The sequence below is a fragment of the Burkholderia sp. HI2500 genome (assembly GCF_002223055.1).
Lineage (GTDB): Bacteria > Pseudomonadota > Gammaproteobacteria > Burkholderiales > Burkholderiaceae > Burkholderia.
Map to the genome: position 1 here is coordinate 1,489,061 of NZ_NKFL01000006.1, position 56,900 is coordinate 1,545,960.

Annotated in this window: 53 protein-coding genes (1 of these 53 cut by a window edge); 18 read left to right on the forward strand and 35 right to left on the reverse strand. The window is 67.9% G+C overall.

Annotated features, from left to right (window positions below):
- The 9 genes from CFB45_RS24410 to CFB45_RS24450 form a co-directional block, all read left to right on the forward strand.
- A protein-coding gene (locus CFB45_RS24410; RefSeq protein WP_089427760.1) for a hypothetical protein crosses the window boundary here: on the forward strand, positions 1–532 show its 3' portion. Its footprint begins 272 nt before the window's first position; the window shows 532 of its 804 coding nt (coding positions 273–804); its start codon lies beyond the left edge, outside the window; its stop codon occupies positions 530–532.
- Between the two features lie 105 nt (positions 533–637).
- Positions 638–3,337 (forward strand): poly-beta-1,6 N-acetyl-D-glucosamine export porin PgaA, encoded by a 2,700-nt coding sequence (gene pgaA, locus CFB45_RS24415; RefSeq protein WP_089427761.1) that lies wholly within the window; start codon positions 638–640, stop codon positions 3,335–3,337.
- An 18-nt stretch (positions 3,338–3,355) separates the two neighbouring features.
- Positions 3,356–5,446, forward strand: a complete 2,091-nt coding sequence (gene pgaB, locus CFB45_RS24420; protein WP_089429127.1) for a poly-beta-1,6-N-acetyl-D-glucosamine N-deacetylase PgaB — start codon at positions 3,356–3,358, stop codon at positions 5,444–5,446.
- A complete protein-coding gene (gene pgaC, locus CFB45_RS24425; RefSeq protein WP_089427762.1) occupies positions 5,443–6,714 on the forward strand; it encodes a poly-beta-1,6-N-acetyl-D-glucosamine synthase in 1,272 nt (423 codons plus the stop codon). Before pgaB ends, pgaC begins: the two co-directional genes overlap by 4 nt.
- Positions 6,692–7,180 carry a Biofilm PGA synthesis auxiliary protein PgaD gene (locus CFB45_RS24430; protein WP_089427763.1) on the forward strand — a complete coding sequence of 163 codons (489 nt, stop codon included), beginning with the start codon at positions 6,692–6,694 and terminating at the stop codon, positions 7,178–7,180. Before pgaC ends, CFB45_RS24430 begins: the two co-directional genes overlap by 23 nt.
- A 118-nt stretch (positions 7,181–7,298) precedes the next feature.
- Positions 7,299–9,122, forward strand: coding sequence for a glutamine--fructose-6-phosphate transaminase (isomerizing) (gene glmS, locus CFB45_RS24435; protein ID WP_089427764.1), 1,824 nt, complete (start codon positions 7,299–7,301; stop codon positions 9,120–9,122).
- Positions 9,119–10,387 carry a hypothetical protein gene (locus CFB45_RS24440; RefSeq protein WP_089427765.1) on the forward strand — a complete coding sequence of 423 codons (1,269 nt, stop codon included), beginning with the start codon at positions 9,119–9,121 and terminating at the stop codon, positions 10,385–10,387. The genes glmS and CFB45_RS24440 overlap by 4 nt, the downstream gene beginning before the upstream one ends.
- Before the next feature lie 330 nt (positions 10,388–10,717).
- Positions 10,718–11,551, forward strand: coding sequence for a c-type cytochrome (locus CFB45_RS24445; RefSeq protein WP_089427766.1), 834 nt, complete (start codon positions 10,718–10,720; stop codon positions 11,549–11,551).
- A 34-nt stretch (positions 11,552–11,585) separates the two neighbouring features.
- Positions 11,586–12,065, forward strand: coding sequence for a GNAT family N-acetyltransferase (locus CFB45_RS24450; protein WP_089427767.1), 480 nt, complete (start codon positions 11,586–11,588; stop codon positions 12,063–12,065).
- Between the two features lie 92 nt (positions 12,066–12,157).
- Here CFB45_RS24450 and CFB45_RS24455 read toward each other — a convergent pair whose 3' ends face one another.
- The 3 genes from CFB45_RS24455 to CFB45_RS24465 are packed head-to-tail and all read right to left on the reverse strand — an operon-like array spanning position 12,158 to position 15,136.
- Positions 12,158–13,423 (reverse strand): Zn-dependent hydrolase, encoded by a 1,266-nt coding sequence (locus CFB45_RS24455; RefSeq protein ID WP_089429128.1) that lies wholly within the window; start codon positions 13,421–13,423, stop codon positions 12,158–12,160.
- A complete protein-coding gene (locus CFB45_RS24460; RefSeq protein ID WP_089427768.1) occupies positions 13,416–13,940 on the reverse strand; it encodes an L-2-amino-thiazoline-4-carboxylic acid hydrolase in 525 nt (174 codons plus the stop codon). The genes CFB45_RS24455 and CFB45_RS24460 overlap by 8 nt, the downstream gene beginning before the upstream one ends.
- Positions 13,941–13,969: 29 nt before the next feature.
- Positions 13,970–15,136: a branched-chain amino acid ABC transporter substrate-binding protein gene (locus tag CFB45_RS24465; RefSeq protein ID WP_089427769.1), complete on the reverse strand. Its 1,167-nt coding sequence runs from the start codon at positions 15,134–15,136 to the stop codon at positions 13,970–13,972.
- Positions 15,137–15,314: 178 nt separating this feature from the next.
- Between CFB45_RS24465 and CFB45_RS24470 the strand changes: the two genes are divergently transcribed.
- The 5 genes from CFB45_RS24470 to ahpF all read left to right on the forward strand — a co-directional run bounded on the left by CFB45_RS24470 (position 15,315) and on the right by ahpF (position 19,480).
- A complete protein-coding gene (locus CFB45_RS24470) occupies positions 15,315–16,211 on the forward strand; it encodes a LysR substrate-binding domain-containing protein (RefSeq protein ID WP_011355549.1) in 897 nt (298 codons plus the stop codon).
- Positions 16,212–16,300: 89 nt separating this feature from the next.
- Positions 16,301–16,519 (forward strand): CopG family transcriptional regulator, encoded by a 219-nt coding sequence (locus tag CFB45_RS24475; protein ID WP_089427770.1) that lies wholly within the window; start codon positions 16,301–16,303, stop codon positions 16,517–16,519.
- A complete protein-coding gene (locus tag CFB45_RS24480) occupies positions 16,513–16,878 on the forward strand; it encodes a type II toxin-antitoxin system VapC family toxin (protein ID WP_089427771.1) in 366 nt (121 codons plus the stop codon). Before CFB45_RS24475 ends, CFB45_RS24480 begins: the two co-directional genes overlap by 7 nt.
- Before the next feature lie 311 nt (positions 16,879–17,189).
- Entirely contained in the window at positions 17,190–17,753 is a 564-nt protein-coding gene (gene ahpC, locus CFB45_RS24485; RefSeq protein ID WP_006488685.1) for an alkyl hydroperoxide reductase subunit C, read from the forward strand.
- A gap of 128 nt (positions 17,754–17,881) precedes the next feature.
- Positions 17,882–19,480 (forward strand): alkyl hydroperoxide reductase subunit F, encoded by a 1,599-nt coding sequence (ahpF, locus tag CFB45_RS24490; RefSeq protein ID WP_089427772.1) that lies wholly within the window; start codon positions 17,882–17,884, stop codon positions 19,478–19,480.
- Positions 19,481–19,575: 95 nt separating this feature from the next.
- On the opposite strand, the gene CFB45_RS39570 is transcribed toward ahpF, so the two are convergent.
- From CFB45_RS39570 to CFB45_RS24530, 8 genes are all read right to left on the reverse strand, one after another.
- On the reverse strand, positions 19,576–20,355 hold the full coding sequence (locus CFB45_RS39570) for an extensin (RefSeq protein WP_089427773.1): 780 nt from the start codon (positions 20,353–20,355) through the stop codon (positions 19,576–19,578).
- A 160-nt stretch (positions 20,356–20,515) separates the two neighbouring features.
- Complete coding sequence (locus CFB45_RS24500; RefSeq protein WP_089427774.1) at positions 20,516–21,070, reverse strand: carboxymuconolactone decarboxylase family protein; 555 nt, start codon at positions 21,068–21,070, stop codon at positions 20,516–20,518.
- 32 nt (positions 21,071–21,102) lie between these two features.
- The gene (locus tag CFB45_RS24505) at positions 21,103–22,437 is read right to left on the reverse strand and encodes an aspartate aminotransferase family protein (RefSeq protein ID WP_089427775.1); all 1,335 of its coding nucleotides are present in this window, start codon (positions 22,435–22,437) and stop codon (positions 21,103–21,105) included.
- Between the two features lie 15 nt (positions 22,438–22,452).
- On the reverse strand, positions 22,453–23,502 hold the full coding sequence (locus CFB45_RS24510; RefSeq protein WP_089427776.1) for a C45 family autoproteolytic acyltransferase/hydolase: 1,050 nt from the start codon (positions 23,500–23,502) through the stop codon (positions 22,453–22,455).
- A 19-nt stretch (positions 23,503–23,521) separates the two neighbouring features.
- The gene (gene glnQ / locus CFB45_RS24515; RefSeq protein ID WP_174388472.1) at positions 23,522–24,250 is read right to left on the reverse strand and encodes a glutamine ABC transporter ATP-binding protein GlnQ; all 729 of its coding nucleotides are present in this window, start codon (positions 24,248–24,250) and stop codon (positions 23,522–23,524) included.
- Positions 24,247–24,903 (reverse strand): glutamine ABC transporter permease GlnP, encoded by a 657-nt coding sequence (gene glnP, locus CFB45_RS24520; protein WP_089427778.1) that lies wholly within the window; start codon positions 24,901–24,903, stop codon positions 24,247–24,249. The genes glnQ and glnP overlap by 4 nt, the downstream gene beginning before the upstream one ends.
- A 66-nt stretch (positions 24,904–24,969) precedes the next feature.
- Positions 24,970–25,722, reverse strand: coding sequence for a glutamine ABC transporter substrate-binding protein GlnH (glnH, locus tag CFB45_RS24525; protein WP_089427779.1), 753 nt, complete (start codon positions 25,720–25,722; stop codon positions 24,970–24,972).
- A gap of 564 nt (positions 25,723–26,286) precedes the next feature.
- Positions 26,287–29,826 carry an ABC transporter ATP-binding protein/permease gene (locus CFB45_RS24530; RefSeq protein ID WP_089427780.1) on the reverse strand — a complete coding sequence of 1,180 codons (3,540 nt, stop codon included), beginning with the start codon at positions 29,824–29,826 and terminating at the stop codon, positions 26,287–26,289.
- A 119-nt stretch (positions 29,827–29,945) separates the two neighbouring features.
- On the opposite strand from CFB45_RS24530, the gene CFB45_RS24535 reads away from it, so the two are divergent.
- Positions 29,946–30,914: a LysR family transcriptional regulator gene (locus tag CFB45_RS24535; RefSeq protein WP_089427781.1), complete on the forward strand. Its 969-nt coding sequence runs from the start codon at positions 29,946–29,948 to the stop codon at positions 30,912–30,914.
- Between the two features lie 27 nt (positions 30,915–30,941).
- Here the strand turns inward: CFB45_RS24535 and CFB45_RS24540 are convergent, their stop codons facing one another.
- The gene (locus tag CFB45_RS24540; protein ID WP_089427782.1) at positions 30,942–31,313 is read right to left on the reverse strand and encodes an MAPEG family protein; all 372 of its coding nucleotides are present in this window, start codon (positions 31,311–31,313) and stop codon (positions 30,942–30,944) included.
- A 302-nt stretch (positions 31,314–31,615) separates the two neighbouring features.
- Between CFB45_RS24540 and alr the strand changes: the two genes are divergently transcribed.
- Positions 31,616–32,737, forward strand: coding sequence for an alanine racemase (gene alr / locus CFB45_RS24545; RefSeq protein WP_089427783.1), 1,122 nt, complete (start codon positions 31,616–31,618; stop codon positions 32,735–32,737).
- Between the two features lie 153 nt (positions 32,738–32,890).
- Here the strand turns inward: alr and CFB45_RS24550 are convergent, their stop codons facing one another.
- From CFB45_RS24550 to CFB45_RS24565, 4 genes are all read right to left on the reverse strand, one after another.
- Complete coding sequence (locus tag CFB45_RS24550; protein WP_089427784.1) at positions 32,891–33,685, reverse strand: enoyl-CoA hydratase; 795 nt, start codon at positions 33,683–33,685, stop codon at positions 32,891–32,893.
- A 144-nt stretch (positions 33,686–33,829) separates the two neighbouring features.
- A complete protein-coding gene (locus CFB45_RS24555) occupies positions 33,830–34,282 on the reverse strand; it encodes a DUF3592 domain-containing protein (protein WP_089429129.1) in 453 nt (150 codons plus the stop codon).
- 10 nt (positions 34,283–34,292) lie between these two features.
- The gene (locus CFB45_RS24560; protein ID WP_089427785.1) at positions 34,293–34,880 is read right to left on the reverse strand and encodes a hypothetical protein; all 588 of its coding nucleotides are present in this window, start codon (positions 34,878–34,880) and stop codon (positions 34,293–34,295) included.
- A 153-nt stretch (positions 34,881–35,033) separates the two neighbouring features.
- Positions 35,034–35,939 (reverse strand): LysR family transcriptional regulator, encoded by a 906-nt coding sequence (locus CFB45_RS24565; RefSeq protein WP_089427786.1) that lies wholly within the window; start codon positions 35,937–35,939, stop codon positions 35,034–35,036.
- Between the two features lie 90 nt (positions 35,940–36,029).
- On the opposite strand from CFB45_RS24565, the gene CFB45_RS24570 reads away from it, so the two are divergent.
- Positions 36,030–36,560, forward strand: coding sequence for a DMT family transporter (locus tag CFB45_RS24570; RefSeq protein WP_089429130.1), 531 nt, complete (start codon positions 36,030–36,032; stop codon positions 36,558–36,560).
- A gap of 42 nt (positions 36,561–36,602) precedes the next feature.
- Here CFB45_RS24570 and CFB45_RS24575 read toward each other — a convergent pair whose 3' ends face one another.
- The 13 genes from CFB45_RS24575 to CFB45_RS24640 all read right to left on the reverse strand — a co-directional run bounded on the left by CFB45_RS24575 (position 36,603) and on the right by CFB45_RS24640 (position 49,924).
- Positions 36,603–36,968, reverse strand: a complete 366-nt coding sequence (locus CFB45_RS24575; protein ID WP_089427787.1) for a response regulator — start codon at positions 36,966–36,968, stop codon at positions 36,603–36,605.
- Positions 36,969–37,008: 40 nt separating this feature from the next.
- Positions 37,009–37,968, reverse strand: coding sequence for a chemotaxis protein CheX (locus CFB45_RS24580; RefSeq protein WP_089427788.1), 960 nt, complete (start codon positions 37,966–37,968; stop codon positions 37,009–37,011).
- A gap of 32 nt (positions 37,969–38,000) precedes the next feature.
- Positions 38,001–38,582, reverse strand: coding sequence for a hypothetical protein (locus tag CFB45_RS24585; protein WP_089427789.1), 582 nt, complete (start codon positions 38,580–38,582; stop codon positions 38,001–38,003).
- On the reverse strand, positions 38,579–39,307 hold the full coding sequence (locus CFB45_RS24590; RefSeq protein WP_089429131.1) for a methyl-accepting chemotaxis protein: 729 nt from the start codon (positions 39,305–39,307) through the stop codon (positions 38,579–38,581). The genes CFB45_RS24585 and CFB45_RS24590 overlap by 4 nt, the downstream gene beginning before the upstream one ends.
- 22 nt (positions 39,308–39,329) lie before the next feature.
- Positions 39,330–41,711 carry an MCP four helix bundle domain-containing protein gene (locus CFB45_RS24595; protein WP_089427790.1) on the reverse strand — a complete coding sequence of 794 codons (2,382 nt, stop codon included), beginning with the start codon at positions 41,709–41,711 and terminating at the stop codon, positions 39,330–39,332.
- Between the two features lie 457 nt (positions 41,712–42,168).
- Positions 42,169–43,899, reverse strand: coding sequence for a cation acetate symporter (locus tag CFB45_RS24605; protein WP_089427792.1), 1,731 nt, complete (start codon positions 43,897–43,899; stop codon positions 42,169–42,171).
- Positions 43,896–44,204 carry a DUF485 domain-containing protein gene (locus tag CFB45_RS24610; RefSeq protein WP_043179330.1) on the reverse strand — a complete coding sequence of 103 codons (309 nt, stop codon included), beginning with the start codon at positions 44,202–44,204 and terminating at the stop codon, positions 43,896–43,898. Before CFB45_RS24610 ends, CFB45_RS24605 begins: the two co-directional genes overlap by 4 nt.
- 272 nt (positions 44,205–44,476) lie before the next feature.
- A complete protein-coding gene (locus tag CFB45_RS24615) occupies positions 44,477–45,487 on the reverse strand; it encodes a succinylglutamate desuccinylase/aspartoacylase domain-containing protein (RefSeq protein ID WP_089427793.1) in 1,011 nt (336 codons plus the stop codon).
- Positions 45,488–45,518: 31 nt separating this feature from the next.
- Positions 45,519–46,712, reverse strand: coding sequence for a pyridoxal phosphate-dependent aminotransferase (locus CFB45_RS24620; protein WP_089427794.1), 1,194 nt, complete (start codon positions 46,710–46,712; stop codon positions 45,519–45,521).
- A gap of 52 nt (positions 46,713–46,764) precedes the next feature.
- Positions 46,765–47,460, reverse strand: a complete 696-nt coding sequence (locus tag CFB45_RS24625) for an ABC transporter permease (protein ID WP_089427795.1) — start codon at positions 47,458–47,460, stop codon at positions 46,765–46,767.
- Between the two features lie 49 nt (positions 47,461–47,509).
- Positions 47,510–48,226: an ABC transporter permease gene (locus CFB45_RS24630; protein ID WP_089427796.1), complete on the reverse strand. Its 717-nt coding sequence runs from the start codon at positions 48,224–48,226 to the stop codon at positions 47,510–47,512.
- Positions 48,227–48,266: 40 nt separating this feature from the next.
- Complete coding sequence (locus CFB45_RS24635) at positions 48,267–49,064, reverse strand: transporter substrate-binding domain-containing protein (protein ID WP_089427797.1); 798 nt, start codon at positions 49,062–49,064, stop codon at positions 48,267–48,269.
- Positions 49,065–49,138: 74 nt separating this feature from the next.
- Positions 49,139–49,924, reverse strand: coding sequence for an ABC transporter ATP-binding protein (locus CFB45_RS24640; RefSeq protein WP_373452696.1), 786 nt, complete (start codon positions 49,922–49,924; stop codon positions 49,139–49,141).
- 259 nt (positions 49,925–50,183) lie between these two features.
- Here CFB45_RS24640 and CFB45_RS24645 point away from each other — a divergent pair, with 259 nt between their 5' ends.
- A complete protein-coding gene (locus tag CFB45_RS24645) occupies positions 50,184–50,840 on the forward strand; it encodes a TetR family transcriptional regulator C-terminal domain-containing protein (RefSeq protein ID WP_244115244.1) in 657 nt (218 codons plus the stop codon).
- 88 nt (positions 50,841–50,928) lie between these two features.
- Here CFB45_RS24645 and CFB45_RS24650 read toward each other — a convergent pair whose 3' ends face one another.
- The 6 genes from CFB45_RS24650 to CFB45_RS24675 all read right to left on the reverse strand — a co-directional run bounded on the left by CFB45_RS24650 (position 50,929) and on the right by CFB45_RS24675 (position 56,884).
- Positions 50,929–52,530 (reverse strand): 5-guanidino-2-oxopentanoate decarboxylase, encoded by a 1,602-nt coding sequence (locus tag CFB45_RS24650; protein WP_089427799.1) that lies wholly within the window; start codon positions 52,528–52,530, stop codon positions 50,929–50,931.
- A gap of 55 nt (positions 52,531–52,585) precedes the next feature.
- A complete protein-coding gene (locus CFB45_RS24655; RefSeq protein WP_089427800.1) occupies positions 52,586–53,224 on the reverse strand; it encodes a MarC family protein in 639 nt (212 codons plus the stop codon).
- 64 nt (positions 53,225–53,288) lie between these two features.
- On the reverse strand, positions 53,289–54,017 hold the full coding sequence (locus CFB45_RS24660) for an NAD(P)H-dependent oxidoreductase (protein ID WP_089427801.1): 729 nt from the start codon (positions 54,015–54,017) through the stop codon (positions 53,289–53,291).
- A gap of 41 nt (positions 54,018–54,058) precedes the next feature.
- Complete coding sequence (locus CFB45_RS24665; protein WP_089427802.1) at positions 54,059–54,853, reverse strand: ABC transporter permease; 795 nt, start codon at positions 54,851–54,853, stop codon at positions 54,059–54,061.
- Positions 54,854–54,873: 20 nt separating this feature from the next.
- A complete protein-coding gene (locus CFB45_RS24670; RefSeq protein WP_089427803.1) occupies positions 54,874–55,749 on the reverse strand; it encodes an ABC transporter permease in 876 nt (291 codons plus the stop codon).
- A gap of 25 nt (positions 55,750–55,774) precedes the next feature.
- The gene (locus CFB45_RS24675; protein ID WP_089427804.1) at positions 55,775–56,884 is read right to left on the reverse strand and encodes an ABC transporter substrate-binding protein; all 1,110 of its coding nucleotides are present in this window, start codon (positions 56,882–56,884) and stop codon (positions 55,775–55,777) included.
- Between the last annotated feature and the right edge of the window lie 16 nt (positions 56,885–56,900).

The window sequence follows — 56,900 nt, forward strand, 5'->3', positions numbered from 1 at the left end:
CGGGGCAGCCTCGACACGCACGCCGGCCTCGCCGCCCGCGCCGCCGTCGCAGGTTGCGTCGACGTCGGCCGCGCCCGAGGTATCCACCGTGCCGCCCGTCTCGCTCGCGGTCGAACCGAAAGCCGCGCGGCAGCCCGCCCCCCAAGCCGTCGTGAAACAGCGGCAGTCGGCGCATGCGCCGCCCGTGACGCTCGCGGCCGGTACGCATGCGGCATCGGCCAACGGTCGCGCCGCCACGCGGCACGGCGCCGCGCACCGTGCGCAGCGTGCCGAAGCGCTGGCCGGCACGAGCAGGCGCATGGACTTCGCGCCCAAGCCCCGGCCGGACGGCAGCGACACCATGCGCATGCAGACGGCCAGCATCACGCACGCGGAGCTGGAAAGCGCGCGTGCGCTGGCGAAGGCGCGCTCGTGCGCGGTGATCGACGAATGGGACTGCGTGGAACAAAACGCGAGCCGGGCACTCGCGATCGACCCCAAGAACAGCGAATCGCGTGCATTGCTCGGTCAGGCGATCCGCAACCGGCTGTAAGTCGGGTCCGCATCGCCGGGCACTCGCAGCCCGGCCGCGCGACGTGCGGCGACGTGCGTCGTCACACGGACAACCGACGTGATCGTGTCAATAGGAGGACACCTCGTGGACAACAATCGGAAACAACAATGCACCACCGTCGCTCCGTCCAACCGACGGCTCCTCCTGCATGCGCCGCTGGTGTTGCTGCTCGTCGCGTCCGGCCCCTGCTTCTCCGCCGACGGCGATCCGGAAACGGGCCGCGTCAACGAATTCGCCGGGACCCACGGCGCCCCGGACGCGGTGCCGCGCGGTGGGCAGCCGATGGTCGTGTCGATCCAGATTGCCCAGGCCGAGGTGGCCCCGCCCCCTCATGAGCCGACGCCGATCGCGCGGGCGTCGGATGCGTCGATGCAGATCGCGCAGGCATCGACCCCGCAGCAGCCGACCCTGCCGACCACGGTCGTGGTGGAACCGGAGGCGCCGCCATCGAGCGCCGCCGCGCCGGGTGCACGTTCGCCGGAGACGGTGAACACGCCAGCACCGGTCGCGCAGACATCGACCGCGCCGATGCTGCTTGCGCAGGCCGAGAACGCCCGCCCGCCCGAAGCACCGACGCCTGCCGCCTCGACGGCGTCCGACGCGTCCGCATCCCCTTCGCCGGCGCCGGTCGCGCCGCCTTCGGACACCCCGCCGAAGATCGAACGACCCGCACCCGCCATGCCGCCGCTTGCGCCGACGCAAACCGCGCAGGTCTCCGGCACCCCGATGCCGAATTCGCCCGCGCCCGTTCCCCAGATGCCGGGCTCGCCGCCGCCGTCGTCCCCGGCGCCGAACTCGCAAACGCCCGGCGCCCAGCTGCCCGGCGAGCCGACACAGCGATCGCAGGGCCCGGACGTCGAAACACCGAATGCCCAGGCGCCGAATCTGCGTACCGCCGACGTCGAGACCGTGCGCAACGACGTGTTCGGCCTCGCGGCGAGCGGCGGCGCGGTCAAGGCGCTCGACGAAGCGAAGGCCCGCCCCGATGCGTTCTCCGCCGTCGACATCGCGCAACTGGAAGAACTGTCGATTCGCCAGCAGGTGCGCGGCGGCCGCGACAAGTCGCGCTCGATGACGAGCCCCGACCGCTTCGACGGGATCGACAACGCGCTGCGCGCGGCAGACGACCTCGACAAGCGGATACCGGCCACGCCCGAGTACACGCCGGTCAGGACTGCGCTCGCGGGCGACCGGACGATCGCCCTTGCGGCACGCGGCGACATGAAGCAGGCCGTCGCGACGTTCGAGACGATTCCGTCCAACGCGGAAATCTCGATCGACGCGCTGGCAGCCGTGGGCGACGCCTACCTGTACCTGAGCGAACCGGTCAAGGCGAATGCCGTGTACCAGCGCGCACTGAAGCAGGCGACCGCGTCACCGACGGATCGCGCGACCCGCGGCTTCCAGTACGGCGAGCGCACGCGTCCGATCGAACTGCGCGAAGGGCTGTTCTGGTCGTACGTCGACCAGGGACGCGCTGCGGACGCAAAGCAGGCGCTCGACGACATGGGCGCGACGCTTCCGCCGGCCAAGCAGGTGACCAACGTCGGTCCCGGAGAAAGCGACTATCTGCGCTACTACCGGCTGCGTGCGCAATACCTGATCTTCACGGGTCACCCCGATGAAGGGATCGCCGCACTCGAAGAGCTCGAGAAGGAGGTGCCGTTCAACGCGGAGGTGCGCGCCGCGCATGCCGACGCGGTGTCCGGCCAGGCGCATCCGCGCCAGGCGATCGCGATGTATCGCGCGTCGCTGACCGACCACCCCGACAGCGTCGAGATGCTCGCGGGCCTCGGTCGCGCATCGCTCACGGCCGACGACTACGCGACCGCGAAGTACGTCGACCAGACGCTGGACAACACGTTCCCGGACAGCGGCGCCGTGCGGGGCTTCAAGCGCGACTACAACGCGTACCGCAGCCCGGTGTTCACCACCGACCTGAGCTTCGAGCACGGCAACAGCGCACTGGCCGACAACAGTTTCACGTCGGACAGCTACCTCTATTCGCAACCGTTCGGCGACAACTGGCGGGTCTTCGCGCACACGTTCTACGGCCATGCGCAAACCGACGGCGGCAGCGTCAGCCGCACGCGCACGGGCATCGGCGGCGACTACCGGCACGGGCCGCTCACCGTGCTGGGCGAAGTCACGCGCTCGCTCGGCGGGGACGGACGCACGGGCGGCCGCGGATCGATCGCGTACGCGCTGAACGACTACTGGACGGTCAGCGGCGGGCTCGACTCCAACGACAACTCTCTGCCGTGGAAGGCGTACGCCGCGCACATCTGGGGCCGCTCGGCGAACGTGTCGGTGGTGTATCGCCAGAACGACCGTCGCGAGGTCAAGCTGAGCTACGGCGTGAGCCGCTACAGCGATTCGAACTTCCACCAGGAGATCTCGGCGACCGCCACGCAGCGCGTGTACACGACCGCCACCCAGCAGGTCAACGTATCGCTGGATCTCGGCACCAGCAGCAACACGCGAAAGGACGCGCCCTACTTCAGCCCGGGTCGCGACTACGCGGCCGCGGCAACCGTCATGCACCAGTTGACGCTGTGGAAGAAGGGCGACATGGGGCTGCAGCAGCGCGTCTCGGTGTCCGGCGGCATGTACAACGAGCGCGGCTTCGGCACCAGCGCCCTGTGGAGCGCGCGCCTCGAGCACGCGTGGACCTTCAAGCACGACATCACGCTGAGTTACGGCGTGGAGGTCAGCAGCCACGCGTACGACGGCCAGCGCGAACGCTCCGAAACCGGCTTCATGTCGGTCAACCTGCCGTTCTAGCAAGGAGATCGAGCAATGCTGCAATCCAGACGGACCTTCATGTGCGGATGCATGGGCGCATTTGCCGCCTGTTCGCTGTTTCCGGGCGTGACCAATGCCAGGATGATCGACCTGCTTCCACCGTCCGATCCGGCCGACGGCAAGACGTTTCGCGTGATCTGCATGCATGACGTGCGCGACAACCTGATGGCGTCGTTCAACTCCGGTACGGCGATGGTCGACGCGTTCGCCGTCGATACCGGCACGCTGACCGCCATCTTCTCGTGGCTGCAGACCAACAACTATCACACCATCACGGTCAAGCAGATCGAGGAGTCGCGGCACGGCGGCAAGCCGCTGCCGCCGCGCTCGGTGCTGCTCACGTTCGACGACGGCTTTCGCAGCCACTACACGAAAGTGCTGCCGCTGCTCGAGCGCTTCAAGTATCCGGCGGTGATGGGCCTCGTCACCGCGTGGATCGACACCCCGCCGGATACGCCGATCCGCATCAGCGACAAGGTCCAGGTGCCGCGCGACTATTTCCTGTCGTGGGACGAGGTGAAGAAGCTCGGCCAGTCGCCGTTCGTCGAGCTCGGTTGCCACACCCACAACCTCCATCACGGCGCGGTCGCGAATCCGCAGGGCAACGAATTGCCGGCGACCACGTCGCATCTCTACCTGCAAGACCAGAAACGCTATGAAACCGACGCCGAATTCCACGCACGCGTGCACGACGACCTGCAGACTTGCGTGCGGCAGATCCGCGAACGCACGGGCATCGTCGCACGGTCGATGGTGTGGCCATACGGCGCGGAAAACCAGCCGGTGCGCCAGATCTCGACGTCGCTCGGGATGGACATCCAGTTCAGTCTCGATGCCGGCCCGAATACGCCGGACGTGCCGCTGGACCGGCTGCGGCGGATCCTGATGATGTACGACATCGACATCGGCGGGTTCGAGCGCTCGATGCGCGAGCCGGCGTCGAACCGCGGCGACGTCGACGTGCCCGAGCGCATCGTGCAGGTCGACCTGGACCAGGTCTACGATCCGGACCCCGCGCGGCAGGAAGCGAATCTCGGCAAGCTGATCGAGCGCATCTACCGGATGCAGCCGAAATCGGTGTACCTGCAGGCGTATGCGGACCCGAAAGGCACCGGCGTGGCCGAATCCGTGTATTTCCCGAACCGGCACCTGCCGATGCGCTCCGACCTGTTCTCGCGTGCCGCGTGGCAGCTCAACACGCGCGCCAACGTGCAGGTGTATGCCTGGATGCCGGTGCTCGCGTTCCGGCCGCCGGCCGACAAGCTGCGCGGGCTCGAGGCCGTGAGCGCCTACGGCGGCGCGCCGGCGCGCGAGAACGGCACGCGCACGTTCCGGCTGAGCCCGTTCGATCCGGATGCGCGGCTGATGATCCAGCAGGTCTATGAGGATCTCAGCAAGCACGCATCGTTCAGCGGCATCCTGTTCAGCGACGACGCGGTGCTCGACGACTACGAGGATGCGGGCCGGCACGCGCTGCGCATCTATTCGCAGTGGGGGCTGCCGGCCGACGTCGGCAAGATCCGCGAGAACCCCGACCTGCTGAAGCGCTGGACGCGCCAGAAGTCGCGCTACCTGATCGACCTGACCAAGCAGCTGGAACAGATCGTGCTGGCCCACCAGAACGTGGGCGACGTGCTGACCGCGCGCAACATCTTCGCGATGCCGGTGCTCAAGCCCGAATCGGAAGCGTGGTACGCGCAGAACTACGACGATTTCCTCGCGACCTACGACTACGTCGCGCTGATGGCGATGCCGTACATGGAGCAGGCGAAGGATCCTCAAGGCTGGCTGGACCAGCTCGTGAAAGCCGTGCACGCGAAGCAGCGCGGGCTGCAGCGCACCGTGTTCGAACTGCAGTCGTACGACTGGCACGCACAGAAGCCGGTGCCGGCCAGCACGCTGCTCGCGCAGATGCGACGGCTGCGCAGCGAAGGCGCGGTGAATTTCGGCTACTACCCGGACAACTTCCTGAACGGGCAGCCGGAACTCGACGCGATGCGCGACGTGATGTCGCTGAAGTCCCGCCTCGACCCAACCTCGATCAACGCGCTGATGCAACAACATACGCAGGGGACGAAGACGCCATGACCACCCACAGCATCATCCAGCGCCTGCAGGATTTCGTCTTCTACTACCCGTTCTTCATGTCGTACCTGTGGATGATCGGCGGCGTCGTGCACTACTTCCTGCTCGAGGAAGGCCGCGAGCTGTCCACGCGAACGATCGCGTCGAGCGGCATTCCGAAGATCTCGATCGTCGTGCCCTGCTTCAACGAAGCCGCGAACGCGCGCAGCGTGATCAGCCACCTGGACCGGATGCAGTATCCGAACTACGACATCATCGCGGTCAACGACGGCAGCCAGGATCGCACCGGCGAGATCCTCAACGAGCTGGCCGTCGAGATTCCACGGTTGCTCGTGATCCATCACGCGCGCAACGAAGGCAAGGCGGTCGGGCTCACGACCGCGGCGGCCGTGTCGAACGCGGAATACCTGCTGTGCATCGACGGCGATGCGCTGCTCGCGCATGACGCGATCGGCTGGATGCTCGAGCATTTCCTGACCGATCCGGGCGTCGGCGCCGTGACCGGCAACCCGCGCATCCGCACGCGCACGTCACTGCTCGGCCGCATGCAGGTCGGCGAATTCTCGTCGATCGTCGGGCTGATCAAGCGCACGCAGCAGGTGTACGGCCGCATCTTCACGGTATCCGGCGTGATCACGATGTTCCGCAAGACCGCGCTCGCCGACGTCGGCTACTGGAGCTCGGACATGCTGACCGAGGACATCGACATCAGCTGGAAGCTGCAGTGCCGCGACTGGCGCGTCGTGTACGAGCCGCACGCGCTGAGCTGGATCCTGATGCCCGAGACGGTGAAGGGCCTGTACCGGCAGCGGCTGCGCTGGTCGAAGGGCGGCATCCAGGTGCTGATGAAGTACGCGGGCACGCTCGCGCGGCCGACGCAGATGATGATGTGGCCGCTGTTCGCCGAGTACCTGATCGGCATCGCATGGGCGTACTCGATGACGTTCATCCTGCTGCTCGCGCTCATCAATGTCGTGTACCCGCTGCCGCAAGACTGGCACGTATCGGTCGTGCCGCACTGGCACGGCATGCTGCTGGTCGCCACCTGCATCCTGCAACTGATCATCGGCAGCATGATCGATCGTCGTTACGACGAAAAACTCCTGATGTATTTCCTGGACACCATCTGGTATCCCGTCGCCTTCTGGCTGATCAGCATGATCACCACCGTCGTCGCCCTGCCGGCGATCGTGCTGCGGGGCCGAGGCAAGCGGGCCGTATGGGTCAGCCCCGACCGAGGCATTCAACATGAAGAACGCGCCGATTATTGACCTTTCCCTGCGCGCACCGCGCGAACTGATCGCCGAGCGCGGTCGCATCATCGGGTCCGTGCTGACCGTCTGGTTCCGGCTCTTGCGGCCGGCGCTGGTGGGGGCCGTGTGGGCATCGATCTGCATCTACACGTACCGCTACCTGCTGCCGTTCAATCCGGCCGAGATGCCGATCGAGCAGATGGTGTTCTACGCGACCAGCATCGCGCTCATCGCGGGCACCATCGTCATGTGGCTGATCGCCGGACGCGTCGTGCATCCGCTGGCCTACCGGCTGCGCGTGTCGAAGATACTGCGACGCTCGGCCAGCGCGAAGGTGCGCTCGGTGCCGCCGACCGTGCTGGCAAGCGCCCGCCGGCGCGGCGCGCGGCGCACGACGCGCATTCTCGTCGCGTCGCACGACGCGAACGGCTCGATTTCCGACATCGAATGGGTAGCCCACGCGGGGCCGCAGCCCCGCGAGTAGGTCAGCGGAGATGCGCCGCTGCGCACGGGGATGTCATTCGTGCGACGCGGCGTCACTCCAGATACCGCGCTGCCGCACTTTGCCGGCAGCCCGGCAACCTTTGTGGACGAGGTGAAACATGTGCGGAATCGTCGGAGCAAGCGGCCTGAACAATCAAGTGCCGCAACTGGTCAATGCGCTGAGCAGGCTCGAGTATCGCGGCTACGATTCGTGCGGCATTGCCGTACAGGACGAAGGCCGGCTGCGCAGTGAACGCACGTTGCGGCGCGTGACCGACCTGCAGGCCCGCGTGCTGACGCTGGGCCTCGAAGCGCAGACCTGCATCGCGCATACGCGCTGGGCAACCCACGGCGCACCATCCGAAATGAACGCGCATCCGATCATGTCGGGCGACACGATCGCGGTCGTGCACAACGGCATCATCGAGAACCACGACGCGCTGCGCGTGGAGCTGCGGGAGCGCGGCTATACGTTTCGCGGCCAGACCGACACCGAGGTGATCGCGCACCTGATCCACAGCCTCTATCGCGACGACCTGTTCGACGCGGTCGTGCGCGCCGTCAAGCGGCTGCACGGCGCGTACGCGATCGCGGTGCTGAGTGCGAAAGAGCCGCAGCGCCTCGTCGCCGCGCGCGCCGGCTCGCCGCTCGTGATCGGCATCGGCGCCGAGCAGAACTACCTCGCGTCGGACTGCGCGGCGCTCGGCGACCTGACCGACCGCTTCGTCTACCTGGAAGACGGCGACGTCGCGCTGATCACGCCGGACCGCATCGCCGTGGTCGACTCGGGCGGGCACGAGGCCCAGCGCCCGCTGTGCCATGTGAAGGCGCGCGAAGGCGACGCCGCGCTCGGCCCGTACCAGCATTTCATGCAGAAGGAGATCTTCGAGCAGCCGAAGGCGATCGCCAGCACGCTCGACGGCATCGACACGATTTCGCCGGCGTTGTTCGACGCGACCGACGGCACGCGCGCGCTGCTGTCGAGAGTGAGGAACGTGCTGCTGCTCGGCTGCGGCACCAGCTACTACGCGGGGCTGACCGCGAAGTACTGGCTGGAGGCCATCGCGGGCGTGCCCGCCCAGGTCGAGATCGCCAGCGAATTCCGCTACCGCGAGACGGTGGCCGATCCGCGCACGCTCGTCGTCGGCATTTCGCAATCGGGCGAGACGGCCGACACGATCGGCGCGATCGAGCAGGCGCGCGACATGGGCCAGGAACTGTCGATGGCGATCTGCAACGTGGCGACCAGCACGATCGCGCGCAACGCGCCGCTGCGGTTCCTGACGCGGGCCGGCATCGAGCTCGGCGTCGCGTCGACCAAGGCGTTCACGACGCAGCTCGTCGCGCTGTTCGTGCTGACGCTGACGCTCGCGCAGCTGCGCGGCCGGCTCGACGCGAAGCAGGTCGCGCTGCACCTGAAGCAGCTGCATGCGCTGCCCGAGCGCATCGGCCACGCACTCGCGCTCGAAACGCAGATCATGGGCTGGGCCACGAAGTTCGCACGTACCGAGAACGCGCTGTTCCTCGGGCGCGGCATTCATTTCCCGATCGCGATGGAAGGGGCGCTGAAGCTCAAGGAGGTGTCGTACATCCACGCGGAAGGCTATGCGGCCGGCGAACTGAAGCACGGCCCGCTCGCGCTCGTCACGAGCGCGATGCCGGTCGTCACGATCGCGCCGGACGACCGCCTGTTCCAGAAGCTGAAATCCAACATGGCCGAGGTACGCGCGCGCGGCGGGCGGCTCTACGTGCTGGCCGGCGACCAGCTCGGGATCGACGCCGACCGCGACACGCACCTGATCCGCGTGCGCGAATCGGGCGACGTGCTGTCGCCGATCGTCAACGTGATTCCGCTGCAACTGCTCGCCTATCACGTCGGCTGCGCGCGCGGAGCCGACGTCGACAAGCCGCGCAACCTCGCGAAATCGGTAACCGTCGAATGAAGGGTCGAACGCGCCCGGCACAGGCGGTCGCGCAGTGCGTCGCGGCCGCGCTGTGCGGCGCATGCGGCATCGTCACGGCGATGCCGCCCGCCTTCGCCGCCACGCCGGTCGTGCATACGGTCACCGTGCAGGGCACCCCTTCATCTCGCCCGGCCGTCGATCCGCGCAGCTTCATGCACGGCATCGGCGTGGCCGACGCCGGTAACGGCAAGCGCTGGGTGTTCTTCAGCAGCTCAGGTGTCGTGCCGCGCGGCGCGATGCGCGGCGGCAGCTGGCCGCATGACGTGTACGTCGGCGAATGGCTGCCCGGCAAGCCGAACCTGCTGCACGTCCGCACGTTCATCAGCCGCCCCGAGGCGCAGGAGCCCGTGTCGATCGCGCAGAACGCGCGCGGCGACATCTTCGTCACGTTCGAGGACGGCTGGAACGCGCCGCAGGAAGTCAGCCAGCGCTACGGCGTCTACCGCCGCGACCTGAAGCCGATCAAGCCCTATCCGAACGACGTCGAATCGGGCGGCCACTCGGGGCATGTCGCCACGGCGGCCGACCGCTTCGTCGTGTTCTATTCGGCCGACTGGATCGACGGCGGCGGCGTCGACAACCTCGGCACCGGCAACGGCGTGTACGTGAAAACCTACGACGCGGCCGGGCGCGTGCTGAACCATGTCGCGGTCGTGCCGCACCGCCGCGAGTGGTGGCCCATCGTCGCGGGCTCGCCGCACACCGCGCTGCTCGTGTGGCAGAAATACATCGAGGGCAGCACGGACGCGACGCTCGAATACGCGATGTTCGACCCGGTCACGGCGAAGCTGGACAAGCTGGGGACGCTGAACGACGCGATCCAGTACTACGTGTATTCGTCGGCTTACGTGCCGGAGATCGACCGCTTCATCGTCGTCACGACGACGGCGGACGATCGCGGCGTCGCGATGCTGATCGCGCCGGACGGCCGCCGCACGGCGACGCTCGACTGCCTGCCGGCGTCGGTGCGCGAATCCGGCATCGGGGTGTCCGGCACGCATGCGTACGTACCGAGCCGCGACGGGCGGCTGCTGACGCTGGCGCTCGGGCCGGCGGACATTTCGGTGAGCGGCGCGCAGCGTTCGCCGATTCCGTGGGGTTTGACCGGTATCGCCGGCTTCCCTGGGAGCGGCACCGCGATGCATTTCGTGTCGCTGACGCCGTCGGGCACGCGCGAAGCCGATTTCGAACCAGCCCGGGAAACGCCGATGCCGAAGAGCGCCGTGCCTTGTTCGAGTCATTGACAGTGGCTCTGTAGCGCGATCGCCGTGGACGCGGCGGGCCGGCATGCTCTCACCCCGGGCCGGGCCGTCGCCCCGCCTCTTCCGCCTCTTCCGCCTCTTCCGCTCCTTCCGCTCCTTCGGGCTCAATCCACGCCGCGTGATGCCGCATCCTTCCCTCTCACGACCCGACCGCCAGGCGCGCTGCCGCCAGCCGGTCCGATCATGACCGCCCCCCTTCCCGCGCCGCAGTCGCCAGCGCCGCGCGTACCGGATAGACTGTCGCCCGATTCCTTCCATCGGCCGCGGCGTCCGCCTCCTGTCGCCGCCGGAACGCCCTTTCCCGGAGAACGAATGCTGAAGCGCCGGTGGTTTTCGCTTTTGCTGCTGACGGTTTGCCTGATCGGACAACGCGCGTCGGCCCAGTCCGCGCTCGAACTCGAGACCGACGGCACGGCCCGCGCCCTCACCCGGCAGACGCTGCTCGCGCGCCCCGATGCCGCCGACATCCACGTGCCGCGCGACATCGCGTACGGCCGGCCGATGACGTTCCGCGCGGTGCCGTTCGCCGCGCTGCTCGGCGACAGGCTGCCTCCCGACGGCGTGCTCGAAACCCGCGCCGCCGACGGCTTCGCCGCGCAACTGCCGCTGGATCTCGTGCGCCGCCGCACGCCGGCCGGCGCCGTTCCGTGGCTCGCGATCGAGGATCCGGCGCATCCGTGGCCGAAGCTGCCCGGCAAGCAGGTCAGCGCCGGGCCGTTCTACCTGGTCTGGCTCGGGCCGGACGCGTCGTCGGTACGCGGCGAGCAGTGGCCGTACCAGATCGTGCGTGTCACGATCGAGTCGTCGCCGCTCGCGCGCTGGCCGTCGCTCGCCGTCGATGCCGCGCTACCCGCGAACGATCCGGCTCGCGCGGGCCAGCGCCTGTTCGTCACGCAATGCCTCGCGTGCCACCGCCTCGACGGCGCGGGCAGCAGCCACGCCGGCCCCGACCTGAACACGCCGATGAACCCGGTCGACTACTTCCAGCCGGCCGCGCTGCGCCGCTATATCCGCAACCCGGCGTCGGTGCGCGACTGGCCGGGCCGCAGCATGCCGGCGTTTCCGCCCGACCAGCTGAGCGACCGCGAGCTCGACCAGATCGTCGCGTATCTCGCTTATATGGCGCGGCGCAAGGCCGCCCAGTAACGCGCGGCTGAATCGAATGACTCGAGGAACGTTGATGACGTCAGGCGATACGCTGTTCACCATCGCACCGATCGATGCCGCGCAGACGCACCCGCTGCGCGCGATGATCCTGCTGAATGGCGATCTGGATGCGAGCGCGCTGGCCGGTGATCTTGCGCCGACGACGCTGCACGTCGGCGTACGCGACGCGTCGGGCATCGTCGCCGTTGCGTCGCTCTGCGAGGAGCTGCGCGAAGACGATCCTGCGCGACCGGCATGGCGGCTGCGCGGGATGGCCGTCCATTCTGCCGTCCGTGGCTTGGGCTTCGGGCGCGTGCTGGTGCAGGTTTGCGTGAGGCACGCGCAAGCGCGTGGGGCCGCGCTCGTGTGGTGCACGGCACGCGAGACCGCGTACCGGTTCTATGAAAAGCTCGGCTTCACGGCCGATGACGCGACGATCACGATGCCGGGGCGCACCGATACGGCGTTCCATGTGATGCGGCGGTATATCGATCGGCAATCGCCGGCGGGCTGACGCGAACCGCACGTTCGCGTGGTCAGGTGGAAAGCGACGCGGCCCGGCCTGGAGGGCACCCTCCCGCCGGACCGTCGCCGTCACACTCGGATTCAGGCTTCCTGCGCGCTCCGCAGCACCGCACGCAACAGCACGTCGGCGCCCGCCGCCGCCCATTCGGGCGTAATCGCTTCGGCTTCGTTGTGGCTCAGCCCGTCGACGCACGGCACGAAGATCATCCCCGTCGGCGCGACGCGCGCGACATAGCACGCGTCATGACCGGCGCCGGACACGATATCCATGTGCGACAGCCCGAGCGCCTGCGCCGCCTCACGCACCGTGTCGATGCAGCGCGGCGCGAACGGAATCGGCGCATACGTGAAGATCTGCTCGATCTGCGCACCGAGGCCCGTTTCGTCGGCCACCCGTGCAAGTTCCGCGCGCAGCGCCGCGTCGAGCTCGTCGAGCACCGCGTCATCGGGATGACGGAATTCGACGGTGAAGAAGCACCCGCCCGGCACGGTATTACGCGAGTTCGGCCGCGCCTCGATCATCCCGACCGTTGCCCGCGCGTACGGCGCGTAACGGCGGCCGAGCACTTCGACGAACGAGATCATCCGCGCGGCGCCGACCAGCGCATCGCGGCGGAATTCCATCGGCGTCGTGCCCGCATGTGCGTCGACACCGGTGAGCGTCACCTCGTACCAGCGCTGCCCCTGCCCGGCCGTGACGACGCCGATCGTCTTGCCGGCCCGTTCGAGAATCGCGCCCTGTTCGATATGCAGCTCGTACGCCGCATGCACCGGATAGCCGCCGACAGGCTCGGCACCCGCGTAGCCGATCCGCGCCAGTTCCTCGCCGATCGTCCTGCCTGCGCCATCGGTGCGCGACAGCCCGTATTCGAGCGTGTAGACGCCCGAGAACACGCCGGCCGACACCATCGCCGGCGCGAAGCGCGAGCCTTCCTCGTTGGTCCAGATCACGACGTCGATCGGGCGCTCGGTCTCGATGCCCGCGTCGTTCAGCGCGCGCACGACCTCGAGCCCGCCGAGCACGCCGTAGATGCCGTCGTAGCGGCCGCCCGTCGGCTGCGAATCGGCGTGCGAGCCGGTCATGACGGGCGCGGCGTCGGGGTTGCGCCCCGCGCGGCGCGCGAACACGTTGCCCATCCGGTCCACGCGCACCGTGCAGCCGGCGTCTTGCGCCCATTGCACGAACAGGTCGCGCGACTCGCGATCGAGATCGGTCAGCGCGAGGCGGCAGACGCCGCCCTTCGGCGTCGCGCCGATCTGCGCCATCCGGTCGAGCGACGCCCACAGGCGGTCGCCGTCGACGCGCGGCGCGCTCACGCTTTCGGCAATCGTGTTGTCGTCACGCATCGCCATTCTCCGGCGCCGCTTGCAGCGCGTAACGGAAATCGCAGCGCTTGCCGCCCTGCATGATCGTGCTCGTCCGCGTGAGCGCGATGTCCGGCGCATAGCCCTGGATGAAATAGCTGTCGCGCGCGCAGCTCAGCAGGTGCCCGATCTCGCCGAGCCCCATCGCGTGATACATCTCCGCGTAGCTGCAGCGATGCACGTCGTAGTCGTAATGCGCGTCGTCCGCGCGCCGCACCTCGACGTCGAGCGCATCGTCCTTCTCCCACAGCACCTGCAGCGCGATGAACGACTTCACGCTCGTGCCATCCGGTTCCTGTACGGCGAACGTGCGGCCGGCGTCCACTGCCGCGCCGCGCACGGCTTCCGCGATCACGGCCTGCGCGCGCTCGGCGCCGAACTCGCGCTTCATGATCTCGTAGATCGGCTTGATGATTTCCGCTTCGATGCGGCGCCGCGCGAGGATCCCGAGGCGCGTGTCCTCGGGGGCGGCGGCGGATGTCTGGGTGGCTTCGGTCATGGGGATCGTCTTGGTTGTCTTGTTGTGTGTTACTTGGCTACGGTGCGCGAGCCGCCGAGCACGTCGACGACGCTCCACTTGCCGCCGCGCACCTGGTAGATCGTGAAGGCCGGGTCCTTCAGGTTGCCTTCGTTGTCGAACGCGATCCGCCCCGTCACGCCGGGCCGGTCGATCGCACGCACCGCCGCGACCAGTTTCGCCGGCTGCGTCGTACCGGCTTTCTGCGCGGCCGCGATCAGCGTGGCGGCCGCGTCGTACGCGAACGGCGCATGCAGCTCGATCGGCGCGCGGAAGCGCGCCTGGTATTGCGTATCGAACGCCTTGCCGCCCGGCATCCGGTCGAGCGGCAGGCCCGGTTCAAGCGCGGTCACGCCGTCGCCGTCCTTGCCGGCCAGCGACAGGAAGGTCTGGCTTACGAAGCCGCCCGCGCCGAGCAGCGGCGCGTTCACGCCGAGCTGGCGCATCCGGCGCGAGATCGGCGCGGCCTGCGCATCGAGGCCGCCGAAGAACACGAGATCCGCGCGCTTGCCCTTGATCGCGGTCAGCACGCCGCTGAAGTCGGTCGTCTTGTCGTTCACGTACTGGCGATCGACGATCGTGCCGCCGTTCGCCTGCACGCCCTTGATGAACTGGTCGGCCAGGCCCGAGCCGAACGACGTGCGATCGTCGATCACCGCGATGCGCTTCGCCTTCAGCGTCTTCACCGCATACGCGCCGGTGAAATTGCCGCCCGCATCGTCGTGACCCATGATGCGGAAGGCGGTCGTGTAACCCTGCTGCGTGTATTGATGGCCGGTGGACGCCGGTGCGATCTGCGGGATGCCCGCATCGCGGTAGACGCGCGACGCCGGCACGCTGCAGCCCGTGTTCCAGTGGCCGACGACGCCGATCACGTGCTGGTCGACGAGCTGCTGCGCGACCGCGACGGCCGTGCGCGGATCGGATTGATCATCGGCCGCGACGAGCTTGTAGACGACCGGCTTGCCGCCGATGGTCGGATGCTTCGCGTTCGCGTCGTCGATCGCGAGTTGCGCGCCGTTCTGCAGATCCTTGCCGATCCGCGCGGACGGGCCGGTGAGCGGCGCGGCGAGACCGATCAGGACGGTCTGCGGCGCGGATTGTGCGAACGCGGGAACGGAGGCGACCAGGGCGGCCGCCGAGAATGCGAGGCTGGCGTGGAGAAAGGCGATTTTCATGTGTGGGGGATCAGCGAATCGAATCAAAACATGAAAAATATTAAATATTCGGCACCCAAACCCCAAATACCCAATTGTTGGATGCTTATACCGTTCCCGACACATTAACCTACATCACTGTAAATACAGGGTATTTTCATGTTGTCGCTTACCCTGATTTTTCGATAAAATTCGACACATGAAAAATATCGAACAATTGCCGCACGATCCACCGCTGCGCGCGGTGCGGGCGTTCGAAGCTTTCGCGCGCCTCGGGTCGGTCACCGCGGCGGCGGGCGAGCTCGACATCACGCCGTCGGCGGTCAGCCATCAGCTGCAGCTGCTCGAAGCATTCATCCAGACGCCGCTGACCGTGCGCGAGGGTCGGCTGCTCGCGCTCACCGACGAAGGCCGCGACTACTACCGCTCGATCAGCGCCGCGTTCTCGGTGCTGCGCAGCGCGACGCGCTTCGTGCGCGACCGCTCGTCGCTGCGGCAGATCACCGTCAGCCTGATTCCACTGCTCGGCATCGGCTGGTTCATTCCGCGGCTGCATGCGTTCCTGGCCGACAACACGGACGTCGACGTGACGGTGCTGTACGCGCATCACCGCAACTACCGCAGCGACGCATCGGACCTGTCGATCCGCTTCGGCACCGGCGACTGGCCCGGCTACCGCTGCGAGCGGCTGCTGCCGGGCGCGATGGTGCCGATGTGCAGCCCGTCGTTCCTGAAGCGCCACGGGCCGTTCCGCACGCCGGCCGATCTCGCGCGCGCCCCGCTCGTGCACGACGAGGATCGCAGCACGTGGGTCAACTGGCTGCAGGGCGCGGGTGTCAAGCACGTGTCGCATGCGGTCGGGCCGATGTTCGAGGACGGCCAGCTCACGCTGAGCGCCGCACGCGCGGATCTCGGCGCGGCCTTGCTGCGCGCGCCGCTGGTCGAGCGCGAGCTGGCGAATGGCGAGCTCGTGAAGCTGTTCGATCACGCGCTCGACGACGGGCGCGATTACTACCTGTGCACGCGTGAGGACGCGGACATGCCGGACGGGGCCAGGCGGCTGGCGGAGTGGTTGAGGAAGATGGCGGGGATTTGAGCGGAGCGCCTTACCGCCTCACCCCACCCGAGCCTTGCGCGACCTCAACGGCACATATATGATATACATATCGTATATCGGAGGCTGCCATGAGCCGGATTCTGGTTGATCTATCGAACGGCCAACTCGACGAGTTGGCCGCCATCGTCGAGACTGAGCGTCGTCCCCGCGCCGCCATCATCCGCGACGCGATCGATGCCTACATCGCCCTGCACAAGCGTCCGCTCGCGGACGACGTCTTCGGTCTCTGGAAAGATCGCACGGTCGATGGGCTCGCTTATCAGGAAGAACTGCGCTCGGAATGGTAAAGACTCTCTTCGACACCAACATCCTGATCGATTATCTGGGCGGCGTGGAATCCGCCCGCACGGAACTCGGCCGCTATGACTATCGAGCGATCAGCGCGATCTCGTGGATGGAGGTTCTGGTCGGCACGTCCTCACATAATGAAGCCGCGATGCGCGCTTGGCTGTCGTCGTTCGATGTCATCGCGCTCGACGAAGCAGTTGCCAATCGTGCCGTGACCATTCGCCAGGAACGCCGCATACGCCTGCCCGACGCGATCGTCTGGGCATCGGCACAAGTGAACGGACTGTTGCTCGTTTCGCGCAACACAAAAGACTTCCCAGCCACCGAACCCGGCGTTCGCGTGCCATACCAGATCTGAATCGATGGGCGCGGTTGCGCGCCCTCTCCCCGCCGCGCCCCATCCAACCGCATTCGACGATACCTCCCCCGTCTAGAAGGCACCGGATAATCGCCGGCACATCACACCGCCCCTCACTCTCGCCCATATCGGACGGGGACCTCGCCCGTCCAACGCTTCAAAATTGCCGCTCCGCACACCCCACTCAATCAAGGGCCGGAAGCGGATAGAAATTCCTGATGCCCCGGATTGAAACAAGCAATTTCACAAGCTCAGGGTGAACCCGGATACTGGGAACACTTCATCAACACCACCGCAAAGGAACTCGCAAGATGCCGATCATCAACACCCAAATCAAGCCGTTCAAGGCAACCGCATACCACAACGGCGATTTCGTGCCCGTCTCGGAAGAGAACTTCAAGGGCAAGTGGTCCGTCGTCGTGTTCTACCCGGCCGACTTCACGTTCGTCTGCCCGACCGAGCTGGGCGACCTCGCCGACCGTTACGCGGAATTCCAGAAGCTGGGTGTCGAAATCTACGGCGTGTCGACCGACACGCACTTCACGCACAAGGCATGGCACGACACGTCGGACACGATCGGCAAGATCAAGTACCCGATGATCGGCGACCCGACGCTCACGCTGTCGCGCAACTTCGACGTGCTGATCGAGGAAGAAGGGATGGCCCTGCGCGGCACGTTCGTGATCAACCCGGAAGGCGAGATCAAGCTGTGCGAAATCCACGACAACGGCATCGGCCGTGACGCAGGCGAACTGCTGCGCAAGGTGCAGGCGGCGCAATACATCGCGGCGCACCCGGGTGAAGTGTGCCCGGCCAAGTGGACGCCGGGTGCGGAAACGCTGACCCCGTCGCTCGACCTGATCGGCAAGATCTGACGATCGCGCCGCGCGCCTCGCACGAGGCGCGCGAGCCTCCCGATGACGGGCCGCCGCGGCATGCGGCCCGCGCCCTCCTCCGGCACGACGTGCCCGACCAGAATCATTAATACGGAATCCGAAACGCCATGCTCGACGCCAATCTCAAGAACCAACTCAAAGCGTACCTCGAAAAGATCACGCGCCCGATCGAACTCGTCGCCTCCCTCGACGACAGCGCGAAATCGCAGGAACTGCTGGCGCTGCTGAACGAGATTGCGTCGCTGACGGATCGCGTGACCGTGTCCGAACGCCGCGACGACGCCGAGCGCAAGCCGTCGTTCTCGATCGGCGAGCCCGGCAAGCCGGCCGGCATCCGCTTCGCCGGCATCCCGATGGGCCATGAATTCACGTCGCTCGTGCTCGCGCTGCTGCAGACGGGCGGCCATCCGATCAAGCTCGACGACGACGTGATCGAACAGATCCGCGCGCTCGACGGCGACTACGCGTTCGAGACGTATTTCTCGCTGTCGTGCCAGAACTGCCCGGAAGTCGTGCAGGCGCTGAACGTGATGTCGCTGATCAACCCGCGCATCCGTCACGTCGCGATCGACGGTGCGCTGTTCCAGGGCGAAGTCGAGTCGCGCCAGATCATGGCCGTGCCGACGATGTTCCTGAACGGCGCCTCGTTCGGCCAGGGCCGCAGCAGCGTGAAGGAAATCCTCGCGAAGCTCGATACGGGCGCCAGCGCACGGGCCGCGAAGTCGCTCGAGACCAAGCCGGTGTTCGATACGCTGATCGTCGGCGGCGGCCCGGCAGGCGCGGCGGCCGCGATCTACTCGGCGCGCAAGGGCATTGCGACGGGTGTCGTGGCCGAGCGTTTCGGCGGCCAGGTGCTCGACACGATGGCGATCGAGAACTTCGTGTCGGTGCAGGAAACCGAAGGGCCGAAGTTCGCGACCGCGCTCGAACAGCACGTGAAGCAGTACGACGTCGACATCATGGACGTGCAGCGCGCCGATGCGCTGATTCCGGGCGACGTGCACCAGATCCGCCTCGCGAACGGCGCGGTGCTCAAGGCGAAGACAATCGTCCTCGCAACCGGCGCGCGCTGGCGTGAAATCAACGTGCCGGGCGAGCGCGAATACCGCAACCGCGGTGTCGCGTACTGCCCGCACTGCGACGGCCCGCTGTTCAAGGGCAAGCGCGTCGCGGTGGTCGGCGGCGGCAACTCGGGTGTCGAGGCCGCGATCGACCTCGCCGGCATCGTGAAGGAAGTCACGCTGATCGAATACGGCGCGCAACTGCGTGCGGACGAAGTGCTGCAGCGCAAGCTGCGCAGCCTGCCGAACGTGACGATCGTCACGCAGGCGCAAACGACCGAGCTGACCGGCGACGGCAGCAAGCTGAACGGGCTCGTCTACAAGGATCTGCGCTCGGGCGACACGCAGCGCATCGATCTCGAAGGCGTGTTCGTGCAGATCGGCCTCGTGCCGAACACCGAATGGCTGAAGGGTACGGTCGAACTGTCGAAGCACGGCGAGATCGTCGTCGATGCGCGCGGCGCGACGTCGGTACCGGGCGTGTTCGCGGCCGGCGACGTGACGACGGTGCCGTTCAAGCAGATCGTGATCGCCGTGGGCGAAGGCGCGAAGGCATCGCTCGGTGCGTTCGACCACCTGATCCGGCAGGACGTGGCGCCGGTGGCAACCGCTCAGCCGCAGGCCGAGGAAGCGGTCGCCGCGTAACGCGCGTCAGCCCGTCGGCACAACAGTTTGTCTCTCTTGGCCCCGCATGCTTTGGTCGGCATGCGGGGTCCTTTTTATGCCGAAGGCGTTCGCGGTTACTTGGTCGCGGTCGGGCTGCCGTCCGCTGGCGCAGGCGCCGTCGACTTGAAACTGCTGGACTGCCTGACCAGTTGCTCGGTCATCGCGGCGGCAACCGGATTCGCGCCCGATGACGAACTGCCCTGCCGGATTGAACCGCCGCCCGATGACATCGACGGCATCGATGACATCGACGGCGGCGGCAATGACGGGTCGAGTTTCGCCGATTCCCTGACGAGCGCGGCCGTCTCCGGCGTTTCGGATTTCGTTGCGGAGGGGGCTGCAGCCGCGTGGCGTTCGAGGCCGTCGCGCTTGCGCGACGCGCGTTGCGTGACCTGCGCGGGGGCGGGTGCCGGAGCGGCCTGCTGCACGGGTTTGGCGGCTGGCGGCGGTGCCGATGGGGTCGAATCCTGCGCATCGACGGTCACGACGTTGACCTTCGGCGGCGGTGCGCTCGGCTTCGTCACCGGCTGCGGCTTGTCGCTGACAACCGGCACGGCTGGCACTGCGTCGACGCGCGCGGTGGTGGCCGGCGCAGCAGGCGCCGGTGCGGGGGGCGGCGGCGCGACAGCCGCCTGTTTCGGTGCCATCGCGGCGGCCGGGGCCGGCGGCGCGATGGTGCCCTGCACGGCGTGATCGTTGCCCGCGGGCGCCGCGGCAACGGGCGCGGCCGAATCGCCGATGCCGGCATCTTCGATCGCGCGGTGATCCGCACGCAGGAGCATCACGTAGGCAGTGCCGGCGGCGGCTACCAGGAGCCCACCGGCGATCATCAAGGTCTTGCGGGTACTCGTCATGCTTGCTCACCGCTCATATCGACGTGAACAAGCCATCATACCCGGCGATCGGCCGTCGATCCCGCACGAATACATTTGGTTGCATTGTGCCGGAACAGGTCGGCAAACCGTTCGTCAGACGTATCGCCTGCGCTGCTCCGGCACGATCAACGCACGGGCATCACTCCGGAAACGGCAATTCGGTCTGCCCTTCCGCGCGCATGCCGAACGTGTTCAGCGTCATCGCGACGAGCGCATAGTAGCCGAGCAATGCAACGAGATTGACGACGACCTCGTGGCCGAAGCGCGCTTGCGCGCGTGCGAACGTCGCGTCGCTCACGCGCCGCGTGTCGTACAGCTCGCTCGCGAATGCATGGATCAGCGCATCGTCGTCCGACTCGAATGCGGGCGCGACGCCACGCCGGATCGCGTCGGCCGTCGCGGCCGGCACGCCCGCGTCGAGTGCGATCGGATAATGGATGTGCCACTCGGCCTGCGAGCGCCAGCGCGCGGCCGTCACGAGAATCGCGAGTTCCGACAGGCGCAGCGGCAGGCCCGTGCGATAGCGGCAGAACGCGCCGAGCTTCTGCGCATGTTGCGCCAGCTCGGGGCTCGCGATCCAGCCGAGAAACGGCCCGTTCAGGTTGCCGCGCGGGCCGCTGAGAATGTCGGCCAGCACGGCCTTCTGTTCATCGGTGGCCGATGCGGGATCGAACGGAGGCAATCTGTTGGTCATGGCGAAGTCCTGACAAGGTTCGACAAATGCGGTCACGCGCCGGCCGACGCGAGCGCCGCGCCGATCGCGCCCGACAGCCGCTCGACGATCGTATCGATCTGCTGCGCGGTGCAAATGAACGGCGGCGCGACCAGGATGTGGTCGCCGTGAACGCCATCGATCGTCCCGCCCATCGGATACACCATCAGGCCGCGCTGCATCGCTTCGCGCTTGACCGCCGCATGCAGCTTCAGCGCCGGATCGAACGTCGCCTTGCTGTCGCGATCGCGCACGAGCTCGACGCCGACGAACAGCCCGCGGCCGCGCACGTCGCCGATATGCGGATGCGCGCCGTAATGCTCGCGCAACGTCGCGCGCAGTTGTTCGCCGCGCGCCTTCACGTTGTCGAGCAGTTTCTCCTCGGCGATCACGCGCTGCACTTCGAGCGCGGCCGCGCATGCGGTCGCATGGCCCAGGTACGTGTGCCCGTGCTGGAAGAAACCCGAGCCGTCGACGATCGTCCGGTAGATGCGGTCGCTGACGAGCGTCGCGCCGATCGGCTGGTAGCCCGCGCCGAGCCCTTTCGCGATCGTCAGCAGGTCGGGCGCGACGCCGTCTTCGTCGCACGCGTACAGGTAGCCGGTGCGGCCCATCCCCGACATGATCTCGTCGAGGATCAGCAGCACGCCGTACTTGTCGCACACCGCGCGAATCTTCTTCAGGTACGTGCGCACCGGCGGCACCGCGCCGGCCGTTGCGCCCACCACCGTTTCCGCGACGAACGCCGCGACGTTGGCCGCGCCGAGTTCGACGATCTTCTGCTCGAGTTCGTCCGCCAGGCGTTGCGCATACGCTTCGTCGGTTTCACCCGCCTGCCGGTCTCGATACGCATAACACGGGCTCACGTGGTGCGCCTCGATCAGCAGCGGCAGGAACGGCTCGCGCCGCCACGCATTGCCGCCGATCGCGAGCGCGCCGAGCGTGTTGCCGTGATAGCTCTGGCGTCGCGCGATGAAATGGCGGCGCTGCGGCTCGCCCTTCTCGACGAAATACTGGCGTGCGAGCTTCAGCGCGGCCTCGACCGCCTCGGAGCCGCCCGACACGAAATACACGTGTTCGAGGCCGGCCGGCGCGGCGTCGACGAGCCGGTCGGCCAGTTCCTCGGCCACGTCGGTCGTGAAGAACGATGTGTGCGCGTACGCCAGTTGCTGCGCCTGCCGCTTGATCGCGTCGATCACACGCTGGTTGCTGTGGCCGAGACACGAAACGGCCGCGCCGCCGCACGCGTCGATATAGCGTTTGCCGGTCGCGTCGATGATCTCGATGCCGTCGCCTGCGACGGCAACGGGCAAGGTGGCGCGCGGAGCGCGATGGAAAACGGTCGTCATGCGTTGCCTCATGGATCAGGACGCGTCGTGCGCGCGTCCGGACGGCACGATGCGCGTCGCGAAACGCTGCGTGCCGTGTTGGTGAAGAGTGAAATCGATCGATGCCGCGCCGATCGCGAACACGGCGGTGGCCAGCGTGTTCTCGTCGTCGGGGTCGGCCGGATCGTCGCGGTAGATCGGCAGCCCTTGCGGCGCACGATCGCCGAGCACGCGCAGCAGCGCGGCTTCGTCGATCGCGTCGATGGCGGGCGTGAGCGCGTCGACGCGGCGCTGGCGGTCGGCCGACGATTGCGTGACGATCTGCGCTTGCGCGTCGCAGCCGGGATGCACGAGATGGTTCGCATGCCCCGCGAGCCGCGCGACGTCGATCACCGAACAGCGCGCGACGCTTGCCTCGATGCTCAGCAGCCGCGCATCGCCGGTCGCGCCCAGCGTGTGATGAAAGCCGCTCGCGCGCGCATGGCCGCGCAGCACGTCGGCCGCCGCGTCGAGCGACGTGGCATCGAGCACGGCGCGCGCGAGGATCATGCGCGGCACGCCCGCTGCCGGCGTGCGGATCCGCAGGTTGTTGATCGCCTGCGCGATACCCGCGCGGTTCGCCGCAAAGGTATGGCCCGGCAGCGAACCGGGGTAATAGAAGCTGATGAAGCCCGGCTTGCCCGCCGGCTGCACGTCGACGAGCAGGCAGCGCTCGCGCAGGTACGGATCGCCGTCCTCGTTGTGCGCGATCCAGCGCGTGCCGTCCGCGTCGCGCGCGGCAAGCGTCGTGCAGCCGTCCGGCGCGTTGTGGATCAGCTCGCCGCGGCAGTTCCACAGAAAGATGTCCTCGGCCGGCCAGCCGACACCGGCCGCGATCCCGTCCAGCTCCGCGACGAGATCCGGATACGCGGCCAGCGCGGCCTGCCGCAGCGCGGCGACGAACGGATGGCCGCGCCAGCGGCGCACGGCCTGCCACGCGCTGCTCTGCTGCATGTATTCGTCGAACACGGGGCGGGCGAGCTCGCCGAGGCGCACGCCGATGTCGAACGGCGCGCCGGCGATGACGGGGGAAAGGGAAAGCGGCATGTCGGTATTTCGGTTTCGTTCAGGACACGTGTTTCAGGAATTCCTTCAGGCGCGGGGTCGGCGGCCGGTCGATCAGCTCGACCGGATGGCCGTCTTCCGCAATCCCGCCCTGATCCATGAACAGCAGGCGCGTCCCGACCCGTTTCGCAAAGCCGATCTCGTGCGTGACGACGATCATCGTCATCCCTTCGGTCGCAAGATCCTGCATCACTTTCAGCACTTCGTGGCGCAATTCCGGATCGAGCGCCGACGTCGGCTCGTCGAACAGCATCAGCCGCGGCCGGATCGCGAGCGCACGCGCAATCGCGACGCGCTGCTGCTGGCCGCCCGACAGCTCCGACGGATAATGATTTGCGCGCGATTCGAGGCCGACCTTGTCGAGCAACGCCATCGCCTGGTCGCGCGCGTCGGCGCGCGACGCGCCGCGCACCTGCATCGGCCCGAACATCACGTTCTCGAGCGCGGTCATTTGCGGGAACAGGTTGAACTGCTGGAACACCATGCCGGCTTCGAGCCGGATGTTGCGGATCGTCGTCGCGTTGCCGCGCACGCTCTGCCCGTCGACGAGCAGCTCGCCGCCGGTGATTTTCTCGAGCGCGTTGATACAGCGCAGCATCGTCGATTTTCCCGAGCCCGACGGGCCGACCACGACGACCACCTCGCCCGCGTCGATCTTCAGGTCGATGTTCTTCAACACCGGCACGTGGCCGAAGCTCTTCGACACGTTCTGGAATTCGATCATGCTCATAGGATACGCATCCTCTTCTCGACGAGCCGCAGCGTCAGCGTCATGGCGCCGGTCAGCAACAGGTAGATGACGGCCACCGCACTCCAGATCTCGACCGCCTGGAAATTGCCCGCGATGATTTCCTGTCCCTTGCGCGTCAGCTCGCCGACACCGATCACGATGAACAGCGACGTGTCCTTCAGGCTCACGATGCACTGGTTGCCGAGCGGCGGAATCAGCCGCCGGAACGCGAGCGGCCCGACCACCTTCAGCAGCACGCGCGGCATCGACAGGCCCATCGCGAGCCCCGCTTCCGTCAGCCCCTTCGGGATCGACAGCAGCGCGCCGCGCACCACTTCCGCGAGATACGCGCCGGAATTCACCGTGATCGCGATGATCGCAGCCGTCAGGCCGTCGATGCGGATATGCGCGAGCAGCGGCAGCGCGAAATACAGGAACATCACCTGCACGACGATCGGCGTGCCGCGGATCAATTCAATATAAACCTGGGCGAGCACGTTCATCGCCTTCGGTCCGTATGCGCGGAACATGCCCGCGACCATCCCGACGATGAAGCCGCCCACCAGCCCGAAAAATGCGATGAACACCGTCAACCGGACCCCGTCCATCAGGTCCGGCAACGCCGCCCAGATCGCCGACCAATCGAAATTCACTTGTCGCTCCCCGTTCGAATCAAGACCGGCGCGGCCGTCCGGCCGCGCACTGTTGCGGCGTCACGCTCACATCTTCGGCGGTTCGGCGCCGAACCACTTCTTGTAGATCTGCGCGTAGCGGCCGTCGGCCCGGATCTTCACGAGCGATGCATTGACCTTCGGCACGAGCGGGCTGCCCTTCGGGAAACCCATGCCGTACTTGTCGCCGCTGACCGGCTGGCCCGCGACCTTCACCTTGCCCTTGCCTTCGTTGTTCACGAAAAACAGCACGTTCGGCGTGTCGTGCATCGCCGCGTCGACCCGGCCGGCCTCGAGCGCGAGGTACGCCTGGTCGATGTTCGGGAACTGACGGATCTCCTTCGGCTTCAGGTGCGCCTTGATCCAGTCGATCGTCGCGGTGCCGGTTTTCGCGGCGATCACCTTGCCGTTCAGGTCGTCGATCGACTTGATCGTCGTGTTGCCCGTTTGCACCATCGCCGCGAGGCCGCTGTCGTAGTACGGCGCGGAGAAGTCGATCGCCTTCTTGCGCTCCTCCTTGATCGTCATGCCCGACAGCGCGACGTCGATGTTCTGCGTCTGCAGCGCCGGGATCAGGCCCGCGAAATCCATCGGCTGGATCGTGTATTTCCAGCCCTGGTCCTTCGCGATCTCCGCCCACAGGTCGAGATCGAAGCCGACGTACTTGTCGCCCTGCTTGAACTCGAACGGCATGAACGACGTGTCGGTGCCGACGACGAGCGTCTTGGTATCCGCGTGCGCGAGGCTGGCGCCGAGCGCGGCAACGACCGCGACGGCTTTCAGGAAGGAACGGCGACTCATGGTTTCTCTCCGCATGGTTGAGCGATGTGACCGGCCAGGCGGCCGGCGGAACGACGACATCAAGCCGCACCGCAACATGCGATGTCGAATTAGACCTTAGTGCAACAAGTGTTGTCAATGGCGATACTACGACAACAAAAAAGTCCGCAACGGGGAAATGCATCGATATAAACCCGCGGCGCGCTGGGCGGATAAATCGGAGGAAAGGGCGTGTGGCCCGCGGGGGGAAGCGGTCGGGCCGGATCGTGCTGCGCCGGCCGAAGGCGGTGTCTGACGAGCAGTGGGCGGTGGCTGTGGACTGGCCGGGAGGGTTTGCCGTCAAGGGCATCACGCGCGAGAGGAGGATGGCGGCGGCGGCGATCGGCGCCGACTGCTGTCGCCCGTGCGCTGGTCAGCGCATTGGCCGGCCCGTTTGTCAGCACCGATCATCGGCGCTTCGACGCGCGGCGCGTTGCCGGTGCGGCCGCCCTCACGCGACGCCGGCAATCGCCGGCGCGGTTCAACGCATGTTGCGGAAAGCGCGCGGCCCTGCCGGCCGGCCGCGCGCCTCCGATGCAGCGTCGCTTACGCCGCCACCCCGCTCGCCTGATGCGACACGAGCCGCGCATACGCGCCCTGCCGCGCCATCAAGTCGGCATGCCGTCCGGCCTCGATCACGCTGCCGTGCTCCATCACGAGGATCAGGTCAGCGTTGCGCACGGTCGACAAACGGTGCGCGATGATGATCGACGTGCGCTGCGTCATCAGGTCTTCCAGTGCCGCACGGATCTGCTGCTCGCTGATCGTGTCCAGATGGGACGTCGCTTCGTCGAGGATCAGCACCGGCGCATCCTTCAGGAACGCACGCGCAATCGCGACACGCTGGCGCTGGCCGCCCGACAGCTGCACGCCGCGCTCGCCGACGCGCGTCGCGAGTCCGTCCGGCAGCCGCGCGACGAAGTCGCCGAGCGCCGCATGGTCGATCGCGCGCTGCACGTCTGCGTCGGACGCGTCGCTCGCGGCGAGCCGGATGTTCGCTTCGAGCGTGTCGTTGAACAGGTAGGTATCCTGCGCAACCAGCGCGATGTGCTGGCGCAGGTCGTCGAGCCGCAGGTCGCGCAGATCGACGCCGCCGAGCGTCACGCGGCCCTGCTGCGGATCCCAGAAGCGCAGCAGCAGGCTCGCGACCGTCGACTTGCCCGCGCCCGATGCGCCGACCAGCGCGACCGTGCTGCCGGGCGGCACGTCGAAGCTCACGCGATCGATCGCGGGCACGCTGCGGCCCGGGTACGTGAAGGACGTGGCCTCGAAACGCACCGCCGGATCGGCAGGCATCGCATGGGTGCCGTCCGTCACCGGCACCGGCTCCTTCTCCAGCGCACGCAAGCGGCGCGTCGATGCGATCGTATCGGCGAGCTGGCGCGCGACCTGGCCGATTTCGGCCACCGGCATGAACGCGGCCACGGCGACCAGCACCAGCAGCGGCAACGACTCGCGCTGAAACCAGCCGCGTGCGCACAGCAGCGCGCCGAGCGCCGCGACGACCAGCCCGCCGAGCCCGCTCGCGATTTCCAGCGCGGCACTTTGCGCCGACAAATCGTCGAGCAGCTTTGCGCGCTGGTTGCGGTACGCATCGACTTCGGCCACGAACGCTGCGCGCCGGCGCGCGACGGCCTGGAACGCGGTCAGCTCCGCGAGCCCCTGGATCGTTTCGGTCAGGTGCGCGCCGAGCTGGCCGAGCGCTTCGCGCGCGCCGGTGCCGAGCCGGTCGACGTCGCGCCGCGCCAGCACCGGCGCGAGCCCGGCCCACAGCAGGAACGGCAGCAGCGCGAGCGCGAGCGGCCACGCAACCGACGCGAGCAGCACCAGCACGGCGGCCGGCACGAGCACCGCGACGAACGCGGGTGCCAGCGTGTGCGCATAGAAATACTCGACGGTCTCGACGTCCTGCGTCGCAAGCGACACGAGGTCGCCCGAACGGCGACGCAGCAGCCCGGCCGGCGCGAGGCGTTCCAGCGTCGCGAACAGCGCGATGCGCATTTCCGCGAGCAGCCGGTACGCCATGTCGTGCGCGAGCCACGATTCGAGCCAGTGCAGCACGGCCGCTACCGGCGCGATCACGAGCAGCGCGGTGACGAGCGCCGGGCTCACGTGGCCGCCCGGCACCGCACCGACCACCAGCGCGCCGATCACGCCGACGCCGATGAAGGCGAGCACGCGGCCGATCCCGAACAGCACCGTCAGCACGACCTTGCCCGTCCACGGGCGCACGAAGCGCAGCAGCGTCCGCAGGGTTTCCGGCCAGCCGATCTCCGCCGCATCGTCGTTCAACGGCCGCACCTGCGGGCCCGACGACGCGCGCGCGGTCGCGCCGGCCGTTGCCGCCACGCCGACCGATTCGGCGACCGCTTCCAGTTGCGGCCCCATCAGCCGGCGATACGGGCCGTCGCGCGCGATCAGCGCCGCGTGCGTCCCTTCGTCGACCACCTGCCCCTGGTCGAGCACCAGGATGCGGTCGGCGCCGATCACGCTGGACAGCCGGTGCGCGAGCACGAGCGTGGTCCGCCCGCGCGTGAGCCGGTCGAGCGCCTGCTGGATCAGCGCTTCGTTCTCCGCGTCGACCGACGACAGCGCCTCGTCGAGCAACAGGATCGGCGCATCGCGCAGCAGCGCGCGGGCAATCGCGAGGCGCTGGCGCTGGCCGCCCGACAGCATGAGCCCGCGTTCGCCGATGCGCGTCGCATAGCCGTCGGGCAGCGCCGAGATGAAATCGTGCGCGTTGGCGGCACGCGCGGCGGCGATCATGTCCGCGTCGCTCGCGTCGGGGCGGCCGAGCCGCAGGTTGTCGGCCACGCTGCCGTCGAACAGCGTCGCATCCTGCGCGACGACCGCGATCATCTCGCGCACCTGGCCGGCATCGAGCGTGCGCACGTCCTGGCCGCCGATGCGGATCGCGCCGCCCTGCGCATCGTGCTGGCGCAGCAGCAGGCGCACGATGGTCGACTTGCCCGCACCGCTCGGCCCGACGATCGCCACCGTCTCGCCTTCGCGCACCGAGAAGCTCAGCGCCGCATGCGCGTCCGCGCGGCGCCCCGGATACGCGAAGCTGACGGCGTCGAACGCGATCTCCGGCCGCAGGCCCGTGACGCGCGGCGCGTCGGTGGCCGGTGCGTGACGCTCCGCGTCGAGCAGCGCGTGGATCGCATTCGCCGCCGACTGGCCGATCATCCCCTGGTGCAGCACGGCACGCAGGTCGCGCAGCGGCCGGAAGATTTCGCTGCCGGCCATCAGCACGATCAGCAGCGCCTCGAGGCTCATGTCGCCGTGCCGCACGCGCCACGCGCCGACCGCGATCGCGGCGGCCGCGCCGAGGCCGGTGCCGAGATCGGTGAAGAGCCGCGTCAGCAGGCCGAGCGCGAGCACCCAGAACGTACTGTCGGACAGCGCGCGCGCCTTCGCGGCCAGCTTCGCGCCGAATGCCGTGCTTTGCCCGAACGCCTTCAGCGTCGGCAGGCCTTGCACCGCGTCGAGAAACTCCTCGCCGAACGCCTTGAAGGCGGCCGAGCGTGCGAGCGCCGCGCGCTTGTCGGCGCGATGCACGAGTTGCGGCAGCGCGAGCGTGACGAGCGCCGCGACCAGCAGGATCGCGGCCGTCGGCACGTCCCACCACGCGAGCACCGCGAAGATCATCACCGGCGCGCACGCGGCGATCACGAGCTGCGGCAAATAGGTGCCGAAAAAGGTCTGCAGTTGCTCGACGCCATCGACGACGGCCAGCATCACGCCGCCCGTGCGTTCGCCGCTGAACCACGCGGGGCCGAGTGCGGCGATCCGGTCGAACAGCCGCGCGCGCAGCGCGGCCTGCACGCGCCCGGCCGTGTGCTGCGCGAGCACCGTGCGGCGATGGTCGAGCCACGCGCGCAGCAGCACGCAGGCCGCCGTGGCAACGACGGCTTCGCTGATACTGCGTGCCGGCGCGCCGGAAAAGACCAGCGCAAGCACGCGGCCGAGAAAGACGAAACGCAGGATCCCGACACCCATCGCGAGCAGGCCGAGCGCGACGGCGGCGGCCACCCGCCAGCGCAGTCCCGCCATCATTGCCCATAGTCGTCGGTCGAAATACATGAAGCCCTCCGGTGGTGTCCGATGATGTTTTTTCTTGACCGGATCGAGGCTACCCGCGCCACCCGTGCGCGGCAAAAGATGATTTTTCAACGGGTGTTGAGTCAACTACAATACCCCGCATGTCGCACCTCCCTCCCCTCAGCGCATTGCGAGCTTTCGAGGCGGCCGTCCGCCTCGGCGGGTTCGCGCGCGCGGCGGCGGAGCTGAACGTGTCGACGAGTGCGGTCAGTCACCAGATTCGCGCGCTCGAGGAATCGCTCGGCGCGCGGCTGCTCGAACGCAGCACGGGGCTCGGCGGCATCAGCCTCACGCCGGCCGGCGCACGCCTGCTGCCGGCCGTCAGCGATGCGCTGTCGCGGCTGACCGACGCCTGTGCCGAGATTCGCGGCACCGCGCAACGGCTCACCGTATCCGCCAACGCGCCGTTTTCGGCGATGTGGCTCGCCCGCCGCCTCGCGGAATTCTCGTCGCTTCATCCCGATACACCGCTGCACGCCGTCGTGCTCGACGACGAACCGGATTTCGCGCGCAGCGGCGTCGATCTGGCGATCGTGCACGTGCCCGCGCACCGGCTGCAGGCCGACGACGACATCCTGCTGCAGGAAACGGTGTTCCCGGTATGCAGCCCCGAACTGCATCCGTATGCGTCCGTGAACGTGTGCCGCTCCCGGCTGCTGCAGGAGATGCACGAGCACAGCCCCGAGATCGACTGGCGCAACTGGTCCACGGAGTTCGGCCTGCCCGGCGACTTCGAGACGAAGATCGTCCGCTACAGCAGTTTCAGCCAGGTCATCGGCGCGGCGGTCGGCGGCGCGGGCATCGCGCTCGGCCGCGCGCCGCTGATCGAGCCCGAGTTGCGCAGCGGGCGCCTCGTGCCGCTGCGGCCGGGCCTCGAACGCGCCGCGTCGTGGCGCTTCGTGCTGCGCCGCAACCCGTCGACGCGGCACCGGCTGCTCGATCCCCTGATCGCGTTCCTGCGCCGCGAAGCGGAAGCAGACTCGAACGCAGCGCCGATCGCGGGACCGATCGTTGCGCCCGCATCCAACGACAGCCGCGTGCGCGGCACGGGCGGCGCGACCGGCAAGTAACGCGCCGGCCTCGCCCGCATGCGCCGCTTACGGCGCAGCGAAGAACAACGCCACCACGCACGCCATCCCGCCGAACCACACGAGCGAACGCAGCGACGCCCAGTTCAGCAGGTACATCAGCATGTAGACAATGCGGATCGCGACGAACGCCATCGCAAGCTGGTCGACGCGATGCACGTTCGCGCCGTTGTGCCATGCCACCACCAGCGCGGCCGTGAACAGCGCAAGCGCCTCCCATGCGTTCTGGTGCGCGGCTTGCGCGCGAGCGCGCCAGCCTTCGAGCTTCGCCAGGTAGTCGCGCGGCGCGCGGTTGTCGTAGCCCTTGCGGGCCTTCGCGAGAAACGTCATCGAGAACGGCAACAGCGCCACGATGAACAGGCACAGCTGGGACGTCGTCATCAAAAGTCTCCTCCTTTATGATTACATTGATCAATGACAAGATCGCCGAGAGCTTAGCATTGCGTCGTGCTGTTCGCGCACCGGTTTTCTAGACGGGAGACTCGGCTGCACGGCCCGCCGGCAGCCGCAACGCGGCCTGGTTCGACACCAAAATTTCCACCAAATCATCGACAAAAACGTTAATTAAAACTGGTCGAACACCAATAAGATAGCGTTCAACACTGGCCCGGCGCGTTGTCGCGCCAGGCCGCCGAACCCGCGCCGCCGCGCGCGCCGAACGACATCCGATCCGAGACATCGCCATGCCCCGTCCCATCGTCGCCCATATCCGCCCCGACGCCGTCCGCCACAACCTCGACTTCATCCGCCGCACCGCCGCGCAATCGCGCGTGTGGGCCGTGGTCAAGGCCAATGCGTACGGTCACGGCATCGAGCGGATCTACCCGGGCCTGGCCGCCGCCGACGGCATCGCGCTGCTCGATCTCGACGAAGCCGTGCGCGTGCGCGAACTCGGCTGGGACAAGCCCGTGCTGCTGCTCGAAGGGATCTTCGAGCCGGCCGACGTCGAGCTGGCCGATCGCCACCGCCTGACGGTGGCCGTGCACTGCGACGAGCAGCTCGACCTGCTGATCGCGGCGAAGCCGCAGCTGCCGATCGACATCCAGCTCAAGATGAACTCCGGGATGAACCGGCTCGGCTATCGCCCCGCCGTTTTCCGGGCCGCGTGGGAGCGCGCGGCGAGCGCGCCGTCGATCGGCAAGATCACGCTGATGATGCATTTCGCGAACGCCGACGAAGGCGAAGTGGACTGGCAGCTCGACCAGTTCGATGCGACCACCGCGGGGATTCCGGGCGAGCGCTCGACGTCGAATTCGGCCGCCGTGCTGTGGCATCCGCGCGCGCACCGCGACTGGGTGCGGCCCGGCACGATCCTGTACGGTGCGTCGCCGACGGGTGCGGCGCGGGGTATCGCCGACACGCCGCTGATGGCCGCGATGACGCTGACGAGCAAGATCATCGGTGTGCAGACGCTGTCGCCGGAAGAGACCGTCGGCTACGGCCGCCGCTTCACGGCCGACCGGCCGATGCGGATCGGCGTCGTCGCGTGCGGCTATGCGGACGGCTATCCGCGCCACGCACCGACCGGCACGCCGATCGCGGTGGACGGCGTGATGACGCGCGTCGTCGGCCGCGTGTCGATGGACATGCTGACCGTCGACCTGACGCCGTGCCCGAACGCGGGCATCGGGTCGCCTGTCGAGCTGTGGGGCGATCAGGTGAAGGTGGATGACGTGGCGGAAGCCAGCGGCACGATCGGCTACGAGCTGATGTGCGCGCTCGCGCGCCGTGTGCCGGTCGTGATCGTGCCGCCGGGTGCGTCGAGCGAACAGCCGACGCTGCGGACCGGGAGCTACGGGCGCTGACCGGCTTGGATGCGGCGGCGCACGCGCTGTTGCGTCGCCTGACGTGCGCTTCGGTTGCGGGTCGCCTCGGGCGGCCCGTTTGCTTTTCCGTGCGAGCGAATGGCGTGGGTGACGGCCCTTCCGCGTCGCTCGCCGCACTCCGCTAATAACGCACTACGAACGCCACGTCGGCTTGCGCTTCTCGAGGAACGCGTCGATCCCTTCGCCGGCATCCTCTTCCATCATGTTGCGCGCCATCACGTCGCCCGCATACGCATAGGCTTCGTCGAGCGGCAACTCGCGCTGGCGATAGAACATCTGCTTGCCGACCCGCACCGCGGCCGGGCTCTTCGCGACGATCTCCGCGACCTTGCGTGCAACGGCCGCGTCGAGCGCATCCTCGGGCACGGCCTCGTTGACGAGGCCCCACGCGGCGGCCGTTGCCGCATCGACGAAGCGCCCGGTCACGAGCATGTCGAATGCGCGCTTCGCCGTGACGTTGCGGCTCAATGCGACAGCCGGCGTCGAACAGAACAGCCCGACGTTGATGCCCGATACCGCGAAGCGCGCGGTATCGGCCGCGATCGCCAGGTCGCACGCGGCGACGAGCTGGCAGCCGGCGGCCGTCGCGATGCCGTGCACGCGCGCGATCACCGGCACCGGTAACGCGCGCATCGCGAGCATCACGCGGCTGCACTGGGCGAACAGCGTGCGGTAGTAATCGAGTTCGGGCTGGCTGCGCATCTGCCGCAGGTCGTGGCCCGCGCAGAACGCCTTGCCTTCCGCGGCCAGCACGACGCAGCGCACGTGCGGATCGGCCGCCAGCGACTCGAACGCATCGTGCAGGCTCGCCAGCATCGCTTCGGACAGTGCATTGAATTGCTGCGGACGGTTCAGCCGCAGCGTGACGACGCCGTCGTGCGCGTCGCGCAACAGGATCGGCTCGGCAGTGTCTTGATCGGATTTCATGATGTTCCGCTCGATGGGGTTCGGCAGGATTCGATGCGGCGCGAACGCGCGGCGATGATGCGTGCACGTTCACGGCACCGTGATGATGAAATGCTCCTCCACATTCCGTGCGACGTCCAGTCGGGGTGCAGCAGGCTCACTCGGTCACGTCCGCTTGCGCCCGCCGCGCCACGCGCGCACGCCCGAGCGCAGTTGACTGGCGCCGACGAGGAAAAAGACGGCGCCCATTCCGCCGAAGGTCAGTACGCCCCCCCAGATCGCACCGAACGTATTCATCCGCGCCGTCATATGGGGCGCATCGGGTGCGTAGCGCACCTCGACCGTCGCGCCCTCCTCCACGCTGACCTCGCCGCCTTGCGGATATTCGACGTGCTCGCCCGCGAGCGTCGTGAACGCGATCTCCGGATGGTGCGGGCCCGCGTTCAGCTTGATGACCCGCCCCGGCACGACGACCGACGTCCGCAGGAATTCGCGCGTCGACTGCGCGTACAGGGCAGCGCCGATCAGCAGGCACGTACCGACGATGGTAAAGACGACGCCCTTCGCGATCAGCGTTTCCGTCTGCTGCGCGTCGGTGCGACCGGATCCGGACACCATTGCGCTCATCTCAAGGTCGCGACTGCTGGAACGACACGTCGATCTTCGACTTCGTCTTGCAGCGGTACATCACCCCGCGCCCCGTTTCGTCGGTCACACCTTCGTACGGGCCGTTGCAGCCGGTGATCCTGTACGTCGCGAACGGAATGCGCTTGCCGTCCTGCGGCCGGACCAGCACCGGGATGCGCCCCGTCGGGCCGTCGCCGATCGTGCGGACGAGCACCATGCGAGCCGCATCGATCGGCGCAGCGGAGCGCATGTAGGCCGTGCGCCCTTGTGCGTCGGTCGATCCTTCGACTTCGAGTTCCCGGTTGTCCTGGGCCGCGCTCGTGTACAGCGCGAACGCATAGCGCGTGTTCGGCAGCGGCTGCTTCGTCGCGGGATCGTGCAGCACGAAATAGCACCCGTTGACGCCCTTCCCGGCCGTCACCAGCCCGTCGGCCTGCGTGGCGTTGCACGTGTATGACGAACCGCTGCTGACGGCAGCCTGTTGGGCATTCGGCTGCCCGGTGGTGTTCGCGCATCCGCCTGCCAGCGCGGCCATCAGCGTTACGCATGCGCCGCGCACGAGCGCCGCCCGATCGATCTTGATTGTCATGGGAAGGTGTCCCGTTCCTGATTGTTGTGGATGCCGTGCGTGCCGCGCAGGTCGCGCAGGTCGCGCAGGCACGCCGCCCTCGGCATCCGGCAGGATACGGAGATCGCGGCGCGCTGTAAATTGCGCGCGCGTCGCGCCGGCCACGCCGCGCGGCTACCCGCCGCTCGCGACGCGCGCGATCGTCTGCCGCAGCCAGATGTGCGCGGCGTCGCCGTGCCGGCGCGCGTGCCAGTGCTGCGCGAACTCGAACGAATCGATCGGGAACGGCGGCTCGAACACGCGCAGCCGCGCATCGTCGCGCACGCGGTCGAGGTTGCGCCGCGCGACGGTCAGCACGAGGTCGGTGTCGGCGATCAGGTCGTTCGCCACACCCCAGAACGGCAGGATCACCGCGATGTGCCGCTCGCGCCGCAGCCGCGCCAGCGCGCGATCGACCTCGTTGTCCATCCCGTCGCGCATCGCGACGAGCGCATGCGGCCGCGCGAGCCACGCATCGAGCGCGAGTTCGCCGCGGCGCGGCAGGCGGCTTGCATCGGCCACGCACGCGAACGACTCGACGAACAGCGGTTGCGCGTGCAGGTCGCGCTGCATCGCGGGCAACACGCCGAGCGCGAGATCGACCTCGCCGTCCATCAGCTGCATCCGCATCGCCTCGCGGGTGGCCTGCGACACGATCAGCTCGATGCCCGGCGCGTCGGCGCGCAACGTCTTCACGAGCGAAGGCAGCACGATCCGCGCGCCGTAGTCGGACATCGCGATGCGAAACACGCGCGTGGCCGCGGACGGATCGAACGCCGGCGGCTCGATCAGCGCGCCGAGCCGGCCAAGGACGTCGTTCAGCGGCTCGACCAGTTCGTTCGCACGTGCGGTGAGTTCGAGCCGGCCCGCGCGCCGCACGAGCAACGGATCGCCGAAGATGTCGCGCAGCCGCGCGAGCGCATGGCTCACGGCCGGCTGGCTGCGGTGCAGCCGGACGGCGGCACGCGAGATGTGTTTTTCGCTCAGCAACACATGCAGCGTCACGAGCAGGTTCAGGTCGATGCGGGCCAGATTATTCATGAAAGGAATATGAAGCATCCGAAGAACGAATTTCCATTCGTGATCTTAATGGACAACAATCATTTCAACATCCTTTCACGACCGACCAAGATGACGACTTCCCTGTCCTTCGCCACCCTTCCGCTCGCCGTCGCGGCTTTCGTCGCCGGTGCGCTCGTGCCGCTGCAAGGCGGCAGCAATGCTGCGCTCGGGCGCGCGCTCGGCCACCCGCTGTGGGCGAGCGTCGCGTCGCTGACGGTGAGCCTGCTCGCGGTGCTGCCCGTGCTGCTGGCGACGCGTGCGAACGCGCCGCTCGTCGGCGACGCGCTGCAGCGCCCGCTGTGGATGTGGCTCGGCGGCCTCGCGGGCGTGATCTACATCACGCTCGCGCTGATCCTGACGCCGCGGCTCGGCGCGACGACCTTCATCGTCTGCGTCGTCGCCGGGCAAATGCTCGCGTCGCTGCTGATCGACCACTACGGGCTGATGGGGCTCGCGCAGCGGCTTGCGACCCCCGGCCGCATCGCGGGCGTCGCGCTGATCTTCGCTGGGATGATCGTCGTGCAATGGCAGACGCCCGCACCACGCGTGCCGGCCGCCACCGGCGACGCGGCGGCCGCGCAACCCGAACCGCAACGCTGAACGCGCGGGCGGGCGCGGGTGCGCCGCCCCCCCCGACGGGCGTCAGCCCGCGAGCTTCTTCAGCGCGTCGAGCACCGCTTCGCCCTTGAACGGCTTCACGATCCAACCCTTCACGCCGGCGGCCTTGCCGCGCTCCTTCATCGCCGGGCTGCTTTCGGTCGTCAGCATCACGACGTTGACCGTCGCGTTCGCCAGCTCGCCGCGGATCTTCTCGACCATCGTCAGGCCGTCCATGTTCGGCATGTTCACGTCGCTGATCACGAGGCGCACGCCGGGCGTTGCCTTGAGCTTCGCGAGCCCGTCCTTGCCGTCGACGGCCGTCGCGACGTCGAGCCCGTGATTGCGCAGGAAGCCCGCGACTTCGTCGCGCACCGTGCCCGAATCGTCGACCACCAGAATCTTTGCCATGTCGTATTCCCCTTCCTTTCCTTGTTGCTGACTTCAGTCTTCAAAACAGTTCGAGTTCACCCGATTCGACCATCGGCCCCACGTCCTGCACCGATTCGCGGAAATCCTCCGGCGACCAGCTGAGGCTGAACACGAAGCGCTGGTCGAGGCAGACGGAGCGCCCCGATGCCGGGTCGGTCATCCGGTACTTGAAGCAGAGCTGCGGGCAATCGCCGCCGAACGAGATGAACTTCTGCTTGTGATTGACGACGAGCGGCACCTGCACCGGATGGCGCGCCAGCGCCTCGGCGTCGCCGAGATAGCGGTTCTTGAACGCGCCCCACACGAGGTTGGTCAGCTCGCCGAGCACGCTGTTCACGTCGCGGAAATCCGGCGCGCGGCCGGCCTCGCGCGTGCCGCCGAGCATGTCGAGCAGCGGCTGCTCGCTCGTCTGCAGCAGCATGTAGCCGCGGCACCATGCGCTTTCGAGCGCGATCAGGCTGAACACTTCGCCGAAGATGATCTGGTCGCGCACGATGCACGGCGTTTCGTGCTCGATCGTCATGCCCGGGAACAGGCTGTCGATGCGGGCTTCCGTGATCTCCGAGATGCCGCGCACGAGTGCGTTCGGGTAGTCGCGGCCGAACAGGTATTCGTCGATCGCGCGCTTGAGCGGCGTCATGTCGTCCGCGACGTAGGCCGCGCACGCGACGCGCGCGAGCGCCTCCGGCAACCCGTCGCGCGACGCGAGCGATTCGCGGCGCAGGATGATCGGCAATTCGGGGCGCAGCGCATCGATCTGCGTCGCGATGATCGCGCTCTCGGCCGGCGAACCGCCGTAATCCTCGGCCAGCAGGATCGCGCCGAGGTCGATGTTCGAGCGCAGCACCTTCAGCAGCCGGTTGCGCCGCACGGTCAGGCCGACCAGGTTGTGCTCGTCGCAGAAACGCTTGATCGCGTCGGCGTGCGCGCGACTGTCGTCGAGTACGAGCACCTTGCTGACGGGTTTGTCCAGGGCCATCTCAAGGTTTCCTCATGGTCGGTCAGGGTCGGTCAGAACAGTTCGAGCTCGCCGCCGGTATCCACCGTGGCCGTCTCCGGCACATGGAAATCGACCGGCGCGTTCGCGCACACGCACAACGTCGCGCCGACCCGCACGTCGCCGTCGAGCGTCAGGTCGTAGGCGGCCACGTGATTCGGCGCCAGCGCGGGCAGGTAGTCGATGCTCGATCCGCTCAGCAGGTAAGGCGTCGACATCCCCAGGTCGGGAAACGGCACGGTCAGCGCCTGGTTGATCGCGCCGCAGCACAGGTTCGCGACTTCCATGAACGCTTCGGGCAACGGCCGCTGGCCGCTCGTGCCCGCCGACGCGCCGGCGAAACGGCGGCGCGTCGCGTCGTCGTCGCTGAATCGCAGCGCGAGCAGCAGGCGGAAATGCAGCGCCGAGATCGTCAGCACCGCGACATGCTCGGGCACCTTCGGCTTCGTGCGCGACCTCGCGGGCGCGTGGTCCTGCCCATCATGTGCGTGGCCGGCAGCCGGCCGGATGTCGCACGCGCCGCCGGATGCGAGCCGCGTGCGCGCCGCATCGAAAAAGATCCGTTCGAAGCCGGCTTTCGCCTGCGCGCTGATCACGCCGCGCCTCCTTCGATCCGCGCGTGCAGTTGCCCGGCCAGCGTCTCGACGGTCGCGAGCGCGGCCGTGATCATCTTGCCGCCGGCCTGGATGTCCTGGAACGTCGCGGCCGTCACGAGATCGTTGCGGTTCAGGCTGTCGCGATAGCTGTTCGACAATTGCTGCGAGCGCGCGGCCAGCCCGCGCACCTCGCTCGCGACGATCGAGAAGCCGCGCCCGGCCGCGCCGGCGCGCGCGGCCTCGATCGACGCGTTCAGCGACACGATCGACACGTGCGCGACGATCGCCGACAGCTCCTGGTTCTTCGCGCGCATGTCCTGGTTCTGCGTGGTCAGCGAGATCATCTGCTCGTGCCAGCGCTCGAACGTGCCGGCGAGCCCGCGCAGGCGCGCGGCTTCGTCGGCGATCTTCATCGCGTGCTGCGCGAGCGCCGCGCGATCGGCCGACAGCGCCTGCACGGCGTCGCGCTGCGAGCCGGCGGCGGACGTCTCGCGCGCCAGCGCATCCTCGAGCTGCGCCTCGCGCTGCGCCCATGCGTCGGCCGCCGCCGCATGCGCCGACGCGACGTCGGCGACGCGCGCGTCGGCTGCGTCGAGCGCGCCGCGCAACTGCGCCGCATCGCGCTCGTGCGCCGCGACGAGCCGCGTGCGCGTCACGCGAAACACCACCGCCGCCACAATGGCGACGACGACACCGCCCGCCAGTGCGGCGGCCATCTGGATCATCCACGCCTGCCCGATCACGCCGTCACTCCGTCGCACCGATGTCCGCGCTGCGCGCACGTTCGTGCACGACGCCCTGGGCGGCACCGTCCGCCGCGAAGCGGGCCGGCAGCGACACGATCGTCTCGAACGCGCGATACGGCGCGCCGACGCGATCGTCGGTGAAGCGCAGCGCGATGTCGCCGCCGTCGCGCTTCAGGAAGTTGCGCACCGCGTCCATGCCGACGCCGCGCCCCGACACTTCGGTCACCGTGCTCGCGGTCGAGAAACCCGGCCGGAAGATCAGCTCGGCCACCTCGTCGTCGGACAGCGCCGCGTCGTGGCCGGCATCGATCCAGCCGCGCTCGCGCGCGATGCCGCGAATCCGGTCGAGCGCGAGGCCGCGGCCGTCGTCGCTCAGCACGAACCACAGCTCGCCGCCGCCCACGCCGACCGCGATGTCGATCGTGCCGGACGCCGCCTTGCCGGCCGCGCGCCGCTCGTCGGACGATTCGATCCCGTGGTCCATCGAATTGCGCAGCAGGTGCATGAACACGTTCTTCAGCGTCGCGGCGATTTCGCTGCGCACGCGGTTGCCGTGGCTGTCGATATGCACGACCGGCGCCGGCTTGCCGAGTTCGGCCGCGAGCGACGGCAGCGACTCGATCACGCCGCCGAGCGCATCGCCGATACCCTGCGTGCCGAGCTGGCTCAGCATGCGGCGCACGGCGTCGCGCGCCGAGTGCCAGTCGGACGCGTTCGCCGGATCGGCACCGTCGAGCACGCGCAGGCTCTCGCTGATGTGCGCGCGTTCGACCATCAGGAAGTCGGCGCCCTGCACCGCTTCGCCGCTGCGGCCGAGCGTGACCGCGTTGATCGTCGCGTAGTGCTCGACCGCGTCGCGCACGCGGGCCAGGTCGTCCATCAGCGCGTCGCGGTTCCACTCCGGGCCGCCGTCCGCGCGGCGCAGCGAGTCGTACGCCTGCTCCGCCTCGTGGACGATGTTGGTCAGGTGCTGGAGGCTGTACGTGCGCGCATTGCCCTTGATCGTGTGCATGTTGCGGAACAGCGCCGCGACGATCGAGTGATCGGCGCGCTCGTGCTGGCGGATCATCCGCTCGTTCTCGCTGAGGAAGCCCTTCGCGCTGTGCACGAAGTCGTGGAACTTGTCCTGGCTGATCGACAGAATCTCGCCGATCATTTCGAGGCGGCGCTGCTGCTCGCCGGCCTGCGCGGTCAGCTCGCGAATCTCGGTCACGTCGCGCACGCACAGCATCAGGCGCACGACCGTGTCGGTCTCGTTGGTGATCGCCGACCAGCTCAGGTCGAGCCACTTGTCGCGGCCGTCCGGCATCCGCTTCGCGACTTCGTTCACGAGCAGGTGCTCGTTGAACGCGAAGTTCATGCTGTCTTCGCCGAGGCATGCGTGCACGGCCGCATCGACCTGCGAGCGCGCGTCGGAACCGATGTTCGAGTCGTCGAACACGAGCGCCATCAGGTCGCGGCCCGCGATGTCGCTCGTCTCGAAGATGGTTTCGAGGTACGCCGAATACTCCGCATGCACGACGCCGCCTTCGACGACGGTCAGGATCCCCTGCTGCATGTTCTGCAGCATCGCCTGGATGTCGGCCGTCTTCTGCTTGAGCTGCGCCGAGTTCTCCTGGATCTTCTCGATCATCCCGTTGAACGCGACGATCGAATGGCCGATTTCGTCCATCCGGCCCACCGGCACGCGGCGCGTGAAATCCTGGCTCGTCGCGATCTCGCTCATCGCCGTCTGCATCCCGATCAGCGGGCGCGTGATCTGGCGATACAGCAGCAGGCCCAGCGCGGTCAGCAACACGATCACCGTGCCGGCGACGCCCGCGATCGCGGTCGCCGTGGTCGACAGCATCCCGTTCAGCGCGCTGATCGCGTCGTCCTTCTGGCGGTTCTTCTCGACGCGCAGCGTGTCGACGATGCTTTCGAGTTCGTCGCGATACTGCGCGACGTTCGCGAACAGGTACGCCTGCGCCATCTCGGGCTTGCCGTCGGCCTTCATCTTCACGGTGTCGTCGATTGCCGCGAAATAGTTCGTGGCGCTCTCCTTCGCCTGCGAGACGAGCCCGACCTGCGCCTGGCCGACCGCCGACTTCGCCTGCACGTCGAGCGCGGCGCGCAGCGCGCCCTGCTTCGCCTTCAGCTCGTCGCGCGCCTGCGCGGCGGTGTTCGCGTCGGGCGCATAGACGAGCGTCATCGTCGCGATCTGGATGTTCTTCACATCGGCGACGAGATCCGCGGACGCGAGCGCGCTCGGCACGATTCCCTGGGTGACCTGGCGTACCTCGGACGCGCTCTTGCGGGTCTGGTACACGGCATAGATGCCGATCGCGGACAGCGCGAAGAACGTCAGGACGACTAGCAGCGTAATGCGATGACGGATGGTCATGAGTACAGCTCCCCGCAGCGATCCGGCTTCGATCGCCGTTTGGTCTATTGAAAGAATGTGAGCGCCGAATTATCGGGGATGGTGTATGACGCTCCGATGACCGAAAATCATTCATTCATTGATAAAAATGAAATGAATAATTGTGACGAAAGCGCCCTAAAGATTTGCCGGGATCTGCCGTTAACCTCCTGCCACAAGGCTTCGATCGGCGATCCTGCGCGGCCCGGAAATTCCAGGTTCGGATATTTTATTTTTATTTATTTAATCCACGAATTAGCCGCAATCGGGCTTTCGTAAAACGTTTGCGCATTATCGGCTAATTCAGGCGAATTCGCGATTTTTTATTGTCGGGCCGTCATTCGACGGACCGATGAAAACGATACCGCCCGCTCCGGGGCCCGCGATGCGATGAACTGCATCGTGGGCCCCGGAGCGGGCGTGAGCGACCAACGACCGGTCAGTGGCTGCTGGCGCGCGTCGCCCCCAGCCCCGTTTCCGAACGCACCTGCTGCGCGGCGAACGCGCCCTTCTCCGCCTTCGCGCGCAGGCTCGTGTCGAGCACCGAGAACAGCCACACGCCGACGAAGCCGATGGTCATCGAGAACAACGCGGGCGACGTGTACGGGAACCACGCCGAACCCTTCGGATAACCGAGCGTCGCCTCCCACACCGACGGCGACACGATCGTCAGCCCCACCGACGAGACCAGCCCGAGGAAGCCGCCGATGACCGCGCCGCGCGTGGTGCAGCCCTTCCACATCATCGACAGGAACAGCACCGGGAAATTGGCCGATGCCGCCACGGCAAACGCCAGCGACACCATGAACGCGACGTTCTGCTTCTCGAACGCGATGCCCAGCAGCACGGCGATCACGCCGAGCACCAGCGTCGTGATGCGCGACACCTTCAGCTCGTCGGCACTGTTGGCCTTGCCGTTCTTGAAGACGGTCGCGTAGAGATCGTGCGACACCGCGGACGCGCCCGACAGCGTGAGCCCGGCCACCACCGCCAGGATCGTCGCGAACGCCACGGCCGAGATGAAGCCGTAGAACACGTCGCCGCCCACCGTCTTGGCCACCAGCACCGCGGCCATGTTGGCCGTGCCCGCGCCGCCCTTGATCACGCCCTTGGCCACGTCGGCCAGTTCCGGATTGGTCAGTACCAGCGTGATCGCACCGAAACCGATGATGAAGATCAGCACGTAGAAGTAGCCGATCCACGTGGTGGCCCAGAACACGGATTTCCGCGCTTCCTTCGCATCCGGCACCGTGAAGAAGCGCATCAGGATGTGCGGCAGGCCGGCGGTGCCGAACATCAGCGCCATGCCGAACGAGATGGCCGAGATCGGATCCTTGATGAACCCGCCCGGCGACATCACCGACAGCCCGATCCGCGTCGCGTCGTCCGGCGCCTTGCCGGCATTCGCGGCGATCGCGGTCTTGACTTCCACGGCATGGGCGAACAGCGCTTCCGGGCTGAAGCCGTATTGCGCGAGCACCATGATCGCCATGAAGGTCACGCCCGCGAGCAGCATGCACGCCTTGATGATCTGCACCCAGGTGGTGGCCGTCATGCCGCCGAACAGCACGTAGACCATCATCAGCGCGCCGACGATGACGACCGCCACCCAGTAGTCGAGACCGAACAGCAGCTTGATGAGCTGCCCCGCGCCCACCATCTGCGCGATCAGGTAGAACGCCACCACGACCAGCGTGCCGATCGCGGCGAAGCTGCGAATCGGCCCCTGCTCGAAGCGATAGCCCGCGACGTCGGCGAAGGTGAACTTGCCGAGGTTGCGCAGCCGCTCGGCCATCAGGAACGTGATGATCGGCCAGCCGACCAGGAAGCCGATCGAGTAGATCAGGCCGTCGTAGCCCGACGTCATCACCGCCGCGGAAATGCCGAGGAAGGATGCCGCCGACATGTAGTCGCCCGAGATCGCGAGGCCGTTCTGGAACCCGGTAATGCCGCCGCCGGCCGTGTAGAAATCCGCCGCGGAACGCGTGCGCGACGCCGCCCACTTGGTGATCCACAACGTCCCGGCCACGAACAGTGCGAACAGGACGATGGCCGTGGTGTTGGTGGCCTGCTTGGCGGTCTGCCCGACATCGCCGCCGCCCGCGACGGCCACGCCGCACACGCCCACGGCCAGCAGCGCGACCAGCGCCATCGAAAGTGTCTTCTTCATTGGGCGACGTCCTGCAGGATGTCCTGCGTCAGTTGATCGTATTCGTTGTTCGCGCGGCGCACGTAGATGCCGGTGATGACGACGGTGAACACGATCACCGCCATGCCGACCGGTACGCCGACGCTCGTCACGCCGGTGCTCACCGGCTTCGCGAGGAACGACTTGTCGAATGCGATCAGTGCGATGTAGCCGTAGTACACGATCAGCATCAGCACGGTCAGGCAGATACCGAGCGTGTTGCGCCGTCGCTTGAGCTGCGCATACTTCGGATGCGCTTCGATTTTTTTCACCAACCCATCATGCATCGCCTGTCTCCTGGTTTGCTTTTTGAATGAGTGTGGCGATTCTGAACAGCGAAGCTGACTGCGGGCTTACTCGGTCTTTCGCGAGTGCACTATGGTTTTCCCTAGCGGAACGGGCGTAGCGCCGCTGTCGGAAGCGAAATGCTTGATGGATGTACGCGGCCATGCGCGGGGCGCGCCGTCACGTCGACGTCAGTTCGGCGCCGCGACGCGGGTTGGCCCGGATGCAAGCGTTCGATCGTTCTCGACAGGCGGATGGTCGCGCGCCGCGTCGCTCATGGATCGAGCGTGCCGCCCGACCATCCCGCCGACGGACGCGAACCCGTCAGCTTCAGCGCGACGTCGCCCTGCGCGACCAGCCGCTCGCGATTGCGCGTGACGATGCGTCCGGCCTGCGGCGCGACCAGCACGTGCTCGCTGCCGGGCACGCCCGGATGCGCGACGATCCGCGCGATGCGTGCGCCCGCGGCGACCGTCGCACCGAGTTCGCGTTCGTACACGATCACGCCCGATACCGGCGCGAGCACCGTCTCCATGTGCGCGATCGGCACGGCCTCGCCGTGCCAGTCGTGCGCGCCGGCAGGCTCCGCGATCACGCCGCGGCCGCGCAGGAACGCCAGCACGCCGTCGGCATCGCGCTCGGCGAGCGCATCGGATACGTCGGATTGCCCGCGCAGCTCGACCGTTGCGACGAGCCGTTCGCGCAGGCCGCCGTTGCGCGCCCAGTGCGCGGCGATCGCGCCTTCGAACGCGCCGTCGTCGTCCTCGTCCCACAGAATCGCGACGTCGACGCCGAGCGCCGCCGCGAGATCGCGGCTGGCCGGCCACATTTCGCGCTGCACGTACAGATACGGCAGCGCCTCGGAGTCGGTATGCAGGTCGAGCACGATATCGGCGCCGCACGCGGCGTCGAACAGCGCGCGCTGCCAGGCGGCGAATGTCGTCGCGGGCCGGCGCGCCGCGGCCGATTCATGGAAATGCCGGTTGAAATTGCGCTGCGTCGCATCGTGGAAGCGGCCGAGCAGCCGCCCTTGCCGGAACTGCGCGAGCCCGAGCGGGTTCGCCTGCGGCACCACCGTCACCGTGCCGCGCAGCATGCCGCGATCGTGCGCCGCGCACAGCTGCGGGAGCAAGCGGTGCAGCACGAGCATGCCGGCGATCTCGTCCGCATGCACGCCGGCCTGCAGATGCACGCGCGGCCCGTCGCCGCCCGACAGCCGCCACGCGCGGATCGCGAGCGGCTGCCCGCCGTCGCCGGGCACCTGCCAGGTCAGCGCCTCGATCATCGTCCGTCCTCCTTCGGGTTCGGCTCGCCCATCACGACGCCGCGCGCGAATCCGCGCCAAGGCTCGCGACGAATGCCGCAATGCGCTCGCATGCGTCGGCCAGCTTCGCATCGTCGACGACGAAGCCGAAGCGCACGAAGCCGGATGCGGTATCGCCGAACGCGCTCGCGTCGAGCAGCGCGACCTGCTTCGCGCGGAACAATCCCCACGTGAACGCGTGCGCGTCGAGCCCCGTGCCGCGCACGTCGACCATCATGAACATGCCGGCTTCCGGCAGCAGGCAACGCAGCCCCGGCACGTCGCGCAGGCGCGCGTAGGCCAGGTCGCGGCGGCGCCGGTACAGCTCGCGCATGTCCGCGACGATCGCGGCCTTGTTGTCGAGCGCGGTGACGGCCGCCTGCTGGATGAAGCCCGGCAGCCCGTACAGCATGCACAGCGCGAGCCGCTCCGCGTGCTCGATCAGCTCGGCCGGGCCGATCGCCCAGCCGACCCGCCAGCCCGGCATCGCGTGCGATTTCGACAGGCTGCCGATCGTCACCGTGCGTTCGGCCATCCCCGACAGCGACGCGATGCTGACCAGGTCGCGCTCGAACGTCAGTTCCGCATACACCTCGTCGGACACGACCCACAGATCGCGCTCGCAGGCGAGCCGCGCGATGCGTTCGAGATCGGCACGCGGCAGCACGACGCCGGTCGGGTTGCACGGCGTCGCGAAGAAGATCGCCTTCGTGCGCGGCGTCACGGCCGCTTCGAGCGCGTCGAAGTCGAGATGAAAGCCGCGCGACGCATCGACCGGCACCGGCACGAGCGTCGCACCCGACGCGCGCACGCTGGCTTCGTACGTCAGATACATCGGCTCCGGCACGATCACCTCGTCGCCCGCCTCGCACAGGCACATCGCCATCGCGAACAGCGCGTTCTGCGCGCCGGCCGTCACGATCACGTGCTCGGCACCGACCGCCTGCCCGGACGCCTTCGCATGCTCGCGCGCGATCGCCGTGCGCAGTTCGGCGCGGCCCCGTACTTCGCTGTAGTGCGTATCGCCGCCGCGCAGCGCGGCGACCGCGCGCTCGACGATGATCTCCGGCGTCGGAAAGTCGGGGTCGCCGACACTCAGGATGATCGCCGGCTCGCCCGCCGCGACGGCCGCCTGTGCCGCGTAATGAATGTCCCATGCAGTCGTGCGCTTGCCCTGCAGGCGATCGACCAGCTTCGAATAGTTCATGCGTTCTCCGTCGCGCGGCGTCCGAGCGGCCGCCGCTTCTTCAAGGGTTCGTTCACCGCGGCATGCGTACCGGCACACGCCGCTCGAGCCGGCCAAACGCGCGTTCGATCACGAACGCGAGCACGACATAGATCACGGCGATCGCCAGCAGCGGCTCGTAGGTCCGCAGTGTCTGCGCGCGAATGTAGTTCGCGGCGCCGAGCACGTCCATCACCGCGACCGTCGACGCGAGCGCGGTCGATTTCAGCAGCATCACCGTCTCGCCCGCGAGCGTCGGCAGCAGGATCTGGATCGCACGCGGCAGCCACACGCGCCGCGCGATCATCGACGGGCGCATCCCCATCGCGCGCGCCGCCTCGATCTCGCCCTTCGGTACGCCGCGCAGGCCCGCGCGCAGTACCTCGCCGACATACGCGCCGACGCTGATCACCAGCGCGAACGCGACATACCAGAAACCGTCGCGCAGGAACGGCCACAGCACGCTGTCGCGCAGCGCGGGCCAGCCGGCGAACAGCGAGCCGACGCCGTAGTAGATCAGGTAGATCTGCACGAGCAGCGGCGTGCCGCGTATCACTTCGGTGAACGCCTTGCTGGCGCGCGCGACGACCGGGTTGCCCGACAGCCGCGCGAACGCGACGACGATCGCGAGCGCGAAGCCGAACACGGCCGAGATGACGAGCAGCTTGACGGTGGTCAGCACGCCGAGCAGCAGCAGCGATCCGTAGGAAGACAGTACGCTCAGATCCATGACGTTGATCCGGTTCGGTCAAAAAATACGTGAGAAGACCCGGCGCGGCTCACGATGCCGGCATCCAGCGGCCGAAACGCCGCTCGATCTCGCGGAACAGCATGCCGGACAGCGACGTGATCGCGAAGTACACGGCCGCGACCATCAGGTAGTAGTGCATGTACTCGCGCGTCGACCCGGCCGCCTGCTTCGCGGTGTAGAGCAGCTCGCTGTAGCCGACCACGCTGATCAGCGCACTGTCTTTCACGAGGATCAGCCACAGGTTCGTGAAGCCGGCCAGCGCATACGGCGCCATCGCCGGCAGCGTCACACGGCGGAACACGAGCGACGGCGGCGCGCCGAACGCGCGCGCCGCCTCGATCTGCCCGTACGGGATCGCGAGGATCGCACCGCGGATGATCTCGGCCGCATACGCGCCCTGCACGATGCCGAGCACGATCACGGCCGCCGCGAAGCCGTTGACCGCGACCGGCCCGGCACCGATCGCCGTCATCAGCAGGTTGATCGCGTCGGTGCCCGCGTAATAGAGCAGCAGGATCAGCAGCAGCTCGGGCACCGCGCGGCACAGCGTCGTGTAGCCCTGCGCGAGCCGCTCCAGCACCCGCACGCCGGACAGCTTCGCGGCCGCACCCAGCAGCCCGAGCACGATGCCGACGACGAACGCGCCGAGCGAAATCTCGAGCGTCACGCCCGCGCCCTGCAAGAGCGCGACGCCCCAGCCGTCCGGGTCCATGCCCAGGTAGCTCACCCATCCCCAACCGTCCATGCCGCCTCCTCGTCCGTGCGTGACGCCCGTGTGCGCTCGATCAGTGCGGCCAGAGGTCGATCGGGAAATACTTCTTCGCGATCTGCGCGTACTTGCCCGATGCATGCAGTTGCTCGAGCGCCTGGTCCATCTGCTGCTTGAGCGGTGCATCGGCCTTGCGCATCCCCGCGCCGACGCCGTAGCCGAAGATCGCCGGGTCCATCTTCACGCTGCCGGGGCCCTTCAGCTCGAACGCGGAACCGTCCTTCGACTTCAGGAAATCGAGAATGCCGAGCTGGTCGAGATACATCGTGTCGATGCGGCCGGCGACGAGGTCGGCGTTGCAGTCATCCTGCGTGTTGTACAGGCGCACCGTCGCGGTCTTGCCGTAGGCCATCTTGATGAACTCGGCGTTCGCGGTCGAACCCTGCACGCCGATCACCTTGCCCTTCAGCCCGTCCGGCGTCAGCGTGAGCTTCTGGTTCTTCGCGCCGACGAAGGTGCCCGGCGTCTCGTAGTACGGCCGCGAGAACGCGATCACCTTCTGGCGCTCCGGCGTGATCGACATCGAGTTGAAGATCACGTCGATCTTGTCGCTGAGCAGCGCCGGGATGATGCCGTCCCACGCGACTTCCCTGATCTCGCACTTCGCCTTCATCTGCTCGCACAGCGCGCGGATCAGGTCGGCCTCGAAGCCGCTCCACTGCCCCGTCGGGCTCTTCATCAGGAACGGCGGATACGGCTCGGCCGCGACCCCGAAGCGCAGCACGCCCGACGACGCGTGCGCGGAACCGAACGGCGCGAGCGCCGCGAGGACGAGACTCAACAGGCACAGCAGACTGCGTACGACACGTTTCATGGTCGGACTCCTTGCGGGAAAGATAGGGATCGGGGCAGCCGCCCGTACTGGCACGCGCGGGCCGCGCCCGCGGTTCAGTGGCGTTGCCGATGCGCGTTGACGAACTGGCGGCAGCGTTCGCTCTGCGGCGCGTCGAAGATCTCGGCCGGCGTGCCGCTCTCCTCGACGCGCCCTTCGTGCAGGAACAGCACCCTGTTCGACACGTCGCGCGCGAACGCCATTTCGTGCGTGACGAGAATCATCGTGCGGCCTTCGCACGCGAGATCGCGAATCACCTTCAGCACTTCGCCGACGCGTTCGGGATCGAGCGCGGACGTCGGCTCGTCGAACAGCATCACCCTGGGCCGCATCGCCAGCGCGCGCGCAATCGCGACGCGCTGCTGCTGGCCGCCGGACAGGAACGCGGGATAGACGTTGCGCTTGTCGGCAAGGCCGACGCGTTCGAGCAGCTGCTCGGCGCGCGCGATCGCTTCGGCGCGCGGTTCGCGCAGCACGTGCACGGGCATCTCGATCACGTTCTCGAGCACCGTGCGGTGCGCCCACAGGTTGAAGCTCTGGAACACCATCCCGAGCCGCGTGCGAATGCGCTCGACCTGGCGCGGATCGGTCGGCACCGTGCGGCCCTTGCGGTCGACCTTCAGGCCGATCTCCTCGCCGTCGACCACGATGCGTCCGCGGGTCGGCGTCTCCAGCAGGTTGATGCAACGAAGCAGCGTGCTCTTGCCCGAGCCGCTCGCGCCGATCAGCGAGATCACTTCGCCTTCGCGCGCGCTCAGCGACACGCCCTTCAACACCTCCAGCTCGCCGAACCGCTTGTGCAGATCCGTCACCTGCACGCGCTCGTCGACGGCCGCCTTCACGCTCTCCACCCGCGCCAACATGCTGTCTCCTGTGTCGAATTCTCATGCCCGTCCCGTGCGGGACCGCGGCGTCTTGTTGAATGGCCGACCAACCTCATGCGGAGTCGAGTATAGGCGCTGTTGAACGGTGGTTCAACAGATTTCAATCATCCTGGAGCAAGGGTTTTCGCGGGTTCCACGCCGCTTTCGATGGTGCAATTGAACAAGCGTCCGACACTCCCCTATAATCGGTGCCATGACGATTCCGTAAGGTCACCCCGTGAAAAAGACTCCTGGCAGCGCACCGGTTCAGGCCCGCAGCCGCGGCATCCGCGAAACGCCCGCGGTGCGGCAGCAATCGATCATCGACGCGACGATGCGCTGTATCGCGCGCTACAGCTATTCGGAAACCACGATCGACCGCATCTGCGCGGAAGCGAAGGTGTCGCGCGGGCTGATCAACCATCACTTCCAGTCGAAAGACGAGCTGATGGCGCAGACCTACAAGCGGCTCGCGTCCGACCTGCTCGACGTGTCGCGCGCGGCCGCCGCGAACGCGACCGGCCCCGAGGACAAGCTCGACGCGATCATCAAGGTGTGTTTCGCCGCGCCGGTGTTCGCGCCGAAGAACGTGAAGGTGTGGCTCGGCTTCTGGAGCGTCGCGCATAGCGACCCGGTGATCCGCAAGGCACACAAGGAGCTGTACGCCGGCTACCGGCAAGCCCTGAAGAAGCTGTTCGACCAGATCGCGGAAGTGCGCGGCGGGACCGTCGACAGCGATCTCGCCGCGCTGACGCTGACGGCCGTGATCGACGGGTTCTGGCTCGAGCTCGCGCGCGACCCGACGTCCTTTACCGCGGCAGACGCGCTGGCGAGCTGCCTGCGCGTCGTCGATACGTTCCTGCCGCCGCCGAAGACGGCCCGCAAGCGCGCGTAACGCGGCGCGTCGGCAACCTGACGCATCATCGCCGCCGGCAACCCGGCGGCGCACCCGACGGCCTCGCATCGCGAGGCCGTTCGCGTTTTCAGCACGCGCGAATCTCGATCAGATACGGCGCGTCATGCGCCGCCGCCTCGCTGAGCGCCCCGACCAGTGAAGCACCCTCGTCGACGCGCTGCGCGCCCCATCCGTACGCCCGTGCGATCTCGACGAAATCCGGCGTATGCAGATCCACGCCGACCGGCTCGACGCCGCCGTCGACCATCGCGCGCTTGATTTCCCCGTATCCACCGTTGTTCAGCAGCACGACGATCACGCGCGCACGGTGCTGCACCGCGGTGCCGAGCTCCCCAAGCGTGTACTGGAATCCGCCATCGCCGGCGAGGCAGACCACCGGCCGCGACGCATCGCCGAGGCTCGCGCCGACGGCGGCCGGCAGCCCGTAGCCGAGCGAGCCGAACCCGACCGACGCGTTGAACCAGCTGCGCGGGCGCGGCGCCGCGAAGCCGACGTTGCCCGCGTAGACGATGCGCGTCGAATCCCCGACGATCGCCGCATCGGGCAGCGTGTCGCGCACGCTGTCGAGCAGCGCGAGATCGCGGCACATTTCGTCATTCAGTTCCTGTCGCGCCGCCGCACGGCACTTCGTTGCGCGTTCAACGCCGTCGCGATCCGCACGGGCGCCCGCGTCGCCGGGCCATACGCGCCGCAGCGCGCGCAGGGTTTCGCCGACGTCGCCGAGCAACGGCAGCGCGGGCACCGCATTGCGGCACAGCTGCTGGGGATCGATGTCGATCCGCACGAGCGGCGCGGGCATCGAGAAACTGCGCGTCGCATACAGGTCGTAATCGGTCGGCCCGAGCTCGGTGCCGAGCGCGACGATCAGGTCGCTGTCGCGCATCAGGGCGCGCACCGCGTCGCTCGACGCCGACCACGCGATGCCGAGCGGATGCGCGGGCGGCATCACGCCGCGCCCGTTGATCGTCATCACGACCGGCGCGTCGAGTGCTTCGGCGAGCCACCGCACGTCGTCGGACGCGTCGAGCGCGCCGCCGCCCGCCAGGATCAGCGGCGCGCGCGCGGCAGCCGCCTGCGCGCGCAGCGCGTCGATGCCGTCGGCCGATGCGGGACCGGGCGCGATGCGCGGCGGCGCCGCCGGCACGGGCGGCAACGTGTCGGCCGGCGCCGCGAGCACGTCGAGCGGGATCTGGATATGCACCGGGCGCGGCCGGCCGCCCGAGAACACCGCGAACGCGCGCGCGATCGCCTGCGGCAGTGCGTCGGCGCGCGGCACCGTATAGCTGAACGCGGCGACATTCTCCGCGAACGCATGCTGGTCGGGCAGTTCGTGCAGATGGCCGTTGCCCGAGCCGATATCGCCGGACGCGTTGACGCTCGAGATCACCAGCATCGGAATCGAATCCGCAAACGCCTGCGCCATCGACGTCGCGATGTTCGTCATCCCGGGGCCGGTGATCACGAAGCACACGCCGGGCTTGCCGGTCGCGCGCGCATAGCCGTCCGCCATGAAGCCGAGGCCCTGCTCGTGGCGCGCGCTCACGTGACGCAGCGTGCTGCCGGCCAGCCCGCGGTACAGCTCGATCGTGTGCACGCCGGGAATGCCGAACACCGTATCGACGCCGTACGCGGCGAGCAGGTCGACGAGATACATGCCAACTGTTTTCATTTGTCTTCCATCGTTCAGGACAGGTTTCTGGATCATTCGCCGGGCGGCGAAGCCATCAGTGCGCGAGCCCCGGCAGCAGTTCGCGTACGCCTTGCGCGAGCATCTGGAACGCGATCGCGGTCAGCACGATCCCCGACAGCCGCTCGACGAGCGTCCTGCCGATCTCGCCGAGCCGCCGGCACCACGACGCCGAGCACGCATACGTGAGCCCGATCACGCCCGCATGCAGCACGCAGGCCGCGCTCAGCGCGAGCAGGTCGGACGGCGTATGAAAGCGCGTCGCGGTCGTGATCACGAGCGACATCACCGCGCTGCCGATCGACAGCGGGAAGATCAGTGGCACCGCGATGTAGCTGCGCCACTGCGCATATTCGAGCCGCCGCTCCCCGCCGCTGCGTTCGTCGTTGGCCGTGCCGCGCATCATCGGAATCGACCACAGGCACAGCACGAGGCCGCCCGTCAGCGTCAGCGCACCGAGCGTCAGGCCGAGCATGCGCAGCAGGAACTGGCCGCCCCAGACCGCGCCGACCATCAGCGCCGCGATCCACGCGAACAGCCTGAATGCGATCTGCCGCTGCGTCACGTCGGGAAAATGCCCGGTGACGGCCGCGTACATCGGGATCGCGACCGGCGGACAGAACAGCGTCAGCAGGCCGGTCAGGAACAGCAGCACGTCGCTCGACGTCAGGGTCATTGCTCGAACTCTCACGCGGTCGGATGGTTGAGACGCGTATCGGCATCGTGGCCGGGTGTCGCGATCAGTCCTGCGCGGCTTCCTGCGGCGCGCGCTCGCGCCGCCGCATGTCGCCGTCGAAATCGTCGAGCGTCGGGAACGCCATCGGTTCGAGCCGGTCGAGCCGCGCCAGGTAGTCGCCGTACCGATCGAGCACGGCCGCGCGCTCGGCATCGCCGATATACGGCACGTGATAGCCGACGAACGACGGCAGCACGTCGAAGCCCGCATAGCCGAGCGTGCCGCGCAGCACGTGGCGCAGCATCAGGTCCATTTCGCCATGCACACCATCCGCGCCGAACATGTAGTCGCGGCCGCCGCACGTATAGGCGAGCAGCGCGCGCTTGCCGCGCATCCCGCCGCGATCGTAGAAGCGCACACCGCCGTACACCTTGCCCGACACGAGCACGCGGTCGATCCAGCCCTTCATGATCGCCGGCACCGAGCACCAGAACAGCGGGAAGCTCAGGATCAGCAAGTCGCATGCGGCGAGCTTGTCGAGTTCCGCGGCGATGTCCGGCGCGATCGCGTGCGCGGCGACGTTCTCGCGCTGCTCGAGCGCGTAGACGAGATAGTCGGGGTGCTTGCGCACGCCGAAATCGGCCGCGCTCGCCACCGGATTCCACTGCATCGCGTACAGGTCGGACACCGTCACGGTGTGCCCCTGCGCTTCGAGCGTACTCACCGCGCGGTGCAGCATCGACGTGGTGAACGACTGCGGCTCGGGATGGGCGTGGACGATCAGGACTTTCATGAGGCGATTTTTCTCCGCAACGTAACGTTGAAGGGTTGAACTCACACGGCCCCGGCCGCGCGCTTGCGCAGCAGCGACAGGCCGATCGCGACGCAGGTCGCGACGAGCAGCAGCGTGGACACCGACGCGATCGCCGGGTCGACGTTCTCGCGCATCCCGTCCCACATGCGGCGCGGCAGCGTGTACACGCTCCGGCTCGAGATGAACAGCGTGACGACCAGCTCGTCCCACGACAGGATGAATGCGAACACCGCCGCCGACAGCACGCCCGGCCGGATCGACGGCAGGATCACGTAGCGCAGCGTCTGCGCGAGGTTCGCGCCGAGGCTGCGCGACGCCTGTTCGATCCGCAGGCCGACCGTCGCGAGCGACGCGGACACGGCCACCACCACGTAAGGCACCGACAGCACGACGTGCGACAGGATCACTGCCGGCAGGCTGTCGAGCATCCCGAGCTCGCCCCACAGCCGATAGAACGCGAGCGCCGACACGATCGGCGGCACGATCAGCGGAAACAGGATCACGCCGCGCACGAACTCGCCGCGCCGCGACGCGACCTTCCACAGGCCGATCGCGCACAGCGTGCCGAGCGTGACCGAGATCGCCGACGACGCCAGCGCGATCAGCCCGCTTTGCAGGAAGCTCGACACCCAGCCGTCGTCGTCGAGCAGCACGCCGTAGTGCCGCAACGACAGCGCGCCGTCCGGCATCGACAGGTAGTCGCTCGGCGTCAGCGACACGGGCACCGACACGAGCAGCGGCAGCATCAGGAACAGGATCGCGGCCCATGCGACACCGACCACCAGCGCGCGCCCTGCGGTCATTCGATTCTTCATCGGTTCGTCCTCCGTTCGAATCAGCGCGCGCCGAACAGCTCGCGCAGGTCGACGAAACGCGCGAGCAGCGCGAGCGCGGCCAGGATCGACGCCAGCAGCAGCGACGCGAGCGCCGCCCCGCTGCCCCAGTTCACGAGCTGCAGGATCTGCGTGCTGATGTACTCGGCGATCATCACCGTGCGGCCGCCGCCGAGAATCACCGGCGTCACGTAGAAGCCGAGCGAGAAGATGAACACGAGGATCGCCGCGCCGACGATGCCCGGCCGCGTCTGCGGGAAATACACCTTGCGGAACGTGACGAACGCGCCCGCGCCGAGCCCCTGCGACGCCCGCGCGAGCTGCGGGTCGATGCCCTTCATGTTCGCGTACAGCGGCAGCACCGCATACGGAATCATGAAGTGGATCATCCCGATCACGACGCCGATCTCGTTGCGCATCAGCGGCAGCGGCGCATCGATCAACCCGACGCGCATCAGCAGCGTGTTGACGAGCCCCTGCTCGCCGAGCAGGAACAGCCACGAGAACGCACGCACCAGCACCGACGCCCAGAACGGCACGAGCAGCCCGAACATCAGCGCCATCCGCTGACGCGGGCCGACGTGCGCCATCGCATAGGCGATCGCGTAGCCGAGCGCGACCGAAAACACCGTGGTGACCGCGCACACGCGCAGCGTCGTCCACAGCACGCGGTGCACGCCATGGTTCTCCAGCAGCCGCGCGTAGTTCGTCAGGCCGGGCGCCGGCACCGTGAAGCCGAGCCACAGCACGCGCACGAGCGGAACCACGTACAGCACGATCAGCACCGCGAGCAGCGGCACGACGAGCAGCCAGTAGCGGTCGGCCTTCGCGCGGCCTAGCGGGACCGCGCCCGCGGCGGGAGTAGACAGGGTAGTCATGGCGTCACGCTCACGAGGCGGCGGATCAGGACGACATCAGGTCGGTGTACTGCGCGAGCGTCGCTTCGTAATGCTGCGCCCACCATTCGGGATTCACCTTGCACTGCTTCGCCCAGTTCTCGGGCGTGCCGGGATTGTCGGCGCGCAGCGCCTGCGGCACCGCGGCCGTCGCGGCCGGCGTCACCGGCCCGTTGCCGAGCAGCGACAGCAGGCGCACCTGCGGCTCGACACCCTGCACGAACTTGATGAACTGCCACACGGCATCGCCCGACGGGTTGTTCTTCGGCACGCCCCACACGTCGCACGACGCGAGCCCCTGCTCCCACGTATAGCGGAACCGGCCGTTGCTCTCGCGCTGGATCACGTTCGCGCGCGTATGCCAGATGCACGCCATGCTGACTTCGCCGTTGCGCAGCAGTTGCAGGCTGTCCGCACCCGAATCCCACAGCAGCACGTTCGAGCGCAGCTCCTTGAGTTTTTTCAGCGCGCGCGGCACGTCGATCGGGTAGACCTTGTCCTTGTCGACGCCATCGGCCATCAGCGCGGCTTCGAGCGCGCCGCCCATCCATTTCCACAGCCCGCGCTTGCCCGGAAACTTGCCGACGTTCCAGAAATCGGCCCAGTTCTTCGGCGGATTCGCGCCGAACTTGCGCGCGTCGTAGACGAGCACGTAGCTCAGCAGGTACGACGGCACGCCGAAATCCGACCCGAGCCCAGGCAGTGTGTTGCGGCCCACGACCGAATAATCGATCGGCCGCAGGAAGCCCTGCTTGCCGAGCTTGATCGCCGCGAAGCCGTCGAGATCCATCACGTCCCAGATCACGTTCCTGTTCTCGACCATTGCCTTGATCTTGCCGTCCTCCGGCGACGAGTCGTAACCCATCCTGATCCCGCTCGCCTTCGTGAACGGGTCCATGTATGCGGAGCGGAACGCCGAACGCGCTTCGCCGCCCCATGCGCTGAGCACGATTTCCTTCGGGTTCGACGCCAGCGCGTCTTTCGCGCCGAGCGACAGCAGCGTCGGCGCGATGCCGGCGGCCGCGCACAGCCGCAGGAAATCGCGGCGGCGTTGCGACGTCGCGGGTTGAAGGTCGCGCGCTTGGTCGAGCAGGTCCTGCAGATGGCGCTTCGTCATGGTGTCTCCTCCAGGC

Excerpts from the sequence above, each read along its gene's own strand:
- CFB45_RS24455 (WP_089429128.1), bottom strand. The coding sequence starts at position 13,423 with ATGCGTGACGACAACACGATTGCCGAAAGCGTGAGCGCGCCGCGCGTC.
- CFB45_RS24630 (WP_089427796.1), bottom strand. The coding sequence starts at position 48,226 with ATGGACGGTTGGGGATGGGTGAGCTACCTGGGCATGGACCCGGACGGC.
- glnH (WP_089427779.1), bottom strand. The coding sequence starts at position 25,722 with ATGAGTCGCCGTTCCTTCCTGAAAGCCGTCGCGGTCGTTGCCGCGCTC.
- CFB45_RS24575 (WP_089427787.1), bottom strand. The coding sequence starts at position 36,968 with ATGGCAAAGATTCTGGTGGTCGACGATTCGGGCACGGTGCGCGACGAA.
- CFB45_RS24615 (WP_089427793.1), bottom strand. The coding sequence starts at position 45,487 with ATGATCGAGGCGCTGACCTGGCAGGTGCCCGGCGACGGCGGGCAGCCG.
- ahpF (WP_089427772.1), top strand. The coding sequence starts at position 17,882 with ATGCTCGACGCCAATCTCAAGAACCAACTCAAAGCGTACCTCGAAAAG.
- CFB45_RS24670 (WP_089427803.1), bottom strand. The coding sequence starts at position 55,749 with ATGACTACCCTGTCTACTCCCGCCGCGGGCGCGGTCCCGCTAGGCCGC.
- CFB45_RS24475 (WP_089427770.1), top strand. The coding sequence starts at position 16,301 with ATGAGCCGGATTCTGGTTGATCTATCGAACGGCCAACTCGACGAGTTG.
- CFB45_RS24650 (WP_089427799.1), bottom strand. The coding sequence starts at position 52,530 with ATGAAAACAGTTGGCATGTATCTCGTCGACCTGCTCGCCGCGTACGGC.
- CFB45_RS24540 (WP_089427782.1), bottom strand. The coding sequence starts at position 31,313 with ATGACGACGTCCCAGCTGTGCCTGTTCATCGTGGCGCTGTTGCCGTTC.
- CFB45_RS24580 (WP_089427788.1), bottom strand. The coding sequence starts at position 37,968 with ATGGCCCTGGACAAACCCGTCAGCAAGGTGCTCGTACTCGACGACAGT.
- CFB45_RS24610 (WP_043179330.1), bottom strand. The coding sequence starts at position 44,204 with ATGCATGATGGGTTGGTGAAAAAAATCGAAGCGCATCCGAAGTATGCG.
- ahpC (WP_006488685.1), top strand. The coding sequence starts at position 17,190 with ATGCCGATCATCAACACCCAAATCAAGCCGTTCAAGGCAACCGCATAC.
- CFB45_RS24530 (WP_089427780.1), bottom strand. The coding sequence starts at position 29,826 with ATGTATTTCGACCGACGACTATGGGCAATGATGGCGGGACTGCGCTGG.
- CFB45_RS39570 (WP_089427773.1), bottom strand. The coding sequence starts at position 20,355 with ATGACGAGTACCCGCAAGACCTTGATGATCGCCGGTGGGCTCCTGGTA.
- alr (WP_089427783.1), top strand. The coding sequence starts at position 31,616 with ATGCCCCGTCCCATCGTCGCCCATATCCGCCCCGACGCCGTCCGCCAC.
- CFB45_RS24635 (WP_089427797.1), bottom strand. The coding sequence starts at position 49,064 with ATGAAACGTGTCGTACGCAGTCTGCTGTGCCTGTTGAGTCTCGTCCTC.
- CFB45_RS24535 (WP_089427781.1), top strand. The coding sequence starts at position 29,946 with ATGTCGCACCTCCCTCCCCTCAGCGCATTGCGAGCTTTCGAGGCGGCC.
- CFB45_RS24550 (WP_089427784.1), bottom strand. The coding sequence starts at position 33,685 with ATGAAATCCGATCAAGACACTGCCGAGCCGATCCTGTTGCGCGACGCG.
- CFB45_RS24430 (WP_089427763.1), top strand. The coding sequence starts at position 6,692 with ATGAAGAACGCGCCGATTATTGACCTTTCCCTGCGCGCACCGCGCGAA.
- CFB45_RS24590 (WP_089429131.1), bottom strand. The coding sequence starts at position 39,307 with ATGATCCAGATGGCCGCCGCACTGGCGGGCGGTGTCGTCGTCGCCATT.
- CFB45_RS24440 (WP_089427765.1), top strand. The coding sequence starts at position 9,119 with ATGAAGGGTCGAACGCGCCCGGCACAGGCGGTCGCGCAGTGCGTCGCG.
- glmS (WP_089427764.1), top strand. The coding sequence starts at position 7,299 with ATGTGCGGAATCGTCGGAGCAAGCGGCCTGAACAATCAAGTGCCGCAA.
- CFB45_RS24625 (WP_089427795.1), bottom strand. The coding sequence starts at position 47,460 with ATGGATCTGAGCGTACTGTCTTCCTACGGATCGCTGCTGCTGCTCGGC.
- CFB45_RS24665 (WP_089427802.1), bottom strand. The coding sequence starts at position 54,853 with ATGAAGAATCGAATGACCGCAGGGCGCGCGCTGGTGGTCGGTGTCGCA.
- glnQ (WP_174388472.1), bottom strand. The coding sequence starts at position 24,250 with ATGAGCATGATCGAATTCCAGAACGTGTCGAAGAGCTTCGGCCACGTG.
- CFB45_RS24505 (WP_089427775.1), bottom strand. The coding sequence starts at position 22,437 with ATGACGACCGTTTTCCATCGCGCTCCGCGCGCCACCTTGCCCGTTGCC.
- CFB45_RS24675 (WP_089427804.1), bottom strand. The coding sequence starts at position 56,884 with ATGACGAAGCGCCATCTGCAGGACCTGCTCGACCAAGCGCGCGACCTT.
- CFB45_RS24470 (WP_011355549.1), top strand. The coding sequence starts at position 15,315 with ATGAAAAATATCGAACAATTGCCGCACGATCCACCGCTGCGCGCGGTG.
- CFB45_RS24465 (WP_089427769.1), bottom strand. The coding sequence starts at position 15,136 with ATGAAAATCGCCTTTCTCCACGCCAGCCTCGCATTCTCGGCGGCCGCC.
- CFB45_RS24620 (WP_089427794.1), bottom strand. The coding sequence starts at position 46,712 with ATGAACTATTCGAAGCTGGTCGATCGCCTGCAGGGCAAGCGCACGACT.
- CFB45_RS24595 (WP_089427790.1), bottom strand. The coding sequence starts at position 41,711 with ATGACCATCCGTCATCGCATTACGCTGCTAGTCGTCCTGACGTTCTTC.
- CFB45_RS24560 (WP_089427785.1), bottom strand. The coding sequence starts at position 34,880 with ATGACAATCAAGATCGATCGGGCGGCGCTCGTGCGCGGCGCATGCGTA.
- pgaC (WP_089427762.1), top strand. The coding sequence starts at position 5,443 with ATGACCACCCACAGCATCATCCAGCGCCTGCAGGATTTCGTCTTCTAC.
- CFB45_RS24445 (WP_089427766.1), top strand. The coding sequence starts at position 10,718 with ATGCTGAAGCGCCGGTGGTTTTCGCTTTTGCTGCTGACGGTTTGCCTG.
- CFB45_RS24510 (WP_089427776.1), bottom strand. The coding sequence starts at position 23,502 with ATGCCGCTTTCCCTTTCCCCCGTCATCGCCGGCGCGCCGTTCGACATC.
- CFB45_RS24565 (WP_089427786.1), bottom strand. The coding sequence starts at position 35,939 with ATGAATAATCTGGCCCGCATCGACCTGAACCTGCTCGTGACGCTGCAT.
- CFB45_RS24480 (WP_089427771.1), top strand. The coding sequence starts at position 16,513 with ATGGTAAAGACTCTCTTCGACACCAACATCCTGATCGATTATCTGGGC.
- CFB45_RS24555 (WP_089429129.1), bottom strand. The coding sequence starts at position 34,282 with ATGGTGTCCGGATCCGGTCGCACCGACGCGCAGCAGACGGAAACGCTG.
- CFB45_RS24460 (WP_089427768.1), bottom strand. The coding sequence starts at position 13,940 with ATGACCGAAGCCACCCAGACATCCGCCGCCGCCCCCGAGGACACGCGC.
- CFB45_RS24660 (WP_089427801.1), bottom strand. The coding sequence starts at position 54,017 with ATGAAAGTCCTGATCGTCCACGCCCATCCCGAGCCGCAGTCGTTCACC.
- CFB45_RS24500 (WP_089427774.1), bottom strand. The coding sequence starts at position 21,070 with ATGACCAACAGATTGCCTCCGTTCGATCCCGCATCGGCCACCGATGAA.
- CFB45_RS24450 (WP_089427767.1), top strand. The coding sequence starts at position 11,586 with ATGACGTCAGGCGATACGCTGTTCACCATCGCACCGATCGATGCCGCG.
- CFB45_RS24655 (WP_089427800.1), bottom strand. The coding sequence starts at position 53,224 with ATGACCCTGACGTCGAGCGACGTGCTGCTGTTCCTGACCGGCCTGCTG.
- CFB45_RS24605 (WP_089427792.1), bottom strand. The coding sequence starts at position 43,899 with ATGAAGAAGACACTTTCGATGGCGCTGGTCGCGCTGCTGGCCGTGGGC.
- CFB45_RS24570 (WP_089429130.1), top strand. The coding sequence starts at position 36,030 with ATGACGACTTCCCTGTCCTTCGCCACCCTTCCGCTCGCCGTCGCGGCT.